Annotated in this window: 48 protein-coding genes and 11 pseudogenes; 27 read left to right on the plus strand and 32 right to left on the minus strand. The window is 67.7% G+C overall.

Annotation, left to right across the window (positions count from 1 at the left end; all coding sequences use genetic code 11):
• On the minus strand, nucleotides 1–767 hold a 767-nt coding region (locus tag ACZ7L0_RS37425), incomplete at its 3' end, for a glycosyltransferase (protein WP_471247037.1).
• Nucleotides 768–1073: 306 nt separating this feature from the next.
• Here ACZ7L0_RS37425 and ACZ7L0_RS37430 point away from each other — a divergent pair.
• The 4 genes from ACZ7L0_RS37430 (at nucleotide 1074) to ACZ7L0_RS37445 (ending at nucleotide 3855) form a co-directional block, all read left to right on the plus strand.
• Nucleotides 1074–1214, plus strand: coding sequence for a hypothetical protein (locus ACZ7L0_RS37430; RefSeq protein ID WP_015657133.1), 141 nt, complete (start codon nucleotides 1074–1076; stop codon nucleotides 1212–1214).
• Between the two features lie 157 nt (nucleotides 1215–1371).
• Complete coding sequence (locus ACZ7L0_RS37435) at nucleotides 1372–1950, plus strand: flavoprotein (protein ID WP_471247038.1); 579 nt, start codon at nucleotides 1372–1374, stop codon at nucleotides 1948–1950.
• Nucleotides 1934–3112 carry a macrolide family glycosyltransferase gene (locus tag ACZ7L0_RS37440; protein ID WP_471247039.1) on the plus strand — a complete coding sequence of 393 codons (1179 nt, stop codon included), beginning with the start codon at nucleotides 1934–1936 and terminating at the stop codon, nucleotides 3110–3112. Before ACZ7L0_RS37435 ends, ACZ7L0_RS37440 begins: the two co-directional genes overlap by 17 nt.
• Nucleotides 3109–3855, plus strand: coding sequence for an NAD-dependent epimerase/dehydratase family protein (locus ACZ7L0_RS37445; RefSeq protein WP_471247040.1), 747 nt, complete (start codon nucleotides 3109–3111; stop codon nucleotides 3853–3855). Before ACZ7L0_RS37440 ends, ACZ7L0_RS37445 begins: the two co-directional genes overlap by 4 nt.
• On the opposite strand, the gene ACZ7L0_RS37450 is transcribed toward ACZ7L0_RS37445, so the two are convergent.
• Together ACZ7L0_RS37450 and ACZ7L0_RS37455 are read right to left on the minus strand one after the other, a co-directional pair.
• Nucleotides 3824–4276, minus strand: coding sequence for a hypothetical protein (locus ACZ7L0_RS37450; protein ID WP_471247041.1), 453 nt, complete (start codon nucleotides 4274–4276; stop codon nucleotides 3824–3826). The two genes, ACZ7L0_RS37445 and ACZ7L0_RS37450, sit on opposite strands and share 32 nt — an antisense overlap.
• A 570-nt stretch (nucleotides 4277–4846) precedes the next feature.
• Nucleotides 4847–5227, minus strand: a complete 381-nt coding sequence (locus ACZ7L0_RS37455; RefSeq protein WP_471247042.1) for a TipAS antibiotic-recognition domain-containing protein — start codon at nucleotides 5225–5227, stop codon at nucleotides 4847–4849.
• 224 nt (nucleotides 5228–5451) lie between these two features.
• On the opposite strand from ACZ7L0_RS37455, the gene ACZ7L0_RS37460 reads away from it, so the two are divergent.
• Nucleotides 5452–5598, plus strand: a complete 147-nt coding sequence (locus ACZ7L0_RS37460) for a hypothetical protein (protein WP_471247043.1) — start codon at nucleotides 5452–5454, stop codon at nucleotides 5596–5598.
• 104 nt (nucleotides 5599–5702) lie between these two features.
• On the opposite strand, the gene ACZ7L0_RS37465 is transcribed toward ACZ7L0_RS37460, so the two are convergent.
• The 5 genes and pseudogenes from ACZ7L0_RS37465 to ACZ7L0_RS37485 form a co-directional block, all read right to left on the minus strand.
• Nucleotides 5703–6566, minus strand: coding sequence for a xanthine dehydrogenase family protein molybdopterin-binding subunit (locus ACZ7L0_RS37465; RefSeq protein ID WP_471247044.1), 864 nt, complete (start codon nucleotides 6564–6566; stop codon nucleotides 5703–5705).
• A 29-nt stretch (nucleotides 6567–6595) separates the two neighbouring features.
• A pseudogene (locus tag ACZ7L0_RS37470) lies at nucleotides 6596–7249 on the minus strand ((2Fe-2S)-binding protein); the annotation flags it as partial.
• On the minus strand, nucleotides 7234–9222 hold the full coding sequence (locus tag ACZ7L0_RS37475; RefSeq protein ID WP_471247045.1) for a ricin-type beta-trefoil lectin domain protein: 1989 nt from the start codon (nucleotides 9220–9222) through the stop codon (nucleotides 7234–7236). The pseudogene ACZ7L0_RS37470 and the gene ACZ7L0_RS37475, both read right to left, overlap by 16 nt.
• A gap of 34 nt (nucleotides 9223–9256) precedes the next feature.
• Entirely contained in the window at nucleotides 9257–10921 is a 1665-nt protein-coding gene (locus tag ACZ7L0_RS37480) for an RICIN domain-containing protein (protein ID WP_471247046.1), read from the minus strand.
• A gap of 21 nt (nucleotides 10922–10942) precedes the next feature.
• Nucleotides 10943–11565 (minus strand): annotated as a pseudogene (locus tag ACZ7L0_RS37485) (class II fructose-bisphosphate aldolase); the annotation flags it as partial.
• Nucleotides 11566–12045: 480 nt separating this feature from the next.
• On the opposite strand from ACZ7L0_RS37485, the gene ACZ7L0_RS37490 reads away from it, so the two are divergent.
• Complete coding sequence (locus ACZ7L0_RS37490; RefSeq protein WP_471247047.1) at nucleotides 12046–12270, plus strand: hypothetical protein; 225 nt, start codon at nucleotides 12046–12048, stop codon at nucleotides 12268–12270.
• Nucleotides 12271–12408: 138 nt separating this feature from the next.
• Here ACZ7L0_RS37490 and ACZ7L0_RS37495 read toward each other — a convergent pair whose 3' ends face one another.
• From ACZ7L0_RS37495 to ACZ7L0_RS37510, 4 genes and pseudogenes are all read right to left on the minus strand, one after another.
• Complete coding sequence (locus ACZ7L0_RS37495) at nucleotides 12409–14826, minus strand: ricin-type beta-trefoil lectin domain protein (protein WP_471247048.1); 2418 nt, start codon at nucleotides 14824–14826, stop codon at nucleotides 12409–12411.
• Nucleotides 14827–14966: 140 nt separating this feature from the next.
• Nucleotides 14967–16487 (minus strand): RICIN domain-containing protein, encoded by a 1521-nt coding sequence (locus tag ACZ7L0_RS37500; RefSeq protein WP_471247084.1) that lies wholly within the window; start codon nucleotides 16485–16487, stop codon nucleotides 14967–14969.
• Nucleotides 16488–17129: 642 nt separating this feature from the next.
• Nucleotides 17130–17276: pseudogene (locus tag ACZ7L0_RS37505) on the minus strand (carbohydrate ABC transporter permease); the annotation flags it as partial.
• A pseudogene (locus tag ACZ7L0_RS37510) lies at nucleotides 17275–18366 on the minus strand (ABC transporter substrate-binding protein); the annotation flags it as partial. The pseudogenes ACZ7L0_RS37505 and ACZ7L0_RS37510, both read right to left, overlap by 2 nt.
• A gap of 1559 nt (nucleotides 18367–19925) precedes the next feature.
• On the opposite strand from ACZ7L0_RS37510, the gene ACZ7L0_RS37515 reads away from it, so the two are divergent.
• Complete coding sequence (locus ACZ7L0_RS37515; RefSeq protein WP_471247049.1) at nucleotides 19926–20369, plus strand: integrase; 444 nt, start codon at nucleotides 19926–19928, stop codon at nucleotides 20367–20369.
• A 66-nt stretch (nucleotides 20370–20435) separates the two neighbouring features.
• On the opposite strand, the gene ACZ7L0_RS37520 is transcribed toward ACZ7L0_RS37515, so the two are convergent.
• A complete protein-coding gene (locus ACZ7L0_RS37520; protein ID WP_471247050.1) occupies nucleotides 20436–21332 on the minus strand; it encodes an aminoglycoside phosphotransferase family protein in 897 nt (298 codons plus the stop codon).
• Between the two features lie 67 nt (nucleotides 21333–21399).
• Nucleotides 21400–22259 (minus strand): IS5 family transposase gene (locus ACZ7L0_RS37525; protein ID WP_471247051.1). Its coding sequence is split into 2 segments (ribosomal slippage): nucleotides 21400–22200 and nucleotides 22203–22259, totalling 858 coding nucleotides; the frame shifts between segments, so codons are not numbered across the junction.
• Between the two features lie 75 nt (nucleotides 22260–22334).
• Here ACZ7L0_RS37525 and ACZ7L0_RS37530 point away from each other — a divergent pair.
• Complete coding sequence (locus ACZ7L0_RS37530; protein WP_471247052.1) at nucleotides 22335–23048, plus strand: hypothetical protein; 714 nt, start codon at nucleotides 22335–22337, stop codon at nucleotides 23046–23048.
• 52 nt (nucleotides 23049–23100) lie between these two features.
• Here the strand turns inward: ACZ7L0_RS37530 and ACZ7L0_RS37535 are convergent.
• The 4 genes and pseudogenes from ACZ7L0_RS37535 to ACZ7L0_RS37550 all read right to left on the minus strand — a co-directional run bounded on the left by ACZ7L0_RS37535 (nucleotide 23101) and on the right by ACZ7L0_RS37550 (nucleotide 26760).
• Nucleotides 23101–24107 (minus strand): annotated as a pseudogene (locus ACZ7L0_RS37535) (IS630 family transposase).
• 66 nt (nucleotides 24108–24173) lie between these two features.
• Nucleotides 24174–25055 carry a PhzF family phenazine biosynthesis protein gene (locus tag ACZ7L0_RS37540; RefSeq protein ID WP_471247053.1) on the minus strand — a complete coding sequence of 294 codons (882 nt, stop codon included), beginning with the start codon at nucleotides 25053–25055 and terminating at the stop codon, nucleotides 24174–24176.
• 110 nt (nucleotides 25056–25165) lie between these two features.
• Nucleotides 25166–25477 (minus strand): EthD family reductase, encoded by a 312-nt coding sequence (locus tag ACZ7L0_RS37545; protein WP_060905596.1) that lies wholly within the window; start codon nucleotides 25475–25477, stop codon nucleotides 25166–25168.
• A 776-nt stretch (nucleotides 25478–26253) separates the two neighbouring features.
• Nucleotides 26254–26760, minus strand: coding sequence for an MmyB family transcriptional regulator (locus tag ACZ7L0_RS37550; RefSeq protein ID WP_471247054.1), 507 nt, complete (start codon nucleotides 26758–26760; stop codon nucleotides 26254–26256).
• Here ACZ7L0_RS37550 and ACZ7L0_RS37555 point away from each other — a divergent pair.
• From ACZ7L0_RS37555 to ACZ7L0_RS37565, 3 genes and pseudogenes are all read left to right on the plus strand, one after another.
• A pseudogene (locus ACZ7L0_RS37555) lies at nucleotides 26749–26880 on the plus strand (nitroreductase/quinone reductase family protein); the annotation flags it as partial. The gene ACZ7L0_RS37550 and the pseudogene ACZ7L0_RS37555 overlap by 12 nt on opposite strands.
• Before the next feature lie 390 nt (nucleotides 26881–27270).
• Nucleotides 27271–28252 (plus strand): annotated as a pseudogene (locus tag ACZ7L0_RS37560) (aldo/keto reductase).
• An 83-nt stretch (nucleotides 28253–28335) separates the two neighbouring features.
• The gene (locus ACZ7L0_RS37565) at nucleotides 28336–28875 is read left to right on the plus strand and encodes an NAD(P)H-dependent oxidoreductase (protein WP_471247055.1); all 540 of its coding nucleotides are present in this window, start codon (nucleotides 28336–28338) and stop codon (nucleotides 28873–28875) included.
• A gap of 499 nt (nucleotides 28876–29374) precedes the next feature.
• Here ACZ7L0_RS37565 and ACZ7L0_RS37570 read toward each other — a convergent pair whose 3' ends face one another.
• The 3 genes from ACZ7L0_RS37570 to ACZ7L0_RS37580 all read right to left on the minus strand — a co-directional run bounded on the left by ACZ7L0_RS37570 (nucleotide 29375) and on the right by ACZ7L0_RS37580 (nucleotide 31867).
• Complete coding sequence (locus ACZ7L0_RS37570; protein ID WP_471247056.1) at nucleotides 29375–30280, minus strand: ArsR/SmtB family transcription factor; 906 nt, start codon at nucleotides 30278–30280, stop codon at nucleotides 29375–29377.
• Between the two features lie 427 nt (nucleotides 30281–30707).
• On the minus strand, nucleotides 30708–31385 hold the full coding sequence (locus tag ACZ7L0_RS37575) for a class I SAM-dependent methyltransferase (protein WP_471247057.1): 678 nt from the start codon (nucleotides 31383–31385) through the stop codon (nucleotides 30708–30710).
• Nucleotides 31385–31867 (minus strand): SRPBCC family protein, encoded by a 483-nt coding sequence (locus tag ACZ7L0_RS37580; RefSeq protein ID WP_471247058.1) that lies wholly within the window; start codon nucleotides 31865–31867, stop codon nucleotides 31385–31387. Before ACZ7L0_RS37580 ends, ACZ7L0_RS37575 begins: the two co-directional genes overlap by 1 nt.
• A gap of 63 nt (nucleotides 31868–31930) precedes the next feature.
• On the opposite strand from ACZ7L0_RS37580, the gene ACZ7L0_RS37585 reads away from it, so the two are divergent.
• Nucleotides 31931–32554 carry a TetR/AcrR family transcriptional regulator gene (locus ACZ7L0_RS37585; RefSeq protein ID WP_471247059.1) on the plus strand — a complete coding sequence of 208 codons (624 nt, stop codon included), beginning with the start codon at nucleotides 31931–31933 and terminating at the stop codon, nucleotides 32552–32554.
• Nucleotides 32555–32848: 294 nt separating this feature from the next.
• On the opposite strand, the gene ACZ7L0_RS37590 is transcribed toward ACZ7L0_RS37585, so the two are convergent.
• A complete protein-coding gene (locus ACZ7L0_RS37590; protein ID WP_471247060.1) occupies nucleotides 32849–33337 on the minus strand; it encodes a hypothetical protein in 489 nt (162 codons plus the stop codon).
• A 347-nt stretch (nucleotides 33338–33684) separates the two neighbouring features.
• On the opposite strand from ACZ7L0_RS37590, the gene ACZ7L0_RS37595 reads away from it, so the two are divergent.
• Nucleotides 33685–33924, plus strand: a complete 240-nt coding sequence (locus tag ACZ7L0_RS37595) for a zinc finger domain-containing protein (protein WP_471247085.1) — start codon at nucleotides 33685–33687, stop codon at nucleotides 33922–33924.
• Between the two features lie 60 nt (nucleotides 33925–33984).
• Nucleotides 33985–34470, plus strand: a complete 486-nt coding sequence (locus ACZ7L0_RS37600) for a DUF4265 domain-containing protein (RefSeq protein WP_471247086.1) — start codon at nucleotides 33985–33987, stop codon at nucleotides 34468–34470.
• Nucleotides 34471–34649: 179 nt separating this feature from the next.
• Here the strand turns inward: ACZ7L0_RS37600 and ACZ7L0_RS37605 are convergent, their stop codons facing one another.
• Nucleotides 34650–35036 (minus strand): DUF6463 family protein, encoded by a 387-nt coding sequence (locus ACZ7L0_RS37605; protein ID WP_471247061.1) that lies wholly within the window; start codon nucleotides 35034–35036, stop codon nucleotides 34650–34652.
• Nucleotides 35037–36208: 1172 nt separating this feature from the next.
• Here ACZ7L0_RS37605 and ACZ7L0_RS37610 point away from each other — a divergent pair.
• Both ACZ7L0_RS37610 and ACZ7L0_RS37615 read left to right on the plus strand, forming a co-directional pair.
• Nucleotides 36209–36871: a hypothetical protein gene (locus tag ACZ7L0_RS37610; protein ID WP_471247062.1), complete on the plus strand. Its 663-nt coding sequence runs from the start codon at nucleotides 36209–36211 to the stop codon at nucleotides 36869–36871.
• 192 nt (nucleotides 36872–37063) lie between these two features.
• Nucleotides 37064–37944 (plus strand): IS5 family transposase gene (locus ACZ7L0_RS37615; RefSeq protein WP_471247063.1). Its coding sequence is split into 2 segments (ribosomal slippage): nucleotides 37064–37655 and nucleotides 37655–37944, totalling 882 coding nucleotides; the frame shifts between segments, so codons are not numbered across the junction.
• Between the two features lie 122 nt (nucleotides 37945–38066).
• On the opposite strand, the gene ACZ7L0_RS37620 is transcribed toward ACZ7L0_RS37615, so the two are convergent.
• The 3 genes from ACZ7L0_RS37620 to ACZ7L0_RS37630 all read right to left on the minus strand — a co-directional run bounded on the left by ACZ7L0_RS37620 (nucleotide 38067) and on the right by ACZ7L0_RS37630 (nucleotide 40131).
• A complete protein-coding gene (locus ACZ7L0_RS37620; protein ID WP_471247064.1) occupies nucleotides 38067–38498 on the minus strand; it encodes a hypothetical protein in 432 nt (143 codons plus the stop codon).
• A gap of 186 nt (nucleotides 38499–38684) precedes the next feature.
• Nucleotides 38685–39104 (minus strand): DUF6841 family protein, encoded by a 420-nt coding sequence (locus ACZ7L0_RS37625; RefSeq protein ID WP_471247065.1) that lies wholly within the window; start codon nucleotides 39102–39104, stop codon nucleotides 38685–38687.
• Between the two features lie 70 nt (nucleotides 39105–39174).
• On the minus strand, nucleotides 39175–40131 hold the full coding sequence (locus ACZ7L0_RS37630; RefSeq protein ID WP_471247087.1) for an SDR family NAD(P)-dependent oxidoreductase: 957 nt from the start codon (nucleotides 40129–40131) through the stop codon (nucleotides 39175–39177).
• Between the two features lie 128 nt (nucleotides 40132–40259).
• On the opposite strand from ACZ7L0_RS37630, the gene ACZ7L0_RS37635 reads away from it, so the two are divergent.
• A complete protein-coding gene (locus ACZ7L0_RS37635) occupies nucleotides 40260–40850 on the plus strand; it encodes a TetR/AcrR family transcriptional regulator (RefSeq protein ID WP_471247066.1) in 591 nt (196 codons plus the stop codon).
• Nucleotides 40851–41319: 469 nt separating this feature from the next.
• On the opposite strand, the gene ACZ7L0_RS37640 is transcribed toward ACZ7L0_RS37635, so the two are convergent.
• Nucleotides 41320–41832: a DUF4345 domain-containing protein gene (locus tag ACZ7L0_RS37640; protein WP_471247067.1), complete on the minus strand. Its 513-nt coding sequence runs from the start codon at nucleotides 41830–41832 to the stop codon at nucleotides 41320–41322.
• Here ACZ7L0_RS37640 and ACZ7L0_RS37645 point away from each other — a divergent pair.
• Nucleotides 41831–42793, plus strand: coding sequence for a LysR family transcriptional regulator (locus ACZ7L0_RS37645; protein ID WP_471247068.1), 963 nt, complete (start codon nucleotides 41831–41833; stop codon nucleotides 42791–42793). The two genes, ACZ7L0_RS37640 and ACZ7L0_RS37645, sit on opposite strands and share 2 nt — an antisense overlap.
• Before the next feature lie 104 nt (nucleotides 42794–42897).
• Entirely contained in the window at nucleotides 42898–43134 is a 237-nt protein-coding gene (locus tag ACZ7L0_RS37650; RefSeq protein WP_471247069.1) for a hypothetical protein, read from the plus strand.
• A gap of 260 nt (nucleotides 43135–43394) precedes the next feature.
• Here ACZ7L0_RS37650 and ACZ7L0_RS37655 read toward each other — a convergent pair whose 3' ends face one another.
• Nucleotides 43395–45479, minus strand: a complete 2085-nt coding sequence (locus ACZ7L0_RS37655; protein ID WP_471247070.1) for an NACHT domain-containing protein — start codon at nucleotides 45477–45479, stop codon at nucleotides 43395–43397.
• 1641 nt (nucleotides 45480–47120) lie between these two features.
• Nucleotides 47121–48260 (minus strand): alkene reductase, encoded by a 1140-nt coding sequence (locus tag ACZ7L0_RS37660; protein ID WP_471247071.1) that lies wholly within the window; start codon nucleotides 48258–48260, stop codon nucleotides 47121–47123.
• Nucleotides 48261–48322: 62 nt separating this feature from the next.
• Between ACZ7L0_RS37660 and ACZ7L0_RS37665 the strand changes: the two genes are divergently transcribed.
• The gene (locus ACZ7L0_RS37665; RefSeq protein ID WP_471247072.1) at nucleotides 48323–48682 is read left to right on the plus strand and encodes a MerR family transcriptional regulator; all 360 of its coding nucleotides are present in this window, start codon (nucleotides 48323–48325) and stop codon (nucleotides 48680–48682) included.
• A gap of 31 nt (nucleotides 48683–48713) precedes the next feature.
• Here ACZ7L0_RS37665 and ACZ7L0_RS37670 read toward each other — a convergent pair.
• A pseudogene (locus tag ACZ7L0_RS37670) lies at nucleotides 48714–49064 on the minus strand (phosphotransferase); the annotation flags it as partial.
• Nucleotides 49051–49471: pseudogene (locus tag ACZ7L0_RS37675) on the minus strand (transaldolase family protein); the annotation flags it as partial. The pseudogenes ACZ7L0_RS37675 and ACZ7L0_RS37670, both read right to left, overlap by 14 nt.
• Before the next feature lie 440 nt (nucleotides 49472–49911).
• Between ACZ7L0_RS37675 and ACZ7L0_RS37680 the strand changes: the two are divergent.
• The 6 genes from ACZ7L0_RS37680 (at nucleotide 49912) to ACZ7L0_RS37705 (ending at nucleotide 53869) form a co-directional block, all read left to right on the plus strand.
• Nucleotides 49912–50067, plus strand: a complete 156-nt coding sequence (locus ACZ7L0_RS37680) for a hypothetical protein (RefSeq protein ID WP_471247073.1) — start codon at nucleotides 49912–49914, stop codon at nucleotides 50065–50067.
• Between the two features lie 21 nt (nucleotides 50068–50088).
• Nucleotides 50089–50451, plus strand: a complete 363-nt coding sequence (locus ACZ7L0_RS37685) for a DUF488 domain-containing protein (protein WP_471247074.1) — start codon at nucleotides 50089–50091, stop codon at nucleotides 50449–50451.
• 149 nt (nucleotides 50452–50600) lie between these two features.
• Nucleotides 50601–51059, plus strand: coding sequence for a Crp/Fnr family transcriptional regulator (locus ACZ7L0_RS37690; protein WP_471247075.1), 459 nt, complete (start codon nucleotides 50601–50603; stop codon nucleotides 51057–51059).
• Nucleotides 51060–51206: 147 nt separating this feature from the next.
• The gene (folE, locus tag ACZ7L0_RS37695) at nucleotides 51207–51905 is read left to right on the plus strand and encodes a GTP cyclohydrolase I (RefSeq protein ID WP_471247076.1); all 699 of its coding nucleotides are present in this window, start codon (nucleotides 51207–51209) and stop codon (nucleotides 51903–51905) included.
• 58 nt (nucleotides 51906–51963) lie between these two features.
• Nucleotides 51964–52791, plus strand: a complete 828-nt coding sequence (locus ACZ7L0_RS37700) for a dihydrofolate reductase family protein (protein ID WP_471247077.1) — start codon at nucleotides 51964–51966, stop codon at nucleotides 52789–52791.
• Nucleotides 52792–52921: 130 nt separating this feature from the next.
• A complete protein-coding gene (locus ACZ7L0_RS37705; protein ID WP_471247078.1) occupies nucleotides 52922–53869 on the plus strand; it encodes a DUF5996 family protein in 948 nt (315 codons plus the stop codon).
• Between the two features lie 36 nt (nucleotides 53870–53905).
• Here the strand turns inward: ACZ7L0_RS37705 and ACZ7L0_RS37710 are convergent.
• Nucleotides 53906–54204 (minus strand): annotated as a pseudogene (locus tag ACZ7L0_RS37710) (UBP-type zinc finger domain-containing protein).
• 515 nt (nucleotides 54205–54719) lie between these two features.
• Here ACZ7L0_RS37710 and ACZ7L0_RS37715 point away from each other — a divergent pair.
• Nucleotides 54720–55071, plus strand: a pseudogene (locus ACZ7L0_RS37715) (hypothetical protein); the annotation flags it as partial.

A 55071-nucleotide genomic window follows, 5' to 3' on the forward strand; every position in this document is an offset into this window, starting at 1 on the left:
GTCTGGAAGAACCCCAGATCATCGTTGTGGATCGTCCCCAACGACACCAACACCAACGGCCGTTCACCACCCGCCCGCCGACTCCACACCCCGTCGAACCGGCGCTCCGACCAGCAAGGCCCCACGAAGTGGAAGTCCTCCCCGAACGTCTCACCCCGGAACTGGAACTCACGCGGGATGAACACCAGTGCCGGACCCGACTCGCTGCTCCCGAAGAACTCCTGGGCGCTCAGGCCCACTCCGAGGTCCGCCAGCATGCTGGCGATCTCCCCGTAGACGGCGTTCAGTCCGGCGTGCTCCGGTTCGAAGGTCGCGTACTCCCCGTCCGTCCCGAGCGACCAGTGCTCGTTCGCGGCCAGCGTGGGGATGCTCCGCACGGCGGGTATCCCCCAGCTGTGCGCGAGGAGGCGGCCCGTCCACCCGGACAGTCCGTCGTGGACCAGCACGTCCGGACGGTCACCGGCGAACGCCTCGGCGAGCGTCGGGTACACCGCCTCGGTCTCCCGCACCAGGCCCCGCAGCACCTGCACGAAGTCGCCCGTGGTGAACCGGTCGACGCTCTCCAGGTCGTTCATCGCGTTCCGGGTCTGCCGCATGGTCGACTCGTACGGCACCAGCGTGGCGCCGGCCTCCTCGACCTCCGCGCCCTGGCGTGCGGTGACCGCGTAGCTGACGCGATGGCCGCGCGCCACGAGTTCCGCGACGATCCCCGCCGTCGGATTGACGTGACCGGTTCCAGGAATGTTGAAGAAGGCGATATGGGACATCGAACCACCTGTGTTTTCCGGGCGGGCAGAACTGTCATCGGACCGGCAACGTAGCAAAGAATTCTGCCCGTTCGGTATGCGCGGGCTGCGTCCATTGCCGTGAGAGCGGGATGGTGAGCCCGCGTCTCACACCCGGGTGGGAGACGGACGGATTACCTCCTACTGGTGCGGGGAGCGAGAAACCAGCGGGCCGGCGGAAGAATTCGGGGTGCTCCCCCGGAGAACATGGCGACCGCCGCCCGGACTTCGGTCGGCCCGCGGATGCATTCCCCATCCGTCGGAATATCCCTTGTCGAAGGAGGCACCATGCCCGTCGCCGACCTGCTGGCCGATGACCTGCTGGAGCTGGACGCCCTGACCGAGGACGAGCTCCTCACCGTCGAGGCGGACGAGAACGAGGCACAGGCCATCCTGTGCGCCTGCTGCTGCTCCTGGTGCGGTTGCTGAGCATCGGCCTGATGCGTGTCCCCCGGGAGGCCCTGCCTCCCGGGGGACGGCTGGACGCTGTCGCCCAGGAGACCGGAGTGTGCGATGACAGGTGATGTGCGCGATGACAAGTGAAGAGAACTGGGGTATGCCGCCCATCCCGATTCCTCCTCTCGGGGTGAAACGCCTTCTCCTGGTCGGCACCGGCTCTTCGAATGCCGCTTTCCTTCCGCTGTGGGTCAACTGGTTCCAGGTCAGTTATCCGCAGGTGGAACTGCGTATCGTCCTCACGCGTTCCGCGCAGCGTTTCGTGACCCGGGAGGGCCTTTCGGTTCTCACCAACCGACTGGTTTTCGAGGACTCCTGGTCCGAGGAGCCGCAGACCCGGAAACTCCATGTGGAGCTGGCGAGCTGGCCGGATGCGATCGCCGTATATCCGGCGGGCCTGCACTTCATCGCCCGCCTCGCCCAGGGCCTCGCCGACACTCCGGTGACGATGGCGCTGCAATGCACCAAGGCGCCGATCGCGCTGGCCGCCGCGCTGCCCCCGGGAGGCTGGGAGAGCGCGGCGATGACGGACCACCGGGCGCGGCTGGCGCAGCGCGCCAATGTCGTGCTGCGCCCGCCGGTGAGGGGGCTGAGCATGACGACCGGACGCCAGGACGGCAACCAGCCGGACACCCTCCCGAACCTCCTCGGGAGCCTGGAGGACCTCCGCGCCCGGCACGAGGCGGTGAGCGGTGCGGGCTCCCGCTGAGCTGCGAGCGGCGGCCCCGCACGTGGCGGTCTGCACGGCCGCCGCGTACAGCCACATCGGCCCGCTGCTGGGCACGGTGGCCGAGCTGGTACGGCGCGGTGTCCACGTCAGTTACGCCACGACCGAGCAGTTCGCGCCGCTGGTGAAGTCCGTCGGTGCCACGCCCGTGCCGGTTCGCTCCTCGCTCCCCGCGGACCCGGCCGACTGGCCCACGGACATCCGCCGGCTGCCGCTGCTCTACCTCGACGACGCCCGCGCCGCACTGCCCCAGCTGACGGCGGCCTTCGCGCAGAACCGCCCCGACCTCGTCCTGACCGAGGACCCTGCGGGCGCGGGCAGCGTCCTCGCCGCCCGGTGGGGCATCCCGTCGATGCAGGTCTGGACGTACCTGGCGGCATCTCACCACTGGTCCCTGGCCCCGCCCGGGACGCCCGAGGCGAACCCCGTGGCGCCCGAATTCCTGTCTCGGCTGGCGGAGTTCCTAGTGGCGGAGGGCGTACGGACCACGCCGCGGGACCACTTGACCACGGCGCTGTCGGGTGGGCTGGTTCTCATACCCCGTTCTTTCCAGCCGGACGGCGACACCTTCGGCGAGGAGTACGCCTTCGTGGGCCCGACGCCGGCCCCCGAACCGGCGGACTGGACCCCGCCCGACGCGGACACCCCCGTCGCCCTGGTCTCCCTCGGTTCGATCGACCACGCCCACCCGGAGTTCTTCGCGACGGCCGCCGAAGCGTTCACCGATCTCCCCTGGCACGTCGTGATGGCAACCGGCGACTGCCGCGACCTGCCCCCGCTTCCGGCGAACGTCGAGGCGCGTTCCTGGGTGCCCAACAGGGCCGTACTGCGCCATGCCGCCCTGACGATCCACCACGGCGGGATGGCCACCACGATGGAGGCACTCCAGCACGGCGTGCCGTCTTTGGTGGTGCCCCGGCTGCCCGAACAGGCCGGCACCGCACGGCGCGTGCGTGAGCTGGGGCTGGGCACGGCGATCCCGTTCCGCTCGGTCACGCCGGCGGCCCTGCGCACCACGGCACTGCGCCTGCACACGCACGACGGCGTCCGCCGGCGGGTGGCCGCGATGCGCGAGGAGATCCGCCGCGCGGGCGGCGCCCCCGCCGCGGCCGATGCCGTCCTGCGTCGCCTCGCTCCCGTATGAGCGCCGAAGTGATCGGCGACGGATTCATCGCCCGCTACCTCCGCCGCCACCCGCTTCCGCACCACCGGGTGACCGTGCTGGCCGCGGGAGTCTCCAGAACCTCGGAGACCGCGTCGGAGCAGTTCGCCCGCGAGGCACGGCTGGTGACGGCCACCGTCCGCCGCTGCCGGGAGCAGCGCCGGCTGCTGGTCCTGCTGTCCACAGCGGCCACCGGCCTGTACGGCAGACAGGGCGAGGGTCACGAGAGCGCGCGGATCACCCCGCTGACGCCTTACGGCCATCACAAGCTGGCGATGGAACGACTGGTCACCGCCTCCGGCGCCACCGCGCTGATCCTGCGCCTGAGTCATCTGGTCGGCCCGGACCAGAACCCGGCCCAGCTCATCCCGTCGCTGGTGCGTCAGATCCGCTCGGGCACGGTCACCGTCCACCACGGGGCGCGCCGGGACCTGCTGGACGTACGGCACTTCGCCACGGTGCTTAACCGGCTGCTGGACCTCGGGGTGCACGGCCGTACCGTCAATGTGGCCTCGGGGTTCTCCTACTCGGCCGAGGAGATCGTCACCACCCTCGAGGCGGCCCTGGGCACGCGGGTGCACCGGATCCCGCACCAGGTGCCGCCCGAGTCCCTGCGGATCTCCACCGGCCGGATGCGGGCCTACGTCCCCGAGGCCGCGCATTTCGGCTTCGGCCCCGCCTACCTGGACGGCCTCATCGCGCGCTACGCGCCAGCCACGGTGTGAGGTTGAGGTCCACGATCAGTTCCTTGTAGGTCTCGTCCCCCGGGAGCGGCACGATGAGCCACTGGCCGGGCGGGAACAGCCGGCCCTTGGTCCGGGCGAGCCCGCCGTAGACGGATCGCAGGAACCCGGGCACGGAGTCCCGCGGCACATCGTTGAACTCCACCCCGTCGACGGTGATCCGCGCGTCGTCCTCGGGGAAGAGCCGGACGCTGACGGAGGGCGACCCGGCCAGCTCCACGAATGCCTCGTGCGGCAGCGAGCCGTCAGGGTCGAACACGGTGAACAGTTCGGCCGAGGTGCGGCGAGAGGTCTGGTCGGCACCGATGTCGTCGGTGACGGTCATGCTCACCCCGAACTCCACCGCGAGGTCACGAATCGCTGCGACAGCGGACTCAGTGGTCGGCAGATGTGCTCTCTCCATGCCACCGATCATGCCCGACGGACCCCGCAGAGGTCTAGACAACGCTCCCCGAATCTCCTGACCTGAATCGAGGGTTGGGCAGCGGCGCTACCGCCCGGCGCAGAAGCTTCCCCCACGCGAAGATCACACCGCCGGCCCACGTCCGCCCTCCGCTACGGCCTCGGCGGTGTGCCGTTGCCGCCACTTCACCCACCCCACCAGGTGCCCCCGTCACATGCGCCCCAGCTCAGTCACGTCACTCATCCGGAGGACGCCGAGCCGCGCCAGCCCGCCTGTGGCAAACTCGGGCCGCCCGCCTTCCCCCGCGACCGCACCCCGCCGCGAGCCATCCCCACCCTCGCGGCGGAGGCGGGACCCTCGGCATCAGCGTCGGCCTGGACGGCCCAGAATTCCCTGCCACCTGCCGTCCCCGCAGAGCCTGTCGAAGGGGGGCGTCGAGAACTCCATGATCTTGGAAGCCGTGCCTGCTCCCGTTCCAGTAACCCGACAAACCGTCAGGAACCGGACGCCACACGAAACACCGAAGCCCTGCCCTGCCAACGGGCAAGATCACGATCTGCAGCAGGAGTACTACGAAGTGAAGCCGACTCCCCGTTCGGCGAATATCCTCATCGCCTCACCCAGGAATTCCACCATCCTGGGATGGTAGGAGTTGTGAAACTCCCTCATGGCGTCGTCCTCCGCATAGAAGAGTGCCATGCCGAAGTACGCTTGCCTGCTGGGGGCGTAAAACCGGCAGGCTATGTCGAAATGCCGACCGACGAGCTCCTGGATGTGGGGATCCCCGGGCAGGGAGCCGTCCAGGCAGGCCGCGATCTCCCGGTACAGCACGTCCCAGTCCTGGTGGACCTGAGGCCTGTCAACGTGCTCCCAGTTGTTGGTCTCGGAAAGGCTCTTCGCCTGCTCTTCGGCCAACGACCGACGACACTCTTCCTCGTACTGATTCCCCATGGCGCCAATTCTCTTGTCCGGCTGTTGATCCAGGCGGAACAGTGACACAGGCCCACCGGCTCGGCAACCTATTTGATTGAGCGGCTGTGTCGATTCGTCAAGGGCAGCCAGAAGAGTCTCCGCATGCAGCTCAAGTCGCTTCCCTGGCGGGACATTCCGCTCCTGGGTCGGACGAAGGAACCGGCCACGGGCGCTGCGAGATCCGCCGGATCAAGGTCGCCACCGTGGGCAGCCTGCTGTTCCCCGGCGCCCGCCAGGCCATCCAGATCAAGCGCCGCCGCACCGACCGCAAGACCGGAAAGGTCACCATCAATACCGTCTACGCGGTCACTAGCATCGCGCTTTCACGAGCGTGGCCGTCCGATGTGTGATCAAAGAAGTGAGGAGTGCCGCTGACCTGGGTCGATGGGACGGGTCTAGAGTCTTGTCGTCGTCAAGAAAGCTGCACTCCTTGGGTGAAGACGCGCACGGGGTCCTACTCGCATGTGCGGGTGCAGGGCGGAGGGTGCGGGTGGCCGGTGCCCCGGTCGGGAGAACCCTCTGCCCAGGGCCACCCTTCGTAGCGGGTGGCCAGGGTCCGTACCGTCTCGGCGGAGGAGGCGGTGGAGATGATTGCAGGCTCGGGCCGGTCACCGCGCATCTCGGTCGCGTTCACAGTGTCGTGGAGGATCACGGCGAGCCTCCCCTCCCTGCTGGCACCGAGCCGGATGCGCTGAACGATCGGCGGCTGGTGGCCCGTCGAGGTGAACACCTGCTTGCGGCTGAGCACGAGTTTGACGGGGCGTCGGACCACCCTGGCCGCGTGCGCGGCGAGCAGGGAGTGCCCCCACACGTCGGTCTTGTTGCCGAATGCCCCGCCGACCAGCGGGGACAGCACCCGGACGCGTTCCGACGGCAGCCCGAACACGGCGGCCACGACCTCCCGGTGGCCGTGCACGCCCTGGCTGCAGTCGTGCAGCGTGAGCGTGCCGCCCGACCATTCGGCGACCACGGCGCCCGGCTCCAGCGGCACGTGGCTGAAGTGCGGCACCCGATAGGTGGAGTCGGTACGCACGTCCGCGCCGGCCAGCGCCGCTTGCGGGTCGGCGCCGGGCGGGAGCACCAGGTGCTGCGGCCATGGCGGGCGGATGAGACGTCCGCTCGCGGTGTAGGCGTCGGGCAATGCCTCGTCGAGTGTGGGCACGGACGCGTCCACCTCGTAGTCGATGTCCACGAGCGACGCCGCGTGCAGGGACTGCTCCAGGCTCTTGGCGACGACGATCGCGAGGTGCTGCCCGTAGTAGGTGATCTTGTCGTCGGCGAGCGGGAAGCAATTCTCCAGGTAACCGGTGTCGGCCATCGTGGCCGAGGCCGAGCGATCGCGTCCCTGATGTTGCAGTAGGCCGCGCACCGGCACAGGTTGCCGCTCATGGCTTCGGGGATGCGGTCCTCGGTGATCCCCGGCTGCTCTTCGAGCAGCGCGACAGCCGACATGATCTGCCCGGAGGTGCAGAAGCCGCGCTGGAACGCGTCGTGGTCAATGAAGGCCTGCTGCACCGAGTGCAGGCGGTCGCCGTCAGAGACGCCTTCGACGGTGGTGATCTCCTGCCCGTCGTGCAGGACCGCGAAGGTGAGGCACGACAGGACCCGCCGTCCGTCGAGCAGCACGGTGCACGCTCCGCACGCCCCCTGGTTGCACCCCTTCTTGGGGCCGGTGACGCCGACCTCGTCGCGCGGAGTGTCGAGGAGGCTGCTGCGCGGGCCGACAGCGAGCTTCAGGCGCTCGCCGTTGACGGTGAGGGAGAGCTGTCGCGTCGTTTCGGGGGCCTCGGTGGCCTCCGCCGACGTCGCGGACAGGTACGTACCGGCCGCGACGGCGGCTCCAACGGTCAGCCCACCGGCCACCACGGTGCGGCGACCGGGGTGAGGGGACACCTCGTCCGGCATGGAGTGCCCTGCCTTTCTGATCGGGCCTTCAGCCTGCGTCTCGGTCGTCCCGGGTACATCTGTCACTTCGACTGGTCTCGTCAAGTCAGGGTCCATTTCTGGTTTGCCTGGCCGTTGCAGGTCCACAGGATCAGCCGGGTGCCGTTGGCGGTTGCCGCGCCAGAGGCGTCCAGGCACAGGCCCGAGAGGTCGTTGGTGATGGTGCCGCCGGAATTGACCGTCCACTTCTGGCTGGTGCCTCCTGTGCAGTCCCCGATGACGGCCTTGGTGCCGTTGCCGTCGGCATCGAGGCACTTGTTGCCGTACACGACGAGTTCACCGCGCGAGGTGTGGGTGAAGGTCTGGTTGCGTCCGCCGGAGCAGTCCCAGAGTTGCGCCTGGGTGGCGTTGACGTAGGTGTTCTTCTCGATGTCCAGGCAGCGGTCGGACGCGGAGCCGACAAGGGCGGTGCCATCGGTGCCGGGGATGCCCTGGACGCGGAGGGCGTCGATGTCGGGTGCGGTGCTGCCGGAGATCGCGGCGAACTTCACGGTGTTCGCGCCCTTGGCCAGATGCGCGAGCACGGAGACGGTCCGGTAGGTGGTGACCGAGCCGGTCGGCGGGAAGGCCACGACGTACTTGTACTGGCCGTTGACCTGGATGGTGGCCTTACGGGCGGTGCTTCCGCCGTTGTCGTAGGTGATGTCGACGAGCTTGGTGCCCGCTGCGGAGGCGGTGACATTCCTGAACGTCGGGGTGGTGGCGGTGGTGGTGTCCTCGTAGGTCGAGCCGGAGGCCTCGGTGCCGGAGACGGTCAGCAGGACCGCGTCGTTCGCGGGGACGGAAGTGGTGTAGCCGGTGGCGAAGGAACCGGCGTCGGTGCGGGTCCAGGCGTTGCGCACAGAAGCGGACGCCGACGTCAGACCGAGTTCGGCCCAGCGGACGGTGATGTCCGCGGCGGAGCCGGTGCGGTTGAACAGCATCACCGCGCGCTTGCCGGCGCCGGAGAGCACCTTGCCGTACACCTGCAGGCCCCGTGTGGCCTCGGCGACCTTGACGCCCTGCAGACCGCGCGGGTCCTGGTTGACTGCGAGGACTTCGGGGTTGGTGAGGATGTCGCGGGTCTCCGTGCTCATCGTGGCCACGTTGTTGCCGGCCAGCAGCGGGGCGCCGGCGATCGACCACAGGCTCATGTGCAGCCGGTTGCGGGCGGCGGTCATTCCGTTCACGCCGACCGTCAGCATGTCGGGGTCGTTGTAGTACCCGGTGTGCTGGGCCGCGGGCTGCAGAGCCTCGTCGAAGTTGTGGTACATCTTCGTCAGGCTCGCAGACTCCTTGGGCTGGAGGAGATCGTGGCTGGTGCGCCAAAGGTCTCCGTAGCCCGTGGCCCAGTTCCAGGGCCGTCCGGTGCCCCACTCGCAGAACGACAGCACCAGCTTGCGGCCGGTCACGGCCGAGGCGGCCTCGTTGGCGGCGGCGATCTGCTTGTACTGGGTCTCCTGGTCCAGGCCCTCCTCCTTGCCGCCGCACCAGTCGATCTTCACGTAGTCGAAGCCCCAGCGTTGGAAGGTCTCCAGGTCCTGCTGGTAGCGGCCCTCCATACCGGTGTTGGGCGCCGCGGGCCGGGTGGTGGGCCAGTAGTAGCCGCAGCCGTTCTTGCCCGCGTCGGTGTAGATGCCGGCCTTCAGGCCCTTGCCGTGGATGTAGTCGGCGATGGCCTTCATACCGCCGGGCCACAGGTTCTCGTCGACGACGATGTTGCCGTTCGCGTCGCGTTGGCCCTGCCACCAGCCGTCATCGAGGTTGACGTACTCGTAGCCGGCGGCGGCCATACCCGAGGAGACCAGGGCGTCGGCCTGCTGCTTGATCACGTTGTGGTCGATGCTGCTGAGGAAGCCGTTCCACGACGCCCAGCCCATGGGCGGTGGAGTGACATCGTTCTGATGGGTGCTCACGGCAGCCGGTTCGGCGGACAGGGGCGACGAAGTCTCCGGCCGGTCGAGGGACGCCAGGCCGGCGACGGCGAGTCCGGCGGCGAGCGCCTGGGCGATGACGCGCCTGGTCCAACTACATGCAGCGGTTCGGAACATGCGGCACTCCAGGGAAGGAAAGGCTGACACGGTGCTACGGCGTGAGCTGGGCGAGGTTCACCGCGTTGGCCATCGCCTGATAGCCGGCGTCGTTGGGGTGCAGGTTGTCGCCGCTGTCGTAGGCGTCGTTGAGGGCCCGAGCATTGCGTGGGTCCTGCATTGCCTTGTCGAAGTCGATGACGCCGTCGAAGGCGCCGCTGGTGCGGATCCATTGGTTGACGGCTTGGCGGACCTTCTCGCCGTCAGGCGTGTAGTAGCCGGCGCCCTCGTAGGGCAGGATCGTCCCGCCGATGATCTTCACGCCGACGGCGTGGGCTTTGTCGATCACCTTGCGCATGCCGTTCTCGAGGTCCGTGGCGGTCAGAGGGGTGGATCCGTTGGAGCCGAGGTTGCCGCCGATGTCGTTGATGCCCTCCAGCAGGATCACGCTCTTGACGTTGGGCTGGCCGAGCACGTCGTGGTCGAATCGGGTCTGGAGGCTGGGGTTGTTGCCGTTGACGTCTGTCAGTACGCGGTTGGAGCCGATGCCGGCGTCCACGACGCCGAGGGTGGGGCCGCCGGGGGCGGAGTTCATGCGCTGGGCGAGGTAGTCGGGCCAGCGGCGGTTGGCGCCCCAAGTGGAACCGACGCCGTCGGTGATGGAGTCCCCGACGCACACCAGTGTTCCGGTGGCGGTCGAGGAGGTGACGTCCAGGCCTTCGAGGAAGAACCAGGACCACTTCTTGGTCGGGTAGTTGCCGAGGCCGTCGTCGGTGACGTGGTTGCCGACGGTGGAGACCCAAGCATCCTGCTGTGCCTCTGCGTGCCAGGTGGTGCCGGCGGGCGTGCCCGGCAGGTGGAGGCTCACGAGCTGGTCTGTGTTCGCGGCCACGTCCATCGGGATCGGATCGCTGGCGACGTCCTGCCCGGCGGGGATGGTGACGGAGGCGCTGCCGTTGAAGGTGACGGTGTGATGGGTGCCGGGGACGGCGGTGCCGGGGGTGCTGCCTTCCCGGGCGAGGTCGACGGCGTCGATGGTCAGCGGTGAGGTGCCGTAGCGGTTGCTCAGTCGGACACGGAGCTTGGATCCTGCGACAGTGGTGTGAGCGACCATGCGGATGCTCTGGTTGGTGAAGGAGGGTCCGTTGGACATCAGGCCGGCGGTGTAAGTGCCGACCCGTGTGAGCGGAGTGAGAACCGGTGTGAGGGTCCAGTGCTGGTTGGCGCCGCCATTGGACGGCCACTGGATGATCGCGTTGCCCTCTTTGTCCAACGACTCTTTGTTGTCGACGAGCAGGCCGCTTGCGGCGTTGGCAAGGGTGTAGGCGCCGCCGCCGACGGACTCGATCTTCCATTGCTGGTTGCCGGAGCCGTTGCAGGTGTTCTGGACGAGCTGCGGAACGGATCTCTGCGGGTCGGGAACGTCCAGACACAGGCCGCTGTTGGCGCTCCTGACGGTATAGGCGCCGGAGCTGGTCCGGGTCAGCAACCATTGCTGGTGGGCCTCGTCTTTCGACGGCCACTGAACGACGGGTGCGCCGGGGGCGGTCGAGCCGTATCTGACGTCCATCAGTTGGCCGCTCGCGGCGTTCGTCAGGGTGTAGACGGTGCCGGAAGCGGGTGCTGCCGAGGCCGCGTGGGCCGTAGCGCCGGCCCCGGTCAGGGCGCAGGCCACAAGGCCCAGGCCGACCGGGACCGCGAGATGTCTGGTTATTCGCATGAGAGCCTCTTTCTTGAGTGTTCATCCGGCCCGGAGCAGGCACAGCGGCCGCGCGGCCTCCTGGGCCATCGCGGCGCGTCCGGGGGCGAGGTATTTGCGGGTGTCGACCTCGGCGGGGTGGTCGACGAGGTGGCTGCGGAGCGCGCCGGTGCACACCTGGTCGAGGTGGGTGGCGATGTTCACCTTGGTCATCCCGGCTGCCACCGCTTCGGCGAGGTCGACGTCACCGACCCCGCAGGAGCCGTGCAGGACCAGCGATACGGGTACTGCGGCGCGGAGCCGGGCGATGAGGTCGAAGTCCAGTGAGGCCGTGCGTTGCACCATCGCGTGCGAGGTGCCGACGTCGACGGCGAGGGCATCGACACCGGTCGCCTTGACGAACGACGCGGCTTCGTCGGGATCGGTGCGCACCCCGGGGGCGTGTGCGCCGTCCTCGCCGCCGACCTCACCGAGTTCGGCTTCCACCCAGACCCCGTGCTCATGGCAGTACGAGGTCACCTCGCGGGTGAGCCGTACGTTGTCCTCGACGGCGAGCTTGGACGCGTCGAACATCACCGAGACGAACCCAACGACACCGCTTCCCTTACCAGGTTGACGGACTCGGCGTGGTCGAGGTGCACGGCAACAGGGGCCGCCGAGCGACGGTGTGAACGCATCCGTCTGCCCCTGCGCGGCGGACTCGCGCAGCGTCGCGTACGACTGGGCCATGAACCACGATGTCCCCCAACCGACGACCGCGACCCGCTCGCCGGCCCGAGGCAGCACGCTGTCGTACTCACCGAGCAGGGACGAGGCGCGCAGCCGGCACTCCGGCCGACTGGAGATCTCTTCGGCAACGTGGCTCATCAGCATTCCTCATTCCGAGTGGATTCCGAGACGGATTTGCCGTCGGCGGCGGCTGAGTAGAGGCGGGTGAGGTGGACTGCCCAACGGCCCCCGGAGAGCCGCGCGATGATGCCGAGCCCTCGGCCGCCGTCCAGCAGGGCCCCAAGCTGGTCCGGGACTGCTCCGCGGCGAGTCGGGCGGCGACGACGTCGAACTCGTCGCCGGTGTCCGCGATTTCGATGACCAGCGGGAACCCTTCGTGGGAGATGATCCGCAGCTCGCAGGGTCCGGGTGCGTGGATGGCGGCGTTCGTGGTTGCCTCGCAGGCCATGGCGGCCAGGTCTTTCCAGCAAACCAGGATCGTCGATGTGTTCGGCGAGCTGATCGAGTACGGTCTGACGGGCGTACCGGACCGGGTTGGGTACGCCGGAGTCGGGGGCGTTCACCGTGATCGGGGACTGATCATGTCGCACGTCCTCCTCGGGACGGAATGGGCCGTGTCGCGCGAGCCGATCGCACCGTGATCCGGAAGGGGGCGAGCAGATCTGATGGCGTCGGCGCTGGCCACATGGGCAGAGGATCGGCAGGGTGGATGAGGCTGTCGGAGGTGGCGAGGTGGGACGGAGATCCCTTGGATGGCAAGGGATCTCCGTCCCACCTTCCTAGCCGGGGAGCTTCCACTTCTCGTTGTTGCCGCCGTTGCAGGTCCAGATCACAAGCTCGACAGGGCTGGTGCCGCCACCCGGGACGTCCAGGCATCGCCCGGACTGCGTGCCGCGCAGCGTGCCGTCGGCTTGCGGAGTCCACTTCTGGTTGTTTCCGCCGTTGCAGGGCCAGATGTGAACCTTGGTGCCGTTCTTCGTGGCCTGCTCAGGGACGTCCAGGCACTTGCCGCCGATCCTGACCGTGCCGTCGGCCGGGTTGTGGGTCCAGATCTGCGCGAAACTGTTGTTGCAGCTGTAGGTCTTCACCGGCGTGGCGTCAGCGGTGTTGCCTCCGGGGAGATCCAGACACATGCCGGAGATGCCCGAAGGGACGGGGCCGACACGGGCGGGGACCGGATCGGTCCCGGGCGTGACGGAGAAGGCGTCGAACTGCTGCGTCTTGTATCCGCCGCCGGTCGTCGCCGCGGCGGAGTCGACCGTGCCCAGACCGGCACGGCCGTGAGCGTAGGTCGAGTCGGTGACGCTGCCCAGCACCGTGCCGTCGACCCTGACGGTGAGGGTTGGGCCCTGCATGGTCAAGGCGACGGAGTGCCAGCGGTTCGTGCCGAGGGCCGCTGTGGTGCCGCTCTTCAGGGAGGTGAACTTCCACGCGGAGTCGCTCTTGAGGATCGACCAGGCACCCGTATCGCTCACCCGCAAGTGATACGCCTCCAGGCCGCCGTTGTTCCTGCCCTGCATGGTCACGCGGCCAAGGAGTTCCACCGCGCCGGGTTGTTCCAGCATCGCGTCCGCGCTGACCGTGTAGTTGCTCCACGAGTCGTCGCCCATGAAGGTGTACGGCGCGTAATACGACTCCCCGGTCCATCGGATCGGGGCGGCCGTGGCCATTTGACGCAGGCATGTGCCCCCGCGTGCGCCACCGCAGGACACGGTCTGGAAGGCACCGTTCATGTCCGTGAAGTACCTCGGAGACGAGGTGGCGCCCTTGGTCTCGAAGTCATTGGACTGCGGCAGGCTCAGCGACGAGGCCGCCGGTGATCCCGCCGTGCCCTTGCCCTGCCCGGTCGTCGTGCTCAGCGTGTAGACACGGCCGGGCTCCAGCGTCACGGTGTACCGGTCGTCGGAGGGGGTGACATCGGTGGTGTGCGCCAGGTTGTCAGCAGCGCTGTCCGAGTTGGTGTTGAGGTTCGTGGCCCACACGTGAATCCGACCAGTGGACAGGCCGCCGGTGACCCGGACATCCAAGGTCTGCGGGGCGGTGGCCTCCGTCGTCTCGATGATCGTGCTGTAGTCGTCACCGTCGGGCGCTCGCAGCGTCACATAGCTGCCGTGGGACCGGTCACCGCCCAGATAGCCACTGGCGGAATCCTGGTACCGCCACCCGATCTGCGCGAACTGTGTCGTGTGGGCCATGACCCACGTGGTCTTGCCGACGCGATAGTGGCCCGACCAGGGCTGGTTGGCCGACACCAGTCCATTGAAGGCGAAGTACGTGTTCGGATAGAGCGAGCCCACGAGCGGCCAGTTGTAGTACCCGGTCATCCGACCGTCGATGTAGTCCCGGTTGAGAGCCCGTGCCACCGGCGCGGCGCCCGCCTCGGTGTCCTGTGATCCGTTCTCGCTGGCCCACAGTGGCTTTCCGATGTTCTGCGCGGTGCTCGTGCTGTTACAGGTGGTGAACGGGGCGTTGTTGCCGATGGCCCCGCCGTTGCTGTAGCCGCACGGGTAATGCACGCCGATGACGTCCACCGCGTCCCGGAACGCCGCGTCCGCCTTCATGTCGTCGGCAACTGCCCAGGAGTCGGTGTCAGCCGCCACGACCTTGGTTGTGTAGCCCTTCGAGACCAGCGCCTTCTTGAGGTCGACGTACCACCAGGCCTTCCAGCCCCGCTCGTTCCAGCCGCCGAGAGAGTCGATGGTCAGGTTGTGCTGCTTCGCGCAGTCCATCCAGCCCATCAGGTAGTCGATCGTGTCGGAGGACCAGAAGTTCCCGTCGGGGATCCAGCCCGGCGCGCCCCAGGCAAGGCCGGCGAACTTGATCTTCGGATTGCGAGCCTTGGCCTCGCGGGCCAGCCACCACTCATAGCCGGCGTCGCAGTCCACATCGCCCTTGGTGTGCTCGTGGCTGGCTTCGGCGCCGTCGGTGGAGTTGGTGTCCCCTCCGATCTCAAGCTTGAGTGTCTGCAGCGAGGCGCCGACGCCAGGCTTGAAGAGGTAGTCCAGTATCTGGCTGCGCTGCGGCTCCGGGTAGTCGACCAGCAGGCGGCTGTTACCGCCGCCGCCGCTGATCGCCCCGATGCCGTCGAAGGTCCGGCCGCCGGACGTCCCGTCGACCGTGATGTTTGTCGTTGGGGCCGCCGCGGCCGGCGTCGGCGGAAGGGCGAGCAGTGAAAGGCAGACCACGAAGACTGCCAAGAGGGCACGAGGAACCGATCTGGGCATGGTGTCGCCTCTCGTGTCGGTGACGGTGAGGTACGCGAGCATGTCCGGGGAGCGCCCGACGCGAGGCCCGCCTCGCGTGCGGTGGTGCGCATAAATGCGTCGACCCAGGAGGTTCAGACCTTGGGCTGCGTGAACTGCTGGTTGGTGCCGGTACCGCAGGTGTACTGGATGAGGCGGACATCGTCGTTCTTGGAGCCGGCCGGGACGTCCAGGCACTTGCCGCTGTGTCGTGCAACCAGGCGGTAGTAGCCGTTGCCCTGGTCGTCGAACTTCCACTGCTGGTTCTGGCCGCTGCCGCAGCTGTACTGGTTCACGAAGGCCTCGTCTGCGGTGGACGCATTCTCGACGTCCAGGCACTTGCCGCTGTGCTGGGCGAGGATGCGGTAATAGCCGTCGCCTGCGCCCTCCAGACGCCACTGCTGGTTGAGGCCGTCGTTGCAGGTGAATTGGACGACGGGGGCTTTCTGGGTATCGGGGGCGTCGGCGGAGGAGTTGTGGTCGGCGGAGGAGTTGTCCTTGACGTCGACGCACTTGTTGCTGTGCCGGGCCACGAGGTTGTAGTAGGGACCGCCGCCCGCGCCCTTGACCGTCCCCGCCGCCGTGTCGATTTCGACCTGGGGGTACCAGGGCAGGTTCATGGTGGTCTTGGTCGGGAAGGTCAGCGGCAGCCAGACGTACGTGGATTCGTTGACCGGGCGCTTGCCCCTGATATCGGCGCCGGCCCACCGGTCGCCCATGTACAGGTACGAGGTGCCCGACGTGCCTTGGATGGGCAGGACGAACGTGGTCTGGGAGTCGTAGGCGATGTCGTTACCGACATCCTTCATCTCCGACCAACCGGTGCTGAGGCTGGTGGAGGTGGCGTACTTCTGCTGGTTGGGATTCCAGCCCTTGGTGCCGGAGGTCAACATGAAGTAGACACCGTCTCGCTTGAACAGCGCCGGGGACTCCCGATGTTGGCCCGGCCAGGGGTTGGCGACCAGGGCGACCTCTTCCTTCACCTTGTAGTTGGTGTCGTACCCGGTGAAGGCGGAGTTGAGCTTGTAGATGCGCAGGTCGGCGTTGTCCTTGGCGGCCGTGGCGTGGTAGGCGGTCTCATTGCCGTTCGCATCCTTGTCTACGAACAGCGTCATGTCCCGGGACTCGGTGCCGCTCGGCGGCCGGAAGCTGCTCTGATAGTCGTAGGGGCCCTCGATCGTGTCGGAGACGGCGACGGCGGCGCGGGACTGGAGGTAGTCCCTGGCATTCTCCTTGTGCATCCACATGACGAACTTCTTGGTGGTGCTGTTGTAGATCACCTTGGGACGCTCGATCTTGGCGGACTCCAGCTCGGGATCGCTCGCCTCGTTCAGGGCATCGCCCACCCACTCCCACGTCTTCAGGTCGGACGACTTGTAGACGGAGACGGCCTTGAACGTGTTGTCCGAGTGGCGGTTCTCCCCGAACCAGTAGTAGGAGCCATTGTGCTTGATCACCCCGCCACCGTGGGCGTCGACGGGGTCGCCATTGGTCCCGGTGAAATCGATGGGGTTGGTCAACGTGACCGGAACGGCATGGGCGGGCGGCCCGACCACCAGGAGTGCGAGCACGCTGGCACAGGCGGCCAGCCATGCCGTCAGCACACGTCTGAGCATCATTGCTCCTTCGTGAACGGGAGGGCGGCTTCGGGAAGGAGGTCGAACCCACCCTCGGGCGGCTCTTGGCCCCATTCGTCGATCCGCGCCGGGCCTGATCGAGAATGAGGGTTGGCCCCACCCCGGATCGGCGCTGACATGATGTGTGAGGGGGCCTAGATCGAGGGATTGGACGTCGGGTACGTCCGCTGTCGGCCTTCGGCCGAGTCCCGTTCAGCGGACTTCCCGGAGATGTTCAACGGCAGCTCGGCAGGAGCCTGGCGAGGCCGTCGCCGTGGCCGACGACGCCGTCATCGGCGCCCCGCCGGCGGCTACTGGTGCGGGACGGATGGGGTTCGTCGGCTGCGAGAGCGGCTCAGGTGAAACAGGGGATGCAGTTCGGGCAGACGGACAGCGTCCGGTCGGGGGCACTGGACCGCTGGATGTGGCCCACGGAAATGGGGGCGTCTGTCCAGCGGTTGCACCTGCAGCAGAGGTCGGCATTCATCTGTCCGGAGTCACCTGCTCTTGATCGGGTTTGGCGTCGTGGGGCGTTGGCGCTCGTGCTGGGAAGGGGTAACTGCCGCCCTGTGCGCAATACCGGCTCCAGAGGAATGGGGGGGTGGGAAGGCGGAAAGGGGCCGGCGGCGGCCGATGGTCAGCCTTGTTGGCGCCAAGGGTGAGGCCGCTGACGAACTGGCGCTGGAGCGCGAAGTACACGATCAGCGTGGGGATCGCGGTGAGCAGGGCGCGGGCGGCGATCAGGTTGGGGTCGGTGAAGTACGGGCCGGAGAGGTTGTGCAGGGCCGAGGCTGTCGATCCCCTCGGGGTCGCGGATGAACTTCTGCAGCGCGGGCTGCATCACCGTGGAGGTGAAGTCCGGGCGGCTGTCGTGGTCCATGAACTGCGTCAGGTGCTTGGCGCCGGAGATCATCCCGTACGCCTTCTTCTGCAGCGGGGTGTACGAAGAGGTGTCGGCCTTGTTGGAGGCGGCCACCACGCTGGAGTCGGCCTTGAGGCAGATCGCCTCGGCCTCTGTGCCACGACGGTGCCCAGCAGATACATGCCGGCCTTCTTCGACACCGGCGACTGCGCGGCGTCCTGCCAGGTACGGCCGACCGCGCCGTCCTGATGGTACGGGAGGAACTCGGCCCACAGGTCGAAGACCTTGCGCACCTTGGCGTCGGTCCAGGACGCCTTGCCCGCCATCAGCTCGACATGGAAGTAGTAGCCGTTCGTACGGAAGTTGATCTGGTCGAAGGTGCCGAGCGCGGGCCAGACGTCCTTGTCGCCGAAGGCGATCGGGACCAGCCCGTCCTTCTTCATCTGCTTGCACAGGGCGACCAGCTGGTCCCAGGTGGTGGGAACCTCGTAGCCCTTCTCCTTGAAGACGCTCTTTCGGTAGAAGAGCGCCCACGGGTACGTGTACAGCGGCAGGAAGTGGTACTTGCCGTCCTCGCCCTTGCTGAGCGCCTTCATGGCGTCCGGGAAGTTGCCCCCCGATCTTCTGCCACACCTCGTCGATCGGCGTGGCCAGCCCCTTGGCCGCGAAGAACTGCATGCGGTGCCCGGCGGACCAGTTGAACACGTCGTCCGGCGTGCCCTGCAGATACGAGTTGATCTGCTCCTGGAAGGTGTTGTGGTCCTTGGTGTTCACGTCGACCGTGATCCCGGACTGCTTCTCTAACGCCGCGTAGGTCTCGGCGAACGCCTTCTTCGGCACCGCGTCCGACGCGTGGGACCCGAGAGTCACGGTCTTCGGGTCGCTCGCCGTACCGCTGCCGCCACAGGCGCTCAGCAGGGCGATGCCGGCGCCCGGCGCAACGGCCCCGCCCATCCCCCGCATCAGCGTGCGGCCGTCGGGGCCAGGAGAGGAGAGACCGGAGGAAGAGAGCTGCATGACGACTCCTGGGGCAGGGCAGCGGCCATCGCGTTCCAGGCCGCAAGGACACACGATCGATCAGAAGTAAACGAGACCGAACAGCAAGCCTATGAGACCCGTTCGGCCTGCCGAACGTCAAGAGTCGCGCACGACCTTTGCGTGACCCCCGCGAAAACCGACAACCTGGCGAAATCGCTTTCCCCTGGCGCCCGTTGCCGGATTCCCGCAGGGCCGACGCGATGGGTGCGCTCCCGTGGCACGAGTGTGCGGTTCGAAATATCGAATGCCGTACAGCCCTTCGCGCAGTTCCGAGGAATTTTGAGAGACCTTCGTCCAACCCCTAGCCAAAGTCTTCGGCGGAGCCCTAACTTTCCGGCACCTGGCGCCATCTGAGCCATTTCACGCCGAGTCGCAAATGCAGTAGCCCCACTCCAGACAGGGACGTCAGCATGTCGGCAATGAGCAGCAACTGGGAACGTCAACCACTCCGGAAAGCCGTCGCAGGCCCGGCCTCCATCCGCAGGCAGGCCGGGTTGCGCAGCGACAACGGCCTTGGCAGCGAGCCCGGTTGGGTTGCTTCACTCTTGCGGTACGAACGTCCAAGCACCGCTGCTGGTCCGCGTCGGAGGCGGCACCGTCGAAACCACCTGGCACTCCGTCGGCTCGACCCACGCAACGCTTCGGGCTGAGTGAGCGGTTCGCCATGGCAGCATCAGGCGCAGAGAGCTGCATCTCGGCCGATGAGTGCGGCGCGTTCTACCTACCGCGCTGCGCAGCAGACATCGACCATGATCGCCTGTGCCGACTCCCGGACGCGGGTCAACGTCTGGGCCCATGCCGGACTGGGCCATTCGCAACGAGGTCACCAAGGCACCCAGTTCACCCGGACCGTGATCCTTGCGGCCCAGACGCAGGCGCACTGAGTGGGACTGCGGCGGCACCGGCTCCTTGGACTTGCCAACCGGCAATGGCAGCGCCACCACCCTGTCCACCGCCACCCAGGTCAGCCGTCGCGGTCGCCACCGCTCACCACGCGGCATCTCCGCGATGCCGACTTCGACGGCTTCGCCGTGAACTGACAGCCGCCGAGCAGAAGGCCGCCGGCACCCCCTCGACAGCCCCGAACTCGACCAAGTCGCCCCGGCCTCGGCACCTGGTCGACCACATCGATCCGCGGCCCGCGCAGAGCCGCGCGCACAGAAGGACAGGAGACGCACCGCATCCAGGACACCAGGCCCAGTGTCACTCCACCGCGCTCCGCCCCGCCGGTATCCGCTCCCGCGACATGGCGGCCAGCCTCCTGGCCGCACTGATCGCCGGTCCGATCAGTGTTCTGTCCGGGGCCTCATCGGCCGGCGCCGAGGAGGCGGTGCTGGACGCCGGCCAGTTCAAGGGCGTGAACTGGGCCAGGCCGGGAGACAACTTCGCCTTCGGTGCCGTCGTCCCCGAGGGGCTCAACGAATCGGACAGCAAGGAGACCGTCAGGGCCAAGGCCAACTCCATCCTCAGCGGGTTGCAGACAGCCACCGGCTCACATCGCCCAGGTCATCGTCGGCCACACCAACATCAACACCACCATGGGCTACAACGCCGTCTGTCCCACCGAGACCATCGAAGCCCACCGCGCCCTCGTCACCCGCCGCCGCACCCTGCGCCCCGCCGAGGAGTACCGCACCCCCACTGAAACCGAGTGGGAGGACTTCCTGGGCCACTTCGAACGCCGCAAGCTCTCGGTCGGCATTTGCGCCCGCGCCCACGGCACCGCCTGCATCCACGAGCACGCTTGCGTCAGATGCTCGCTCCTCCGACCTGACCCGGCCCAACGGGCGCGGCTTGGCGAGATCCGCGACAACTTGATCGCCCGAATCGCCGAAGCCGAGACGGAAGGCTCGCTCGGCGAGCTCGAACGTCTCCAGGTCGGCCTGGCTGGTGCCGAGGAGAAGCTCCGTCAGCTCGATCGGGGCCACGGGCAGCATACGGCCGTGGACCTTGGCATGCCTACAACGCGTGGCGGTCGATGAACCCACGAAGGTGGGCTGTCGCACGGCCCTCAACCAAGATCGAGAACAAGTTCAAAGAAGCGTGCATCAAACGCCCTTCAGAACACGATCAAGTGCCGCCCGGCCGACAGGTCCCCAGTTCGGCTTGCCGCCGGGAAGGCCCCGGTCTCCGTTCCGCCCCATGAGCATCAGGAAGAGGCTCTTCATCGCGGCGAGCCCGCGGGCGCGCCGGACCGCCGCCTTGTCTGCACGCGCGTACATGTCGAAGAACCGTGAGGCCGTGCCCGCGGGTAGCAGCACCCATGCGGCGGCGAGGTCCCAGGCCGGGTCGCCGGCGCACATGGCACCGAAGTCGACGATGCCCGAAAGCGTTCCGTCCGAGACGACGACGTTCGCGGGATGAAGGTCACCGTGCACCCATACTGGCGGGCCCTCCCACTCGGGGGCCGCAACGGCATCGTCCCAGACGGCCCGGACCTCGTCGGCAATGCCGCCGGGAACAACGGCTTCAAAGAAGTAGTCGAAGCCGTCCGTGCACTTCTTGGGGTGAGCGCCGAAGTCCGAGCTGATCGGCGCCTCGGCGGGCGCCTCCACGTGGAGCGCCCGGAGGAAGCCCGCCAGTGTGTCGGCCGCATGGGCACCGCGGCTGATCGAGCCGTGGTCCAGCGGCTCGCCGGGAACCCCCGTCATCACGGTCCAGTGTTTGGGGAAGCGCACGGACGGTTCACCGAACCGCACCGGAGTCGGCACCGGGAGCGGCAGGCGCGGAGCCAGCACGGGTAGCCACCGCCGCTCCTTGAGCTGGAGCTCCGGGGTGGGGTCCATGCGCTGCATGCGCACGGCCAACTCGTCCCCGAGACGCCACATTTGGTTGCCCCACCCGCCCGCCACCTCGCGGACGGCCAGCCCTGCAAGGTCTGGATGTTGCTCCTGCAGCAGGTCGCGGACCAGGTCTGCGGTGATCTCGATCTCGGTGTCGGTCATGCGAATTCACAGTACTGAGGCGGCAGGCGGAACGGCTCTCGCTCTCCGGAACATCTCGGGTCCGTCTTCAAAGGGATCTTGCCCAGAGCAGGCATGAGGCGAGGCAGACCGCTGCTTCATAGCTGGTGGCGGTCTTGTCGTACCGGGTGGCGATGCCACGGAAGCCTTTGAGCAGGTTGAAGCACCGCTTGACGCTGTTGCGGCGCCGGTAGATCTGTCGGTCGAAGCCCGGCGGGCGACCGCCGTTGCTGCCACGGCGCCGACGGTGGCCTTTCTGATCGGAGCTTTCGGGGGTGGTGTGGGCGATCCCGCGCCGGCGCGGGTAGGCCCGGAAACCGCGGGAGCTGTAGGCCCTGTCCGCGATCAGGTGATCGGGGCGGCAGCGTGGGCGGCCGTGTCCGGTTCGCGGTACGCGGATGCGTTCCAGCAAAGGGCGTGCACACGGGCTGTCGTTGCGCTGACCGGGGGTGAGCAGCACGGCCAGGGGGCGGCCGCGGCCGTCGCAGGCAAGATGGATCTTGGTGGTCAGTCCTCCGCGGGACCGGCCAAGGGCGTGATCGTCCCGTTCTTCCTGCCGTGGTTGAGCGGCTGTTCGGCCCGTGCTGGCGGCGTGCTGGTGAGCGCGGACAATGGTGGAGTCGATCTGTACCAGCCAGTCGATGTTCCCAGCCGCGTCCGCCCGGGTCTGGAGCTGCTGCAGGACGCGGGTGAACACGCCTCGCAGGGCGTAGGGCCGGAAGCGTGTGTAGACCGTCTTCCAGGGACCGTAGCGTTCGGGTAGATCCCGCCGGGTAATCCCAGTACGGATCTTGAACACCATGCCGCTGAGGATCCGCCGGTCGTCTACTCGGGGGCGGCCGGTTCCAGCCCGGGTATTAGCGGAGTGAGTAATTCCCATGCCTGGTCAGTGAGTTCATGTCGATGCACGGCCCGTGATCCAATAGGGGCGACTCAGGAAACCCGCGCACGCTAGCTTCTGGCCGCGCGGAGGGGGAGATCGCCATGGATGTTATTGCGGGGGCCGTCGGCTCGCAGATTCTCAGTGCAGTGGTGGCCGCCGTGCTTACCGGCGTCGGCACCCTGATGCGCTGGTTCGTGCTCAAGCGGCTGCCCGCACGTCGCACGTGGCGCTACCTGAACGCAGGCGAACTCTCCATAGTGCTGGACACCTCCTACGTCGACACTGGCCGCTACCAGCGACCCGTAGCCGGTCTGGGACAGGTCCGGGCGCTGTCCGTGCTCATCCCCTCTCTCACCCACGCCTACCGGGACCTCGATTTGGAGAAGGTCCGCCTGTCGGCGCACTTGCCGGGCAACGAGATGGAGCACGACCTGCTCATCTTGGGCGGACCGAAGAACAATGAGGCAGCCCGCCGCATCCTGGAGGCCATGGCGGAGGCGTTGCCGTTCCGGCTGGGCGGAGGAGCGATCACATGGGAAGGGACGGCCTACACGGGAGATACCGCCGACAGCGAGGTTGTGCGTGACTGCGGCTACATCGTTCGAGCCGTGAACCCTCTCAACCCGAGCAAGCGCGTCGTGCTGATCGGCGGTTGGTCAACCTATGGCACCGTGGCAGCAGCCCGCTGGCTGGCCGAGAACGGCGCCAGTCGTTCCCTGACCACCGATGTCGCCGTGCTTGTAGAAGCCCCGGTTCTTCGGGATGGCCACGTGTCCACACCTCGCGTCCTGCGTCAGGCAACCATCAGCAGGTGAACCACACCGCCGTTTGAAGACGGGCCCGACTAGAGGTCTTTGAAGGTGGGGGTTACGGCGGTTGGAGGTCGAGTCCGGTCCTGGTGATGAACCCCTCGATGATGCCGGGACGGTACTGCATCCGCTTCAGTCGCGTCTTCACCAGCGCGGTGAGCTGGTCGAGGTCGTGTTTCGTAAGTTGGCCAGTGATCTCTTCAGGCGTGACCACACGCCGCCGCCGGGATCAGCTCGCGCATGGTGCGGCTGACGTGCGTGTTCAAGTTGTCCCACACCAGGACGCGGGGACCGCCGAGTTGCTGGTGCGCGGCATCCCGCAGGCGGGCGTAGTCGGTCTCGTTGAAGCCCTTGCGTCGGCCCTTGGCGGGGCCGCGGTCCAGGTGGATGCGGTAGATCAGCCGGGCCTTGCGGCCGGCCTTGGTGCAGATCAGCGCGGCCATGGAGACGCGCTTCGTGCCCGCGGCCGTGACCTTCACGATCGGGGTGCGACCGCGGCCCCAGGTGCGGCCCTTGGGCGGCCTCAGCCCCTGACCCGCCTCGTCCTCGAAGCAGAGCCAGGCGCCCAGGTCCGCCGCCCTCCTTTTATGACGGGCCACTGCTCCTCCTTCCACACGGCGATCCGCGACTCGTCGCGCTCGGCGGCCTTGCGGGTCGGCACCTGCACGCTCCACCCGATCCGGTGCAGCAACAGGTCCAGCCCGGCCAGGGTGTAGGCGACGCCGGACCGGCGGCCCACGACCTCGGCGATCCGTGCGAGCGTCCAGCACTGGTCAGGCCAGCCGCACGCGGCCGGACCACCGTCCAATATCGCATCCAGCAAGCGCAGTTGACGTCGTCGAGCTTGCAGCGGGCACCGCCAGGGCCCTTGGAAGCCAAGGCCTGCCGGCCACCCGAGGCAAGGGCCCGGCGCCAGCGGTTCGCCGACATCCGCGTCACTCTGAAACGCCGGGCCACCTCCGTGTCACTGACCCCCGACTCGATCAAATCAGCAGCCTCGAACCGGACTTGCTCGCGCCGAGCCCGCTCCTCGGCCATCAGCCCACCACCGTCGGGATACTTCATCCCTCCGGCATAGACCGATCCGAGCCAGTCGTCACACCCCGAGGTAACCCCAACCGCTAAAGATCTCTAGTTGTCGCCTCGGTGTCCGTCGCGGACCACCGCTAACCCGCCGACCCGGGTCGTGATGCCCGCCGGCCCGCGTCGGGCCGAAGCGAGCACGCTGGCCGGTCGACCGAGGGTGTCACCCTGCTCCACCTCGATCGCGACCGTCTGTGCCCCTGTCGCGTCGAGCAGGTGGGCGGCCAGGCAGCCGGTGCTGTTGGCGTTGGCGACGTCCTCGTCGACACCGATCGCCGGCGCGAACATCCGCGCCGCACCCGGTCGGTCGCCCACCGGCGGTGCGTACACGAAACAGCCGAGGAGCCCGTACCGCTGGCACGCCGCTGTCAGCCTGCCGAGGTGTGGGTGGACTCGGAGCAGCGCCGACCGGTCGTGGACCGGTACCAGCATGCGTGGTGCGCCGGGCGCGGCGATCCGTGGCGCGTCGGTCGCATGCGGGTCGTCCGCGGTGAGCCCGAGCGCGGCGACGATCGCGGCGCGCTCGTCCGGTGCCGGGTGACGCAGCGCGACGAGGCCCTGGTCGAACCACACCTCGATGCCGGCGGGGCGGCGGACCGCGACGGTGTCGAACGTGCGCCCGCCGGTGTGTTGGCGGTCGTTCAGCTCGCCCAGCGCGGTGCGGGTCAACCGGACGGCCTGCGCGGCAACGGTGCCGTGGCCGCAGCCGGACAGTTCGGCGGTGGCGGTGAAGAACCGGACCGGCCAGCCACCGTCCGGCGTCCGCCCCGGCCCGAGGAACGCCGTGTGCGAGGTGCCGGCCGCAGCAGCGACCGCACGCCGGTCCGCGTCCGTCGCCGCCGGGTCGTCGTCGCTGACGGCCGTGGGGCTGCCGCCCCGGCCGTCGCGACGCACGCACGCATCAACCACCGTGACATTCGGCCAGGACATCTGCCCACCTTTGACGCTCAACGAACCGCCAACCGCGAACGGCGTTCCGCCGATAGCCGGACCTGGCCGCAACGGCCGACCGAACGCGTCCCGGAGCGTACCGTCCTGCCTCAGCCGGTGCCGTCCTGCACCGGATAGTGGATGATGACCGCACCGCCGGTGGCGTAGTTGGCGACATCGGCGGCCACCCGCTGGCCTTGCGGCGACGCCCGCGCCGCGGCCATGGCGGCGGCGTCAGCGAAGTCGCCTTCGAAGACCGCGAAATACGGCGCTTCTCCCTTGGTCGCCGCCACGTCGAAGCTGTAGCGCCACGCAAGCAGGCCGGGCCAATTCATGACCAGTGGAAGGTGGTTGGTCACGTAGTAGTCGCGGAAGTGGTCAGGGTCGGCGGGCTTGGAATATAGGACCACCAACTTGTGCATGACGACCTCCGTCCAGAGACGAGACCATAACACTCCGGGTGACCTGGGAGCTCCTGCTAAGAACTGCCGCCGACCTCGCCAGGTGCGGAGCATCGGGATCTGGGTGAGGACGGAGGTGGTTTCGAGGAGCGCGTGGGAGTCGGTGGCCAGCCACAGCGGGAGGTCGCCGACGAAGGCTACGACATCGGGGAGGGCCCGGGTGGGTCGGGTCGCGCCAGAATCCATAGTCGAGCACACCGGGCTCGGTGGCCGCGGCCTTCGCGAGAGCCCTGAGGGCGGACTCGAAATCGGCGGTGTGCGTGATCCCCTGCCCTCACCAGCGCAAACCCGAGGGCCGCTCAGCCTATTGCCGGTTTCGGCCGTACTTTGGCTGCACCCCGTGTAGGCGAACTGGGGCTACCCCGCTGACTGGGATCACATCCCTTCAGTGGCTCACGTCGGCGCCTACTCTAGATCCAGGCGGCTTCGACCGGCTGCCGAACGACCGAGCCCTACACGTCGCGCCTGTGGTGGTCCGGCGTGGAAGGCATCACGCCATGACGTGGTCCTTGCCGGAGCCGATACTGACCGTAGCCGTGGCCAGCCCTGCCCTGCCCGCCGGGTGGGCCGCCGAGCCGAAGTTATTGCGGGGGTTGTCCGTTTGTCCGCAGGGGCGCGAGCTGGAGTGCAACGCCACCCCAGCGGTCTCGCGTAGACGGCTGTGCCGTTCCTGCCCTCGATGTATCGGTGCCGGATGCTGCCGCTGTTGCCGCAGATCGACTCGCGTGGCTCGTCGGTCAGTCGGGTGTCTCGCCCGAGTCGGCGGGCTGGGAGTCGTTGGCCGGCGCGGACCGCTCGATGCCGTCGTCGGTCGCGGCCCAGCTGGCCAGCAGGTTCAGGGCGTCCTGCGAGGGTGAGTGGGGCTCAGCGGTGTAGGTGAGGAGGAACTGGCTGGGGCCGTCGGGGAGCGGAAAGGTTTCGAAGGGCAGGTCGACGTCACCGACGACCGGGTGGTGGAGGAGCTTCACGCCCGTGGTGTGCATGCGGACGTTGTGGGCCGCCCAGCGGCGACGGAATTCCTCGCTGCGGGTGGACAGCTCCCCGATCAGGTCCGTCAGCCGCCGATCGTAGAGATCGCGGCCGGCCTCGGCGCGCAGCATGGCGACCGTGTCGTTGGCGACTTCGTGCCAGTGGCGGAAGAACTCGGTCGCGTGCGGGCCGAGAAAGACGAACCGGGCGTTGTTCGGCGGCCGTACCGGGTCGGCGTAGACGGGGGCGAACAGGGCGCGCCCGTGACCGGGCACGAGAAGGCCCTGTGGTGGGCCCGAGCCGTCGAAGCGTTCCCCGACTACGCCGAGTACCAGAAGAACACGGACCGTGAGATCCCGGTCCTCGTTCTGGAGCCGGCGGCCCACGAGCACTGACCCGGCGCAGCCGGTTCAGCCCGCGGATCCCCCGCACCCTGCCTCTGGCAAACCAGCGTCGGACCACTCCACCTGACAGCGGCCAGCTCGAATCCCCCATGGTCGGCCTGCCCGGCTCGCCTGGACGAAGCACATCACCCGCGACCGCGACATCGATGTCCTCAGCAGCCTGACCTCCGACGACACCCACGCCTGAGCACCATGCCCCGGCCTAGGCCGGAAGCCGCACCCGGTGCACCTACGGCGCTGACCCGCTACCCGGCAACGGCGCCCGCGCCGGCAGCGCGCGGACCACCGAGGCACGGTCCGCCAGCCGGTGACGCACCCCATTGATCAGACCGGCCTGACAGCCGTCACGAACCTGACAGCCGTCACGAAAAGGAGTACCTGATGAAGCACGTATCACTGGGCGGGCTTGATGTCTCCCGCATCGGCCTGGGAGCCATGACCATGGCCGGCATGTACACCACGGGCGCGGGGCTCGATGACGCCGAGTCGATCCGCACCATTCACCGGGCGCTGGACCTCGGGGTCACCCACATCGACACCACCGAGATCTACGGCCCCTTCCACAGCGAGGAACTCGTCGGCAAGGCCATCAAGGGCCGCCGCGACGATGTCGTCGTGGCGACGAAGTTCGGCCTCGCTCCCACGCCGGCGACGGACCCGGCGTCATCGACAGCAGTGCCCACAACGTGAAGGCCGCGGTCGAAGGCTCGCTCCTGCGGCTCGGCACCGACCACATCGACCTCTACTACCAGCACTGCGTCGACCCGAACACGCCCATCGAGGAGACCATCGACGCGCTGGCCGAGCTGGTCGCCGAAGGCAAGGTGCGCTACATCGGGCTCTCGGAGGCCGGCCCCGAGACGATCCGCCGGGCACACGCCGTGCATCCGGTGGCCGCACTGCAGACCGAATACTCGCTGTGGACCCGTGACGTCGAGGTCGAGATCCTCCCGCTGCTGCGCGAGCTCGGTATCGGGTTCGTGCCCTACTCGCCGCTCGGCCATGGCTTGCTGACCGGGCAGATACGCACCGTCGACGACTTCGCCGACGACGACTGGCGCAAGACCAACCCGCGCTTCACCGGCGAGAACTTCCAGCGCAACCTGCGCATCGTCGACGAAGTGCAGGCCATCGGCGCCGAGATCGGCGCCCCCCCCCGGCCCAGACCGCGCTGGCCTGGCTGCTGACCCGGGGCAACGACGTCGCCCCCATCCCCGGAACCCGGCGGGTCGCACGCGTCGAGGAGAACACCGCCGCTGACGGCATCGAACTCAGCGCCGCCCAGCTCGACCGCCTGAACAACCTCACACCGGCCGCGGGCGAGCGCCACGACGAGGCGAACATGGCCACCATCGACCGGTGATCTGACGCCCCGGCGAATCGCCGACCCGCCGCAACCCGCACCCGTTCACCCATTTCACTGATCACTGAAGAGGCTTTCTCATCATGTCCAAGGTTCTCCTTGTCGTAGGCCACCCCGACCTGTCCCAGTCGAAGGCCAACAAGGCCCTGGTGGACGCCGTCCGCGAGCTGGCCCATGTCACCGTGCACGACCTCTACGCCGCCTACCCCGACTTCCAGATCGACGTCGACGCCGAGCAGGCACTGCTGGCCGACCACGATGTGATCGTCTTCCAGCACCCGGTGTTCTGGTACAACACCACCCCTCTGTTCAAGCAGTGGCAGGACAAGGTCTTCACCCTCGGCTGGGCCTTCACCATGGACGGCTCGCCCTCCAAGCTGGCCGGCAAGAAGGCCGTCGTCGCCGTCACCGCCGGCGTCCCCGCCGAGCACTACACCCCCGAAGGCGCGAACAAGACCACCATCGAGACACTCCTCAGCAACTGGTACGCGACCCTGCGGCTGTGCCAGTTCGACATCCAGCCGATGGTCAAGCTGTACGGCACCGCCTTCGGCCTCTCCGAGGAAGACCTGAACACCGCCGCCAAGCAGTACAACGAACTGCTTGCCTCCTTCGCCGCCTGACCGCACTCCCACGTGGACGGCCGCCCTCGCCGATCGCGGCGCAGCGGTGATGGGTCTACAAGCCTCCGGTCGCTCTTCGCCGGATGGGCACCAAGCGACCGAATGGCGCGGTCTCGGACGCCGTCCTTGAGCTTGGCGGCCATCTTGGCGGCGGCGGCCTCGAACGTCCGGCGGGTCTTATCCGTCGCGGCGACGTCAGTCGCCTGCTCGGGGACGCGGCCGGCCTTCCGGTCCGTACGGGTCGGCCGCAGACGAGATCTCGGGCACGGCGACGGCGTGCGGCCGGGAGTGCGAGCCCAGCAGTGCGCCAACGTGCTCAGCATCCGGGTCCGCTGCGCGATGCTGCCGATACCGTGCCCTCACTGCGGGACCGCGTCGCGCGGTGGTGCAGTGCGCTATGTGCGGCGGCTGGCCGATGCTGTCCCGGAGTGACATCCCTGACCCTTTGAGGGCCCGGCACTTTCCTGGACACTTGGGCTCCCTGCTGACTTGTGTTTCCTCAGGCCGAGAGCACTGCGCTGAGTGCGCTGTGTCGTTTCTCGCGGGTTGGAGTGTCGGCAGGGTTGAGCAGGAGGACGGCCTGTCGGGTTCGGTGGTAGTAGACGCGGTGTGCTGAGCGGCTCCGGGTCAGTAGGCCAGCACGGAGGAGGCGGCTGAGGTGGTAGGAGACGGTGGAGGGGCTCATGTAGTGACGTCGGGCAAGTTCTGTGGTGGTTCGGGGCGTGTGCAGGTCGGTCAGCAGAGTGAGGCGGGAGCGGCCGATGACTTCGGCGTGGGGAGCGTGGGCCCCGGCTGGTGAGTCCGGGTGGGATTCGGCCGGGTAGATCAGGTAGGGCCCTCGTTCATCCCAGGGGTCCACGCTGAGTAGCCAGGTAGCGGCCATGCTGGAAGGAAATAGGTTGAGGGGGTGGCTGGTGGTGACGGCAACATGCCTCTGGTCGTCGAGGTTGAGCCCCGCTGAGCAATAGGTGATCGCGGGGTGCAGGGAGTTGAGTCCTGCGGCCAGTCCTGTGGTGGCCGATTCAATGGCTCGGTGTTCGATGTCGGCGGTGGCTCGTGCTCGAAGTATGGGCCAGGTGGTGCAGAGGCAGTGATGCCAGAAGTCCGACATCTCCTGGGCAATGCGCTCGGCGAAGTGCTGCTCGCCACGGTCCAGGAACCGCCGCAGCGTCACGGTGGCTTCATCGCCGCGGCATTGGTCTTTTGGTGCGCTGTCGAAGAGCCTGCGCATCTGACGGCCGACAGTGCCTGCTGGCGTGGTGGCGACACAATGCAACTCGGCATCCAGGTCGGGTACTTGGCTTGCCTGTGAGCCCGGTGTCATGAAGTCTGGAGTGTAGGGACCGATCTGGGCACGAAGAGCAGCGATCAGACGATGGCGGCGCCCCACGAGAACCTTGTCCACATCCCGGGGCCCGCATACTCCTGGGATCTTCGCATTCCAGGAAGCCATGGGGTGCAGTGCCACGGCTACATGCATGAGCGGTGACAGTACGAAACGCGTGGCCGCCAGCCCGTCAGTACTCAAAGAGATCCGTATCAAGACTCGCCTTGATCATTACTTGTGACCCGCATGGTGCACCTGCGGGGACACACATTCGAGTGGTATCTGAACCACGCCAGTGCTGTGGTCGCTTGCAGTGTTCTTCCGGCTGGATCCGGAGGATTCCTGCTCCGTGGTTGCTGACGGTGGTGTCATGGGTGCGGGTCAGCACTGGCGCTTCAATCGGGTGGCCGGCCTCGGTGTGTCTGGAGCGCGTCCTGAACATTCAGGCACGCCTTCACGAGAGTCGGCTGTGAGGAGCCGATATCCGACGTCAAGGGTGTCGCGTTCAAGCAGGTCGGCGTGGCGCTGCGCCCATCGGCCGGCAGTGAGGTCGTCGGACAGGCGAGCCAAGCCGGCATGGAGGGCTTCGTGCGCCTCCCAACAGTTGAGTCAGCCGGTCGATCGTCACGGCACGGAGTTCGTCGAACGCGGCTGACTCGCGGAGGTACTCCTCAAGCAGCCAGAACTTCCGGTTGACGTTCTGGTCCCAAGTGAGGATGACGATACGGTGCCGGGCGATCCGCCGCAGCTCCCTGATTCCGGCGTCGAGATCGGTCCAGTGGTGGACGGTCAGGAGGGCCATGGCCGCGACGGCGGAGTCGTCCACGATCGGTAGGCATTCCGCCGATGCCCGCAATGCCGGTGGTGAACCGGCAGGTCGCTGAACGATCACCGTGGGGCTGAGTTCCACAGCCAGGAGTGTGTGCGGCGGTCGTAGGAGCCGGTGCCGGTGCCTACATTGATCACCGTGGCAGCATCGCCGAGGGCGGCGTAAATCTGAGCGGCGATCCGAGGATCCGGCCGTCGAGTGCGGCTGTAGGTCGCCCCGATGGTCTCGTAAGTCGTCACAGCGCCCACTGAGTCCTGCTTTCCTCTCGGGACGGGCCCCACGCTCGCGGAGCCGGGCAACCGCGTCTGACGCACCGTTGGCTGTGGCCTTGGCCTGATGCGCCTGGCCGGTCATCAGCGCGCAAGCCTGCGCAGCACCCGCACGTAGCGACCCCAGTGCGCCGGGCGGGCCACTGTGCCGGTGCAGGCCAGTTCGGCGCGGTCCAGGCTGTCTTCCAGACAGGCATCGTGGAAGGGGCGGAAGATGAGCGGCCATGTGAGGCGGGCCGGGCCCTTGGAGGCCATGGCAAGAGTGTGTCGCAGCAGCGTGTGCTCCTGATCGACAGTGAAGGCAGCGTATTCGTGGAAGCCACGGAAGCCGCGCGGCCCGTTGAAGGTGAAGCGCACCCAGTGCGAAGGCACATATGCGGCGACGGTATAGCGGACCGGGCCGTGCCCTCCGACCGCTCCGGTCGCCAAGGGGCGGTCGAGCTTCATCGCCGGCCAGCCGCCCGTGGGCCATAGCTTGTCGTCGCTGCTCGCCAGGGTGTCTATCAGCGCGCCCACCTCGCTTTGGCTGGCGGTCAGCAGGCGCTCGTGCACGTTGTAGACGCCCATGCGTCCTCCCCGAACTTGATCTAGAGGGTACTCTCTAATATTCTAGAGAGTACCCTCCAACTCATGGCCAGACCACAGCGTTTCGATACGAATCAGCTCCTCGACGCCGCCGTGCGGCTGGCCGCCGCAGCGGGCCCGGGCGCGGTGACAATGTCCGCGGTCGCCACGGAGGTGGGTGCCCCGAGCGGTTCGGTGTACCACCGCTTCCCCAGGCGAACCGCGCTGCTCGCCGAGGTGTGGCTACGGACGGTAGAAAGCTTCCAACAGGGCTACTTGGAGACCATCGAGGCAGGCACCGACGCGCGGGAGGCGGGGTGTGCGGCGGCGCGCCACGTCGTTGCATGGAGCCGCGCGCACCCGCGGGAGGCCGCCCTCCTTCTTTACGGCGCCGAGGATTTCGAGCGTGCCAAGTGGTCTCAGGAGCACATCCAGCGTGCGGACCGCGGCAACCGGCGCGTGTACGCCGCTCTGGCTTCCCTCGCCGCCGCTCTGGGCGCCGAGGGCCCGCAGGCCACCGAACGTGCCTTGCTCGCGATGGTGGACCTACCCCTCTCGCTGGTTCGCCGCCACCTCCGAGCCGGTGACCCCCTGCCCGCCCACGCCGAGGATCTCGCCGAGGAGTGCACCGCAGCACTGCTCGGTTCGCTTCCCCCGGGTACCTCCGCCAAGGGCTCCCACTCTGACTGAAGAACTCCGGGCCCTCAGGGCTCGCCTCGCGCGCTGTCCGCCGATAGGCCAGGGGGGGGCCGTGTATCGGCTCGGCACGGACGAGACGCCAGGCCCGGTCACGGGCCCGAGCACCGCGGTTCCCGGTGGCCTTGCGTGTCGGCGCAGCTCCCACGGGAGGGCCCGAGCCGCCATCGCCGTTACCCGACCCCGATGGTCGACGCGTCGTTCGTACGCTCAGCCCCCGCCCTCTACCTACCTGCTTCCCCAACAGCCCCTAACAGAATGATCGGCGGCTGGCGCGAGGTGATCCCGTCAACGGATGGGGCGCAGGAGGGCTGTGTAGTTCTCTCCGCCGTACAGGGACTCGTAGTGGATCTTGAGTGTGAGCCGCCGATTGATCAGGTCCTCGACTTCGGCGTGGTTCTGCGGGTCGTAGCTCGCGACACTCAACAAGTACTGTTCGTAGTCGGTGGCGATGACCTCTCCGCGGTTGAAGGTCACAGCGGACGGGTGCACCGACAGGTGGTCGCGGACGCGGCCGATACTCTGTGAGTCCCAGGCGCCGATCACTTCGCCATCGACAGTGAGCGTACTGTCGACGATAACCGCGGGTCCAAGGCCGGAGTTGCTGAGCCGGATCCCTGCTCTGCCTCCCGTCGGCCAGCCGCGGTGGAGTTGTAGTACCGGGCGTACCGAGTGGCGGTTGTGTTGCCGCATGGCGTGCGTCTGGTACACGGAGACGACCAGCGACGCGACGGCGATCACGACCGCGCATATAGCAGTGACGGTCTCCGCGTTCATCCCATCCCCCTGGTGGAGTCCTTTCGCTCAGACGCTATCTGAACCGTTCACCGTGTCCCAGCCCAACCTTCAGCGGTGGGGGGTCAAGGTCATGGGAGAGTCGTCGTGGGTCGGGGTCGGGGCGGATGGAGCGTGCCGAACCGCCGTTGCCGAGGACGGAGAGCGGCGGTTCCGGTATCCGGGCCGCAAGGCGCTGCCGGACCGGGAGGTGCTGTGCGGGATTCTGTACGCGCTGCACACCGGCATTTGTAACCGATCACGTTTCTACAGGTCGCCGTTCGCAGAAAACCACTCAAGACCCGGGCCTTTTCACGAGGTGGTTCCGACAAGCTGCCGGGGTGGTTCTGATGACACCCCATCAAGCCGCAACCGTTGCAGAACGAGACGACTCCTCGGAGTGTGAAGCCCCGGCAGGGAGGCCGTGCCGCACGCGCAACGGGAAGAACGCGACGAAGGATCACGCACCGCGCTTCATCCTCGCCCCGTACTCCGGGGTCCGATCCTCCGCGCCGCTGGTCAAGCGCCTCCCCGCCATCGTGGCTGACTGCCGTCGGCTGAGGCACAGACGGGCCCGCATCCAGCTCTGAACAGACGTCATCGGTCACCCACCTACGGCCGGCGCGTCAGGGTCCCGCATCATGGGCACCATGACGAACCCCGAGGGCCCGTACGTGAAGGTGCACTTCCGCCTTGAGATCGAGGACAACTGGCCCCCAGCATCGGTGGAGAGCCTGTGGGCTGTCGACCAGGGGGACGGCACCGCGCGGCTCGACAACATTGCCTGGTTCGTCCGAGGCATCGCCTGCGGGGACGTCGTGGCCACCGAGCCCGACGAGGAGGGCGAGCGATGGGCTGGGGAGGTGGTTCGGCGTTCCGAAAACTGCACCATCCGCCTCATCGTGCTCCGTGACGGTGGCTCTGGAGCTGCACGGCAGAGCGTGATCAACGCCTTTCACAAACTCGGTGTCTGCGGCGAGGGCATAGAACGGTTCGGCATGGTCGCCCTGGACGTCCCGCCCACCGCCGATCTCGCCAAGGTGCAAAGGCTGCTCAAGCACGGCGTGGCCAAGGAGTGGTGGGACATGGAAGAGGGGTGCATCACCGCGCAATGGCGGGCTGCGTCCGTCGGCTGACGCCGTTGATGTGATCCACGGCTGAGCCGTCCCTGGGCCGTCCGAGGCCGCTCGACAGCAACCAAAGTCGACCAACGACGACGGTGTCGTGCGTTTCCCGAGGAGCTGGCCAGCCCATACATCCTCATCACCAAGGGGTGCGCCGATACTCATCGCGCGGAGGGCGGTGACCGCCGCGGTCATCTCGGGTCTGATTCACGAGCGGCGATCAACGCGAGCACGCCGACGACAACCAGCGCCCAACTGCCGGTGGAGGGGAAGTAGATGACGCACAGCGGTATCCCGATCCCCAACAGATACCACCCGAATTGTGCGGGAAGGCTTCCGGTTACTCGCACCACGTGCCCAGCCAGGGTACCCAGGGCCAGGAACGCCAGACCGGCAGCCATGAACCACACGGTCGCCTCGCGGGCATCGAACCCGTCTATGTCCGGGTCGGCGGCGGTGGCGACGACTCCGTCGTGAAGGATGTCGGACCACGAGTTCGGCTGGGTGAACGCCCAGACGAAGTGGAGCGCAGCCGTCGCGACCATTAACCGCGGTACCCATCTGGCCAGACCGTTCATACGTGTTCTCCAGAAACAGTTGCAGAGCCATTGATATGCTGCGCCGATCGACGGCTTGAGTAACCAGGACCAGTTGACTCAACCCCACAAGCGCCGCCGTTTCGATCAATTTCGGCCGCGCCTATGGGCGCGACGAGCCTCTTCATGAGCCACTGGACCGATTTCAGGCTGCGCCGAGGCGCGACCTCTTGCACTGGTATTCATGGCCGCCGTAGGTTGCGTGCACCTTCAGGCGGAGCGCCTTTCCTTCGGGCAAGTCTTTAACCTGTGCGGCACAACGGTTTCACCGAGCGATTCACCTTGCTGCCAGCCGGGTCGGCATTCGCCAACTGCCGGACGTCGCAATCATTTTGCGCGCCATGCGGAGGGCATGGAAGGGGAGACTGATGCGACAGCGGGGCTGATTGATACCTGAAAATGCATGGCAAGGAGTGGAGCCACCCCCGGCCTGGCGCAAGCTGTCAGTAGCCTTGAGGCCACCCGCACGCGGCGGCCGTTCAACGTCGGCTGGCCGCCCGGCGTCCAGTCCCTTCGACAGGTCGAGCAGCAGACGCAATTGGTGCACCCCGGCTCGACGGAGGCTGCCAGAGCCCAAGGACAAGTGCTGTCGAGCCACCTGGTGCTGGGTGCGTACGTCAGGGCGCTGCCCGTCGTCCGAGCGTCACCCTCGCTGAACGTCGAACTACGCGAAGTGGACTTCGTGGAGCAGGCCAGTTGTGTAACTCGGCAGACAGGGGGATGCCGTGCTCTTGGCTGATCGCTCGGCAGCCCCGGAGGAACTGGCTGTTCCGCCGTTCCTCGGGCTCTCTGACCGCGTACCACCAATGGCGTGGTTCCCCGGCGAACCCGCGCCCTGGTGGAAGCCCCCCGGCTACACGGAACACAGCGACGTCCCTCGGATCCTGCAATGCGCTGCCAGCTGCCGACAAGCGTGCGTCTTGTGTGCCACGAGTTGCAGAGAGCTTTCCCGCTCCCCGGCTCCGCTACGTCGACGCCGTCGTATCAATGTCCTGCGCCGCCCGGTCTCTCCGGCTTCAAGAAGTAGTGACGGCTCGCACATCGCGACAGGCGGCGGCCCATCATTCGAACGATATCGAATCACCTTGTCGGCTGCCTGAATGTCTCCTAGCGTCCCTGAGTCGACCCTCAGGAAAACTACACACGGAGACGCGATGCGCAACACGAAAATCTGGCTGACTGCAGCTCTACTGGCGGCCCTTGTCATGACCGCCTGTGACGGCGGCGATAATTCCGGCAGTGGCGCCAGCGGTAGCCCTGGCGCTGCCCCCTCCCCCGCCGCGCAGAACCCCATCTCGGGAGAGCTCCTCGCCGATCCTGAGCGGGTTCGGCAGGCACTGCCCAGCGAGGTCACTGCCCCCGAGGGGTGGGATGCGGATCAGCCCACACTACTCACCAATGAGAAGTCGACCTTCCAGTGCGGTCGCGACCTCAGGACAAGCTGTGGCGGTCTCATCGCTGCGGGCGTGACCGCATTCGATCGTGATGGCGGCGCGGATGGAGCCATGTTTGTGGACTTCACCCTTTATGCCTTCAACACTCAAGAAAATGCCCGGGTCGGCATGAAGGCCTTGAGAGCCGAAGAGCACCGCGACGCTTCGGGCGCCGAGACGCAGGCCATCAAGGTGGATACGGGGGCGGACGAGAGCGATGCCTTCGCCGGCTCGAACGTATCCCATGTGGTCATGCGAGTCGGTGGGACCCTCGCCATCCTGCGGGCTGAGAACCTTGACAGCGCCGCCGATCTCCAGAGGTTCGCCAAGCTGCAGGTAGAGCGGATCAAGAACGTCGCGCAGGGGAAGAACCCGGATGCCTGACTCTCCTCATCCGCCGGGACACGAGACCAGTACAGCGCGAACACGGCTGCCACGCGGGTTCGGGCCAACCCTGCCGAGGCCAGACCCGCGCACTGCAGGCCCACCCGCGCCGGCGCAACAACGACGCCCGCCGCCCTAGGGCCTGTCCGACGAGTCGAGTGACTCACCTGGCGGTGGCTCGTTGCGGCTGATGTGGGGCGGGGTGATCTATCGGACGACGAGTGGGCTCGACTCGAACCGCATCTGCCCAAGAACCTTGGACGGGGCGGACGTTGGCAGTGTCACCGGCGCGTGATCAACGGGATTCTGTTCCGGCAGCGCACTGGCCTGCCGTGGCGTGATCTTCCGACCCGCTTCGGGAAGTGGAAGACGGTCTATGACCGGCATCGCAGGTGGTCCGCGGATGGCACGTGGGAGAGTCTCCTGCGGACGGTCCACGCCGACGCCGATGTCGAGGGGCGGATCGACTGGAGTGTGGTGAGCGTGGATTCGACGGTCTGCCGCGCCCATCAGCACGCGGCCGGGGCTCATCACCGCTTACCCCGGGTGCTGGGGCGCTGGCGCCGTCCCGCCGAATATCGCCCCGATGACGCGCTCGGCCGTTCACGGGGTGGCCTCACGACGAAGATTCACCTGGCGAGTGACGGCAGCTGCCGCCCATTGGCCGTGCTGATCACCCCCGGTCAGTGGGGTGACGCGCCACAGTTGATCAAGGTTCTCGATCGCGTTCGTGTCCCGCGCCCAACTGGCGGTCACCCGCGGACGCGACCGGACCACGTGTGCGCGATAAGGCGTACAGCTCCCGCCGGAACCGCCGCTATCTGCGGCGACGCCAGATCAAGCACACCATCCCCGAGCCGAAGAATCAGAAGGTCAACCGCCAGCGGCGCGGTAGCCACGGCGGGCGGCCGACCGGCTTCGACAGCACTACCTACAAAAGGAGGAACGAAGTCGAGCGTTGCTTCAATGCGCTCAAGGGCTCCAGAGCAGTGGCGACCCGCTACGACAAGAGGGCCTACGTCTTCCACGGCACGGTCACTCTTGCCGCGATTCGGCTGTGGCTCCGCTACTGATATCAGCCACTGCAGCGGATGCCCCGGTAGTTGGCTCAGTCGTCGGCCGCGACGACGAGGGTGATCTGCCCAGCCGAGCGGTCGATGAGCACGAACTCGTGGAAGTAGTCGTGCACACGTCCTCAGTCGTGAATCGCCTCATCACCGAGCTCGCTGAGGTAGTAGATGCCATCGGCTGCAGCCAGGCAGTCGAACACCTCCCGCTGCAGATCTGCCTCCAGCTCGGTGGGCACGTCCCAGAGCGGATCCACCCAGTCCCGCAGGATCTGCGCGGCCTTCTCCTGGCTGATGGGCCCGTAGAGGTCGGGAGTGATCAACCGCAGCCAATACGGACCATGCCTGGGCCCGCCCGGCAGCACTCCACCACCTGCATAGTCGTCCCGGAACTGCTCATGCCCAATCAGTGCGGCAAGCAGCCCTCTATCGTCCAGGGCCCCCGCGGAGAAGCGGAGCCGCTTGATATCGACCCACCGAAACCCGTGCTCCTTCGGATCCGGGACGTAGTGTCGAAAATTGATGAAGGCGCTTCCCTCGTGAGCGAGCCCGTTGTCCATGGCGCCAGCCTAGAAGGCAGGCAAGGGGACCCCGCCGACCCACCGGATAGCCCCTAAGCCGTGGGGACGAGCATCGACGTGACATCGATCAGCACGTACTGCCACGTTGGCGATCTTGCGGCGGGGTCCTGTCGCCTCGCTGACTGGCGAGCGCACCACGGGCGACCACGCGGGCAATGTGCTTCGTCAGCTGGCCAGGATCACGGAGGCGACCGTCCGCCATCCCGCGTCGGTACGGGCGGCCAGGTAGAGCACACGGACACGCTGGAACTCCCGCCCCTGACTGTCCTGGCGCGCCCAGGTCACCTCGATTTGCGCGGCCCGCTCGTTGAGCACGCGTACCGCCGGGTCGAGGGCCTTGCTGCCGCCGTAGTCGGCGTCGCGCAGTGCGCGCAGCTCGTGTGCGAGTCCCTGGGAGAGCGCCTCGGCGGAGGCGAGAGCGGTGTGGGCCGTGCCCGTGGTCATGCTGATCGGCACCGAGAAGTAGTCGAGGAGCGGCGCGGGATCGGTGCTCCCCTTTGCTGCCAGTCCGATGAACGTCTCGACGTAGCTGTCGAACCATGCCTGTGCTTCGCTCGCGACGGCGGCCAGATCGGTGTGCGTCATGATTTCGTGACCCTTCTTGCGGAGATTTCAGGTGCGGGCTTCTTGGAGGGGAGTGCGCTTTGCCGTCGTGTCACCGGTTCGCGAACGCGTTGGTGCCGGTTAGCTGGGCGGACAGGGTCCACAGGCGTGCGGCCTGTTCGGTGTCGACCGCGTAGGGCCTGACTCCGGGTGCGTCGTCCTGGGAGAGCGGGGCGATCTCGCAGTCGTCCAGGTAGACGCCGCCGGTGTGGGCCAGCTGCGGGGAGGTGGCCGCCCAGACCTGGGTGGCGGCACCCTGTTCGGGGGTCTTGAAACTGGGGGCCGTGTTGCCCTGGTCGTCGATCCAGCCGAAGGCGATCATCTCCTCGCGGGTCATGTGCCGCTGGAGCGGGGTCATGACGGCACCGGGGGCGACGGCGAAGGCCCGCACCTGGTGCTCGCGCCCGAGCGCGTCGAGGTGGACGGCGAACAGCGCGATCGCGGTTTTGGACTGTCCGTAGGCGACGGCCTTGTCATAGTCGTTTGCGAACATGACGTCGTCCCAGCGGATCGGCGAATAGCGGTGTCCGGCAGAGCTGAGCGCGACCACGCGCGCGCCGCCGTCGGCCGCCAGGGCGGGCCACAGCCGGTTCGTGAGTGTGTAGTGGCCCAGGTGGTTGGTGGCGAACTGCGCCTCCCAGCCGGGTCCGAGGCGGGTCTCGGGCAGGGCCATCACGCCGGCGTTGTTGATGAGGATGTCGATGCTGCGGCCGCTTGCCAGGAACTCGTCCGCGAAGGTGTGCACGCTGGCCTGGTCGCCCAGGTCGAGACGGCGCACCTCGACCCCGTCCACTGCGGTGAAGGCTTCCGCAGCCGCTTCCGGGCGGCGGACGGCTGCGACGACAGTCGCGCCAGCGCCCCGCAGGGCGCGTGTGGTCTCCAGCCCCAGTCCGGAACTACCGCCGGTCACGACTGCGAGCTTTCCGGTGAGGTCGAGGCCGGCCAGGACGTCGGCCGTGGTGCTGCGGGCCCCGAAGCCGGAACCGATGGGCTGCTGTGCTGTCATGATCGCCATTCCTTGCGCGTAGAGCGTCACGGTCAACGCCGTAACCGGGGAGTTCCCCGGTTAGTCATGACCGTAAGCGGGGAACTCCCCGGTTGTCCAGTTAGACTGGTCCCCCGATGAAGGGAGCAGCCTTGACCACCAAGCCGAGCGTGTTGCGCGCCGATGCCCGCCGTAACCGGGAGCGCATCCTCGAAGCGGCCGTACGCGCCTTCTCCGAGAAGGGCCCGGACGTCGCGATCGACACGATCGCCAAGGCGGCGGGCGTCGGCTCGGCCACGCTCTACCGCCACTTCCCCACGCGCGAGGCGCTCGTCGAGGCGGCCTACCGCAACGAGCTGGCCCGCGTCTGCGACAGTGCCGCGAAGCTGCTGGCCGACAACCCGCCCGACCGGGCGATCCGCCTGTGGATGGACGACTTCATCGACTACCTGGCTGCCAAGCAGGGCATGGCGGACGCACTGCGGGCCGCGGCCGCATCCGGTGCGGACCCCTTCGCCGAAACCCTCGACAAGCTCGCCACCGCGCTGGGCACCCTGCTGCACGCCGGCGCCGACGCCGGTCTCCTGCGCCCGGGCATCGACCCCTTCGATGTCGGCTTCAGCCTGGCCGGCATCGGGCTGATCACCAGCGCTCCCGACCAGCGCGAACGGGCCGGACGCCTCCTCGACCTGCTCCTCGACGGCCTCCGGTACGGAGCGGACGGATCGGCGTCCAGCTCGTGACCCGGCTTTGGCCGCAATCCTCGCCGGCTTTGTGACGTCAGCGGTCCAGCAGCCCCGACCGCGTTGCGGAGCGCGAGCCACTGACACGGGTCAGGAAATGTGAAACAGGCACTGAATCGGTTTCGGACCCATCGGACAGGCCCTAACCTCCTGGCCGCACAGGGACGCGACCCGCCCACATCCGCTGCGAGGAAGGCGTCCGCTGGAGAGTCAGGTAGCTACGAACGGCACTCAGACCATCCCGCGGCCAGCCTCCCGATCACGCACAGGGATTGCGCGAGAAACAAGGAGACACGTATGGATGCGTTCCAAGGCCCGCTGCTTGACGCTCCGAACGGGCGGCTGGGGCAATCTCGTTCACGTCCCCGCCCAGCCAAGAGCAAGGCCACGGGCCGATTCGCGGGTGCTTGAGGAGCGGCCACCCCCTCACCGACGGGGAGGGCCGACTCCCGCAAGCATGCACATGCCTCTACGCCGCGGGCGCTGGGGCCGTCAACCGTGCAAGGCGGCCGTACCAGAGCAGCAGCACCGTCGGCAGAATCAGCTCCACCCCGATGAACGCGGCATGCATTGCGTGAGGCGCGCCGACCGCACAGTAGGAGACACCGCGCGCCAGCCCACCAACAAACACTGCGCCGAAGACCACCCGCATGACCGGGACATGGCTCTCGGGCCGTCTCGCCGCCACCAGCAGAGCGATGCCGAGGGCACACCAGACCCCCGCGAAGAAGCGGTAGTTGCTATCCAGCGTGTTGCTCACATCAAGGGTCTCCGGCAGTGCGGTGGGCCCGGCAACGACGTCGACGGTGCCTGTGCCCAGCACGACCAGACCCAGCACCGCGAGAGCTCCCTGAAATGCACGCCGTGACGACATATCTACTCCTCCAAAAGGCTCCACTGCGTCCATCCTGGAGCTCTTCAGCAACGGCGAGGAAGATGAAAGCGATGTGACGATGGAACGGATTGATACCGTATCGAGCATGGATCACTCAGGCGTGTCCGATCCGAGCGTGCATCAGCTGCGGCTTTTTCTGATGTTGGCCGAGGAATTGCACTTCGGCCGGGCGGCACAGCGGCTCTACATCAGCCAGCCCGCTTTCAGCCGTCAGATCAAACGGCTGGAGGAGCAACTCGGGCTCACTCTCGTGCAACGCTCCACGAGGAAAGTGCAGATCACCACGGCAGGCGAGAATCTACTGCCACGGATACGAGCCCTGGTGGAAGCAGCCGACACGCTGCGGCAGGCCGCCTCCGAGCATGCTCGATCCGTGACGGGACGAGTGGTGCTCGGCTCATACATCACAGCTCTTCCGGTTGTCACCGAACTGGTTGCCGTACTGCGGCAACGGCATCCCGCGCTGAACGTGGCCTTGCGGGAGGTGGATTTCGTCGAGCAGGTCGGCGCGCTCACGGACGGCAGCGTGGACGCCGTGCTCTGCTACGGTCCCGTACCGGCGGGGATCCAGGCCTTGCCTCTTGCCACTGAACCGCAGGCTGTCTGTCTACCGGACTCCCATCCCCTGGCCACGCGAACTGCCGTTTCCCTGGCAGAGTTGGCGGATCTGCCCGTTGTCGGGCTCGCCGCCTCTGTACACAGGGAGTGGCGCAACTTCTGGGCGGCTGATCCACGGCCTGACGGCACGCCCGTCGCATACACCGATGACGTGGCGACCACGTTCGAGTCGAGTGTCTCAGCGGTGAGCCGTGGGCACGGCACACGCTTCGTGTCGGTCGCGTGCCGCGAGTTGTTCCCGCGCCCGGGCATCCGGTACGTGGACGTGATCGATGCACCCCCTTGCACGGCCCTGCTCGCCTGGTCTGCCGAGCGCCGCGACACACGGGGGGTCGTGGCCCTGCGTCGTGCGGCCGCCGACATGGCCGCGTCGATGAGTGGTAACCCAGATCCTCACTGGTGGCGCACCGCCGGGGGCTCTGTGCGGTAGCTGATTCTGACAAAAGCTGTTGCTCATGTGGTTGTTGGCCTATCTGGTCGCTGGTCTCGTCGTGGCGTAAGACAGTCGCGCCCGTGGACGGTGTCGGAAGAACTGTGGTCGCTGGGCGAACTTCGCTGCCAGAGCCGGGGCTGGCCGTCGGCGAACTGCACACCGCCGACCGCGAGGTGGACGCCGAGGTCCTGGCGCACATCTCCCCAGCCAACAGCTCGGTGGTCAACTACTACGGCTCCATCACCGTCGACTACGAACACGAACTCGCCCAGCTCGATGACCAGGGACACCAGCCGCTGCGGACCGTGAACGTGGACGAGTCCGGAGCCGGGTTGTAACAGCAGGCGTCCGTCACGCTGTCGTTGAAAGTGTGGGAACCACCTACTGGACGCCAGTGTGATCGGTGATGCTGAACTTCTCGGCGTGGACAGGTCACTGGAGGTAGCGGGTGGAACGGGGCGCCCTGATCGCGGAGGACCCGACGGCTCGACGCGACTAACGAGGCGCGTGTGTCCTGGCGGCTGGAGAGGGCACCGGGGGCCGGCAGCGGGGCAGCGTGGCCGCTACGAGGGGCGTGGGCGATCCTGCGGCCTCTAGGCTAGGGCAGGGTGTCGTCCCTCCGGGCGAGGAAGTCCTGCAGTTCGCGGTGACGGAACTGGTAGGCCACCCCGGCCCTTCGCAGCAGCCCGGCTCGGGTGCACCAGTCCAGGAAACGGCCCAGCCGCAGTGGCAACCATCGCCCTGAGCCGCGCCGGGTGGACAACAGCAGCGCGACGTACCACCAGCCGACCTCACCGCTGTAGAACGTCAGCGCGGCCCCGCATCCGAGCCCGGCCCAAAGCCCGGTCCTGAGTCCGGACTCCAGCCCGTGCGTGAGCCCGTCCATGAGTCCCGTCGTGGGCAGGTGGCCGAAGTCGAACGCCCCGCCGAGCACGCTCAAGAAGATGAGCGACCCGACAGTGAGTCCAACCAGGAGCGGGACCGTGAATTTGGGTTCGTGCCCGTCAACCCCCTGAAAGCTGATCGCCCCGAGGTAGAGCCCGAACAAGGTCCCCAGTCCGATCCCGTGAACCAGCCTGATTTCGAAGTCGGCTGCGAATTGTGCGTGGAGGCCGGCTATGAGCCCTTCGTAGAGTCTGAGAACCACCCCGAACGAGAAGATTCCTACGAACACGACAGCGAAGTCGACCGCGACGCCCTTGGTCATTTGGTGAGTGCCATTGAAGCGAGAGCTGCTCATGGGGGACCATCTCTTCACCCCGTCCGGCCTCACCCAAGTCCTCAGCCCGAGCATGACTGATCCGGCCAAGACCCCCAGGGCCGGCGGAAAATCAGGGTTCCAGAACCACCCCACCGCAGTCACGGCCAGGGCAATGGCCGCGGCGACAGCGGTGACAACGGCGCGTATCCGACGGTTGCCAGCCAGGGGCCACAGTTCGGCGAGCACGATATCGGTGCTCGGCAGCGGCGCCTCGCCGGGAGGCCGGCCGGGGGTGGCATTCCGGTCGAGGTAGCGGGCCAGAACCGTCAGCCAGGCGCGGACACGCTCCGGGTTGTACGGAGCATGGTCGCGGTGCACGGCGCTGAACGCGGTGGCTGCGGGAATGAGCAGGTTCAGGAGGTGCTCGCCCACCGCTTCGGGGGTATTCAGGGCTGGGGCGAGCAGGGCGTCCGGATGGCGCGGGTATGCCCCACTGCCGGGGGCGCGCTGTTCATAGACCGTGGCGGCCAGGGTCAGGCGCCAGGGCGTGGACAGGCCGGTGGCCAGAGGGCTGGCCGGGGCGGAGGCAAGGGCGTCCAGGACGTTCTGCCACCGGTCGGCGTCATCGACGCGGTCGGTCAGGAAGTCCCACGCGGTCGCGGCGTCCAGCGGGACGAGCTCGATACGCGCTGCGTCATGCGCCCACTCGCGCGCCGTGAGAAGGGCTTCATACGCACTGCTGCGGCAGGTCAGGACCAGCTGCCCCTTGGCCGTACCCCGCTGGTAGGCGTTCAGGGCCCGAAGCGCCAGGGCCGCACGGGAGGTGTAGCCCGGCTGGGGCGTGGTGTCCATCTCGTCCAGGCCGTCGAGCACCGGCAGCACTCTCCGGTCCTTCACCAAGGCGTGGGCCGCCTTCTCGGACACACCGTACGTGGTCATCAGGTGGCGGGCGATCCACTCCTCCAGGGCACGGCCGGTGTCGAAGGTGGACAGCGACAATCGTATGGGGACTGCATCGCCCGGCGAACGGCGCTGAAGGAGGACGAGCATGAGCTGCAGGGCCAGAACGGTTTTACCGGCGCCCGGGGCGCCCGTGATGACCAGCCGGCCCGGCTCCAGCCGTCGGTAGTAGTCGGCAATGTCGTTGAGTGTCCCGCGCGGGGCAGCACCCGACGCCTCGTGCCCGGGGGCTCCGTAGTGGACGAAGGGGACGTTGATGGTCCGGTCGTGCGCGCCCAGCAACTGCCGCCACGAAGCGCTTTCCGCGTCCAGCACCTCCACCGCCAGCCGGTCGGCGTTCTCCGCGAGATCGGTCTCCTGCCAGCGCAGCGCTTGCACCGCCATCCAGCCCGACCACAACGCGGCGGCTAGGGACACCAGGCCCACGGTCAGCCCGGCCGGATCAACATCCCCTGTGCCCGCCCCCGGTATCGACCACAGTGCGACAACGACGGCCACACCCAGCATCAGCGCCGTGGCCACTCCGAACCCGCGCGCCTGCCAACGCCTGCCCCTCATCGACCGCCCCGTCAGCCAGCGAAGACCAACATCTTCTGCTAATAGCCTAGTTATTGCGGGGCGGCTGGTGCCGTGGATGCGGCCCGGGCCAGGGAGCGGTCACACAAACTTGACGCATCTGTGAGCGCTGGGGACCATCCCCGCGGGGGTGGTCCCGCCATGAGGGCAGGGACGTCACCTCTGTCTCGTTCTGGTCGGGCCGCTCACGCCCCGACTCCCTGATATGGCAGTCCCCCGGCCAGACCCCCCTTGACGCCGACAGCAGGCACATCAGCCTGTCAGTGACCTCCACCATCCCAACCACCCACACAGGTGGATGACCAGATCCGACAGTAGGAGAGGCCCGGAGGCAGCGGCAGCCCGGAACAGCGTCTGGTACTTCAGCTGCTTTCAGCCTCCGAAAACGGAGCAGGACCACGGACTACACCGAGCGGCGCCGCCCCTGCACCAGGCGCTGCACATGCAGCAGACGCAGCATTCCAGAGGAAGGAGAGGTCTGGGGTGCTGCCCCGAACAGTGGATGGTCTGAGCAGAGGTCCCAGGCGTTAGGCGAGGTGGCCATACCCGGCATCGCCACATGCTCTGGAGATGGACGCGTTTCCTCGGCGCTCTTCTCGCCTTGTACGGGTTGTACGTCGCCTACTGCCTCGTCGATGGCATCGCCAGCTGACCGGTGGATGAGTCGACCTGCACAAGGGGTGCCAGGCGGCCCGAAATCCTTGCTGGCAGTCGGCTCGGCCAGCCGCAGTCGCGGTGGTAGAGGCCCATCACTGGGATGAGCGCCCTTGGGCCCGTTCCTGAACCAGGCGGATACGCTCCAGGTGTCGGGCGGGGATTGACGGTTCCTGCTCGAACACCCCGTGCATACGCGGGCGATTCCGCTCACTGTGGTCCGGCCGGCCATGCGGTCGCGCCTGGTCCCCTCCTCCCTCCCCCCGGTGCCGCCTCATCCTCACCATGCTTCCACGCGCCGACGGCACCGGCATGGACCACATGCTCGTGGCGATGACGATCCTCCTCGACGACGGCCTTCGACCCTTGTCCATGCTTCGACGGCGAGATTGTGTGGCTCGCCGGCCCATGCCTGCGGCGCCGAGGCGGCCGATGGGCTGGACATGCTAAGGAATCTGGGTGCTGGGCGTCAGTGAGTCCGCCTCGTTGTCTTTCCACGGTGCGCCAACTGTCCGGGGAGGCAAGAGCTTTGTCCCGGACAAGGGGATCGTGCCTGGTGGGGCAGGGGAGCCACGTCCCGGACAGGCGAGGGAGTACCGAACCGTGGCGTCCGGTTCCTACCGTCCCCTGGCATGGAAACCACACGCAGAGCAATGTTGCGAAACCTGGCCACGGCTTCGGTGATGGCAGCGGCCGGGGGCTTATGGACGCCCGGGAAGGCGAAGGCAGCCCAGGCCCTCCCCGCGGTGCCGGATGCGCCGACGAAGGAAGCCTTCTCGGTGACGTCGCGCCTGCACCCGATAGGCAGCAGGCGAAAGTACACGGACCTCATCGACGACCGCACACCGGCCCTATGCCTGACGCTCGGTCGGGTGCGGGCTTCGCCGCGGCGGTACGGGTGCTGGGCGCGGCGGAGGACGTGGCCCGTGATCTTCAGGCGACCCGTGTCCCGTCCTCCGCCACGATCGGGTCGCTGGACGGCGGCCCCGCCTGATCCGAAAGGGCGGGGTAGTCGTTGTAGCCGGCGGCCCCGCCCACGTACATGAAGTACCGGTCCCGGACCGGGTTGAGGGGTGCGCCGAGGCGCAGCCGGGTGACGAGGTCCGGGTTGGCGAGGAAGGGTCGGCCGAGGGCCACCAGGTCGGCGCCGGCCGCCAGCATCTCCCGCGTGGCCCGGGTGACGGCCTGCGTGGACAGGTCGGTCAGGTCCGGGTTGCCGATCAGGACGCCGGGCCAGTCGGCGCGGATCCGCCGGTACCAGCCGGTCGCCGGGTCGGAGCGCACCAGGTGCAGATAGGAGAGGTCCAGCCCCTTCAGGCGGTCCAGGAGCGCGGCGTAGAGGCCGTCGGTGTCCTCCTCCCAGACACCGTTGACCGTGCTCGCGGGGGAGATGCGGATGCCCACCCGGTCCGCGCCGATCGCGTCGGCCACCGCCTCGGTCACCTCCGCCGCGAACCGCACCCGCCGCACGGCGGAGCCGCCGTAGCTGTCGGTGCGGCGGTTGGTGTTGTCCGCGAGGAACTGGTGCAGCAGCATCCCGTTGGCCGAGTGCACCTCCACGCCCTCGAAGCCTGCGTCGACGGCCCGGCGTGCGGCGGCGGCGAAGTCGGCGATCGTGTCCCGGATGTCGTCCGTCGTCATCGCGCGCGGGACGGCGGCCTGCAGGTGGCCCTGCGGTGTGAAGATCCTCTCCGGCAGCGGGACGGGAGAGGGTGCGAGGGGCGTGAGGCCGGTGGTCGCCGGGTGGCTGACCCGGCCCCCGTGCTGGAGCTGCAGGAACATCCGCCCGCCGGCTGCCCGCACCGCGTCGGTGACCCGCCGCCAGCCGGCCGCGTGCCGGCCGGTGTGGATCGCGGTGATGTCCGGGTACGTCTGTCCGGCCGGGTTGGGCGTCGAGCCCTCGGCGATGATCAGTCCGGCCGAGGCGCGCTGTGCGTAGTGGGTGACCATCAGGTCCGTCGGGGTGCCGTCGGCCTCCGCGCGGTTCCGGGTCAGCGGCGCCATCACGAGGTGGTTGGGGAGGGCGAGTCGGCCGAGTGGGGCGGGGGCGAGGAAGTCCGTTGTCCGCGTCATGCAGGCACGGTAAAACTTGACACTGATGTGAGGTTCAAGCCCTCTTCCCGGCGGAGGCGGACATGCGGATCGGTGAACTGGCCCGGCGCACCGGCGTGAGCGAGCGGTCGCTGCGCTACTACGAGACCCAGGGGTTGCTCACCGCCGAGCGCACCCCCGGCGGCCACCGCGACTACCCGGAGTGGGCCGTCGACCGGGTCATCCGGATCCAGGAGTTGTACGCGGCCGGACTGCACAGCGAGAAGATCCGGCAGCTGCTGCCCTGCATGCGCGACCGGGACGGCGGACCCTCCGCGATCGCCACCCCGCGCCTGGTGCAGGACCTGACCGCCGAGCGGGACCGGATCGACCGCGTGATCGCCGATCTGCGCCGCTCCCGGGAGACCCTGGACGAGGTCATCCGCACGGCCCGGGACGCCTGAGCTTGTTCTTCAACCTCTGAGCCCGTCAGTTCGACAGGGCAGCCGGGAACACCTCGTGGTGAGCCGTCAGCTGGTCGGCGACGAAGGCCCGGCAGGACTCGGTGGCCTGTTCGATGACGCCGGGCAGTTCAGCGCGGTCCTGCGGGGAGAGGCCGTCGTAGCTGTCGGCGAGGATCCGCAGTCGTGTCGGGACGTCCAGTCCTGTGGGATAGAGAGCCGCCTCGGACGTGGGATCGAGCATGGGTACCCAGTAGCGGGCGGTCATGGCGACGTCTCACGCTGCTCGGCCGGGGGCCGCCATGTCGAAAGCGATCAGGGCTGCGGCACGGCCGTCGCGGCAGACGACGTTTTCCGGGCACACATCGTTGTGGCACAGCATCGAACAGGTTGGGCCGGTCCACCAGCCACCACAGCGCCCGCGCCTCCGCGATCGTCGCCGCGGTGTCGTGCGCGAGCCGGGGATCGACCTCGATGGAGACCCGCCCGTCGACGCCGTCCCTCGCGTCGTAGACGGGGCGCAGCACGTCGCAGGCCCACCGGACGTCGGTTGTGGTCAGCGCCCGCAGCGCCTCCCCGACGCCGACTCCGCGGGCCGTCAGGTCGCGGATCTGCGCGTCGTACGCGTCACCGCTCGTGATGGCCTTGGCGAAGATCGTCGGATTCGTGGTCACCCCTACGACCCGGTCCCGCGCGACCAGGTCCGCCAGACTCCTGGAGACCAGGCGCTCGGCTGAGATCGTCCAGCCAGATCGACACTCCGGCATCGCTCAGTGTGTTCAAGGGATTCATGACGCCGCCGCTCCTCCCGCGCGCGAGGCGGAGTGAGGAGTTCAAGGCTTCCTGCTAGCTCGTCCGCGGCCCGCACCAGAGCTTGCCTGTCGCTCCATCGTCTCTGGAAGGCGAGCGGCCCGCAATCCACACACCGGGTAGGCCCGGGTCGGCCGGACTGCACGGCTCGCCGGCCGCTCCATGCCGTCCGGGCGGGGCTGACACCGAAAACGCTCGGATGCTCGCAGTGCGGGGGGAAGTTATTTGGGGTGTATTGGTGCTGAAGCCCGTTGACCGGGCAACTTGGCCTCAAGGTCACCGACAGGGACCAATGCTCCCGCTTATCGGCACCCAGCTTCTGCCGAGACGAACTCAGCCGCCATGAAGTCAGCGCTCACCGTGGGTCTGGACGGCTCCCCCGAGAGCCTGGCCGCGAGGTCACGGTACGCACGTGCGAGCGCGTGCTCAGAGCCCGCTCCAACCGTGTCGACACCCGGCACGGGGACGGCTTCACCCTCATCGAGGGCCGGGATCCCAGCGGCCTGCCCGTGCTGGTGGCCTATCCAGGACCCGACGAAGTGGCGCGGCTCGAGATCATCGCTCGCTACTACGTATGACGCCCACCAGGAGGACCCTCGATGGCACACAAAAGGACCGTCCACGTCCGCCGCGTCTACGAGGAGCCCGCGCAGACCGACGGCACCAGAGTGCTGGTCGACCGCATCTGGCCCCGGGGAATGACCAAGGAGCACGCCCACCTCGACGAGTGGTGCAAGCAGGTCGCACCCTCCACGGAGCTGCGCAAGTGGTACAGCCACGACCCTGAACGATTCCCTGAATTCAGCCGCCGCTACCGGACAGAGCTCAAAGATCCCGAGCACGCAGACGCTGTGGCGCACCTGCGCGAGCTTGCCCAGAACCGGACCCTGACACTGCTCACCGCAACCAAGCATCCCGAGATCAGCGAAGCCGAAGTGCTCGCGGAGCTGCTCCGGGGCTGACGGCACGGGGGTGAGCTCCACTCTCGCGCCGAGCCTGGAGGTGCCACGTCATCGCTGGCGGCCAATCAGAGGAACGGGGCGTGGTGGCGTACGGCTGCCGCTCCTCCTATGGGACTCCGCAGATCCCGCGCAGATCCGGGAGGACTGCCATGGCGACCACGACAAACCTGCTCGAGATGCTCTCGCCCGCACACCGCGACCGGTTGCTGGCATGCGCGACCGATGTGTCCTTCCCCGCGAGCGCCCGCATCTTCGAGGAGGGCAGCAAGGCCGACCGGTTCTGGATCATCCGCACCGGCATGGTCACCCTCGACGTCCACGTCCCTGGCCGCCGGGCAGCGACCGTCGATGCCCTTGGCCCAGGCCGATTGCTCGGCTGGTCGTGGCTCGTCCCACCGCACACCTGGCAGCTCGGCGCTCAGGCACACGGCCCGGTCCACACACTGGAATTCGACACCGCGGCAGTGCACACCATGTGCGAGGAAGACCCGGTGCTGGGGCAGGCGATCGCCCGCTGTGTCGCCACCGTGGTCGGTAACCGGCTCCAATCCACCCGGACGCGACTGCTGGACCTTTACGGACCGGTCGGCAGCGGGCCCCCGCCCTGACCGGCAACTCGGTTCCATGTGCTGCCACAAGGAGGCGTTGTGAGCTCGCGCAGCGCTCGCGCACAGATCGGCCGATAATGGAATCGATCGACTTCGGCGAGACGTGAAACACGTCGCGTCTTGGGACTGCATATGAACGATCAACCCATGCAGATGAACGGTCCCCCGCCCGTCGTCGGACTGGTCGGCGAGAGCCTGCTACCCGTCACCGACGAGGCCGAGTGGGCGGCCGTGTCTCCGCGGCAGATCACACCCGAGCAGTGGCAGACGTTCGAGGGCTACATCAAGGAAATCTTCGAGGCGCTCGGCCTGGCCGTCGGATCCACGGCCACCACAGACACCCCCCGCCGCTTCCTGCGTGCCCTCTTCGACGCCACCAGCGGGTACGAAGGCGACGAGAAGCTGGTCACCGCCTTCGAGACCGAATGCCACGGCGGTTCGGACTGCCGGATCAGCCAGATCGTCGAAGGACCGATCCCGTTCTTCGCCCTCTGCGAGCACCACGCTCTGCCGTTCTTCGGCAGGGCGTACATCGGCTACATCGCACACGAGCACATCCTCGGCCTGTCCAAGCTGACCAGGCTGGTGCGGCTGTTCGCCCGCCGCTTCTCGGTGCAGGAGCGCATCGGCCGCCAGCTCGCCGAATCGTTGCAGCAGATCCTGCTGCCGCACGGCGTCGCGGTCCACTTGGAAGCGGTGCATCTATGCACGCAGATGCGCGGCGTGCGGGAGATCGAGTCCAGCACCCGTACCACCCACTGGCGGGGCACCTACGACGAGGACCCGCAACTGCGCGGCGAATTCTTCACGCTGTGCGGGCAGCGGGGCTTGGCCGGACATGGCTGACCACAGCGCCGCGCATACCGCCGGACCGGTACGGACAAGCTTGTCGGAGCCTCTGGAGTTGCTGTACGAGGAGTCCGGGCAGCCCCGCTTCGGCCTGCCCCCTGCGCTCGCCACGGCCTACGGTGGCGATCTGGGCTTCACCCCGCCGTGCGTGTACGCGAACTTCGTCACCTCCATCGACGGAGTGGTCGCCCTCGGTCCCGAATACCCCTCCTCCGGCTCGGCGATCAGCGGGCGCGAACCCGCGGACCGTTTCGTCATGGGACTGCTGCGCGCCTGCGCCGACGCCGTACTCATCGGAGCCGGCACACTCCGGGCCACCCCCCGTCACCGGTGGACACCCGACCACGTCTGTCCCCAGGCCGCCCCCGACTTCGCCGAGCTGCGACGCAGCCTTCGCCGCCCCACCCAGCCACAACTGGTCGTCGTCACCGCGAGCGGCGACCTGCCCACCCAGCACCCAGCGTTGCAGTCGGGCGCACTCGTGACCACCACCCTGGCCGGTGCCCGCCGACTGGAAGGACGCCTGCCCGCCGCGTGCACGGTACTCACCAGCGATGGGCCAACCGTTCGCCTTGCCGACGTCCTCGCGGCTCTCCGCGCTCACGGACACACCTCGGTACTTACCGAAGGCGGACCACACCTCATCGGCAACCTACTCAGTGAGAGCCTGCTGGATGAACTGTTCCTCACGACATCCCCGGTGCTCGCCGGCCGTGCCGATACCTCCCGACCCGGGCTGATCGCCGGGCTCAACCTGCTGCCGAACCAACCGGCATGGATGGATCTGACCAGCGTCCGGCGACGGGATTCGTATCTGTTCCTCCGCTACCGACGTCGTTCCCCGCGCACGCGCGCCAGCCCGCAAGCAGCGTTGGACGGCTGACGGCACTGTCTCCGGCACCGAGTGCTCCGGCATCGCCCCTGAAGGCAGCACACGCATGCGTCCCTGACGTCGGAGCGCTCCTGGCCGACGAGGGTGCGCTGCGCACCGACATGATCAGGAAGGAAAGCCCATGGAGCTCTTCCCGCCGATTCCGCTCGCCGAATGGCGGGACTGCAAGGAGACGCTGCATCGGTTCGTGCAGATCGTCGGCAAGATCCGGCTCGCCTCCAGCGTTCGGCGTAACCACTGGTGGAATGTGCCCTTCCACCTCACGGGGCGTGGCATCACCACGCGTCCGATGGGGCAGACCGAAGGTCATCCGTTCACCATCGACTTCGACTTCGTCCGCCACCAGCTGGTGGCCGCTTCGCTGGACGGCACAGAGGTGTCCTTTCCGCTCTCCGGCCGGTCCGTGGCGTCCTTCCACCGCGCGACCCTGGACGCTATGGCTGCGCTGGGTGTCCGGGTGGACATCCCGGCCCCCCATCCGTTCGACTTGCCGGACGCAGCCCGGCCCTTCGCCGACGACACCGAACATGCGGCCTACGATCCCGTGCAGGTCAACCGCTATTGGCGAGTCCTGAGCCAGGTGGCACTGGTACTGGAGGAGTTCGCGGCTGGATTCTCGGGGAAGGCCAGCCCTGTGCACCACTTCTGGCACACCTTTGACATTGCCTACAGCCGGTTCTCCGGAAGGCACGTCGAACAGCCGGCGGAGGCCGACTCGGTCACCCGCGAGGCGTACTCCCGTGAGGTGATCAGTTTCGGCTTCTGGTTCGGGGACGACACGTTCCCCGAGCCCGCCTTCTACTCTTACACCTCGCCGGAACCCCCAGGGCTGGCGGAGGAGCCGCTCGCGCCGAAAACCGCCCGGTGGGTGGCGCGCAACGGCAGCCACCTGGCCGTGCTCCGCTACGACGATGCCCGCGCCGAAGCAGACCCGCGCGGCGCAGTGCTCGCCTTCTACGACAGCGCCTACCGGGCCGGAGCCGAGCGTGCCGACTGGGACGTGGCCAGGCTGGCCTGCCCTGGAGGAATTACAGACCAGCACTCGGACCCGGCCGTGACCCGCGGCTGATTCAGTTCCGGCCGTTCCCATTCGCCCATGGGGCTCTCAGTGCAGATGCCGCCGCCAGTCGGTAAGGACCTTGTCCTTGGGGCCAGGCACCGGCTGCGATTCCGGGCGTGAGGTGGGCGGCGACAGTTGCGGCGCCTCGAAAAACGTCTCGGTCTCGACGTCCCAGACCAGCTCTCTCCGGGTTCGAAGCTGGTCAAGATGGGATGCCCGGCCTCATGCGTGTGCCTCGTGCCGTGCCGGGAGGGTGCGGAATCGCAGCACCCGATATGCCCGCAGGCGGCACAGCGCCGCAAGTGCAACCACCACCCGGGGCCGTCGCCCGCCAAACACTCCATCCAGCCGCTGTCGTGCTTCCATGGCCCCACCTGCGGCGCAACCGCGGCGACCGGCCCGCCCCTGCCCTTCCTCAGTGGTTCCGCCAATGATCCGTGGGGGAAGGCCATGTCGCCCGGATGCCGACCAGCGTGGCGGGCCGCTCATGCTCGGGAAGCACGGCGCTTGTCCGGGCCGGGTTCCGTGTGGCGCTGGGCGATGTCGGCGACGATTTCGCGGAACTTCTTCTCGGCCAGGGGGTAGGTCACCATGATGGCGATCGCGGGGATGATGACCAGGGCCGGGACAGCCCCGGCTGCAATCCTGATCGCGATGACGGCGCTGTCGCTTTGGGTGGCGGCGCCGGATTCGTAGCCTCCGATAACAGACCCTCCTCGACCTGGGCCTGGGCTACCTCAGCCTCAGCGAGGCGACTCCCGCCCTGTCCGGCGGCGAGACGCAGCGGCTCAAGCTCGCCACCGAACTCGACCGCGCCCAGCACGACGCCCTGTTCGTCCTGGATGAACCCAGCGTCGGCATGCTCCCGCTCGACGTCCGCGTCCTCCTCGGCGTGCTGCAGCAACTGGTCGACAACGAGGCCACCGTCGTCTTCATCGAGCACGACCTCGACATGATCGCCAACGCCGACTTCGTGATCGACCTCGGCCCCGGCGGCTGCGTGCACGGCGGACGCATCACCGCCACCGGCACCCCCGACCAGATCGCCGACAGCCCCGACAGCGTCACCCGGGAACAGGCGGTGCGGCCGGCACGGTTGCATCGACCGAGGGTCCGGCGCCGCACGGGCGGGGAACACGGAGACCACAAGGCCGTCCGCCCCACCAGGACCCGGGCCCCACGAGCGCGGTACGCCCGCCGCGCACTCGGAC

This window comes from Streptomyces sp. NPDC039424 (assembly GCF_055639495.1).

Bases quoted from the DNA above. Each gene is read 5' to 3' on its own strand.
- ACZ7L0_RS37430 (WP_015657133.1), top strand. From the start codon at position 1,074: ATGCCCGTCGCCGACCTGCTGGCCGATGACCTGCTGGAGCTGGACGCC.
- ACZ7L0_RS37445 (WP_471247040.1), top strand. From the start codon at position 3,109: ATGAGCGCCGAAGTGATCGGCGACGGATTCATCGCCCGCTACCTCCGC.
- ACZ7L0_RS37450 (WP_471247041.1), bottom strand. From the start codon at position 4,276: ATGGAGAGAGCACATCTGCCGACCACTGAGTCCGCTGTCGCAGCGATT.
- ACZ7L0_RS37455 (WP_471247042.1), bottom strand. From the start codon at position 5,227: ATGGGGAATCAGTACGAGGAAGAGTGTCGTCGGTCGTTGGCCGAAGAG.
- ACZ7L0_RS37465 (WP_471247044.1), bottom strand. From the start codon at position 6,566: ATGGCCGACACCGGTTACCTGGAGAATTGCTTCCCGCTCGCCGACGAC.
- ACZ7L0_RS37475 (WP_471247045.1), bottom strand. From the start codon at position 9,222: ATGTTCCGAACCGCTGCATGTAGTTGGACCAGGCGCGTCATCGCCCAG.
- ACZ7L0_RS37480 (WP_471247046.1), bottom strand. From the start codon at position 10,921: ATGCGAATAACCAGACATCTCGCGGTCCCGGTCGGCCTGGGCCTTGTG.
- ACZ7L0_RS37490 (WP_471247047.1), top strand. From the start codon at position 12,046: ATGGCGGCGTTCGTGGTTGCCTCGCAGGCCATGGCGGCCAGGTCTTTC.
- ACZ7L0_RS37500 (WP_471247084.1), bottom strand. From the start codon at position 16,487: ATGCTCAGACGTGTGCTGACGGCATGGCTGGCCGCCTGTGCCAGCGTG.
- ACZ7L0_RS37515 (WP_471247049.1), top strand. From the start codon at position 19,926: ATGGGCTACAACGCCGTCTGTCCCACCGAGACCATCGAAGCCCACCGC.
- ACZ7L0_RS37520 (WP_471247050.1), bottom strand. From the start codon at position 21,332: ATGACCGACACCGAGATCGAGATCACCGCAGACCTGGTCCGCGACCTG.
- ACZ7L0_RS37530 (WP_471247052.1), top strand. From the start codon at position 22,335: ATGGATGTTATTGCGGGGGCCGTCGGCTCGCAGATTCTCAGTGCAGTG.
- ACZ7L0_RS37540 (WP_471247053.1), bottom strand. From the start codon at position 25,055: ATGTCCTGGCCGAATGTCACGGTGGTTGATGCGTGCGTGCGTCGCGAC.
- ACZ7L0_RS37545 (WP_060905596.1), bottom strand. From the start codon at position 25,477: ATGCACAAGTTGGTGGTCCTATATTCCAAGCCCGCCGACCCTGACCAC.
- ACZ7L0_RS37565 (WP_471247055.1), top strand. From the start codon at position 28,336: ATGTCCAAGGTTCTCCTTGTCGTAGGCCACCCCGACCTGTCCCAGTCG.
- ACZ7L0_RS37575 (WP_471247057.1), bottom strand. From the start codon at position 31,385: ATGACCGGCCAGGCGCATCAGGCCAAGGCCACAGCCAACGGTGCGTCA.
- ACZ7L0_RS37580 (WP_471247058.1), bottom strand. From the start codon at position 31,867: ATGGGCGTCTACAACGTGCACGAGCGCCTGCTGACCGCCAGCCAAAGC.
- ACZ7L0_RS37585 (WP_471247059.1), top strand. From the start codon at position 31,931: ATGGCCAGACCACAGCGTTTCGATACGAATCAGCTCCTCGACGCCGCC.
- ACZ7L0_RS37590 (WP_471247060.1), bottom strand. From the start codon at position 33,337: ATGAACGCGGAGACCGTCACTGCTATATGCGCGGTCGTGATCGCCGTC.
- ACZ7L0_RS37595 (WP_471247085.1), top strand. From the start codon at position 33,685: ATGACACCCCATCAAGCCGCAACCGTTGCAGAACGAGACGACTCCTCG.
- ACZ7L0_RS37600 (WP_471247086.1), top strand. From the start codon at position 33,985: ATGACGAACCCCGAGGGCCCGTACGTGAAGGTGCACTTCCGCCTTGAG.
- ACZ7L0_RS37605 (WP_471247061.1), bottom strand. From the start codon at position 35,036: ATGAACGGTCTGGCCAGATGGGTACCGCGGTTAATGGTCGCGACGGCT.
- ACZ7L0_RS37610 (WP_471247062.1), top strand. From the start codon at position 36,209: ATGCGCAACACGAAAATCTGGCTGACTGCAGCTCTACTGGCGGCCCTT.
- ACZ7L0_RS37620 (WP_471247064.1), bottom strand. From the start codon at position 38,498: ATGGACAACGGGCTCGCTCACGAGGGAAGCGCCTTCATCAATTTTCGA.
- ACZ7L0_RS37625 (WP_471247065.1), bottom strand. From the start codon at position 39,104: ATGACGCACACCGATCTGGCCGCCGTCGCGAGCGAAGCACAGGCATGG.
- ACZ7L0_RS37645 (WP_471247068.1), top strand. From the start codon at position 41,831: ATGGATCACTCAGGCGTGTCCGATCCGAGCGTGCATCAGCTGCGGCTT.
- ACZ7L0_RS37640 (WP_471247067.1), bottom strand. From the start codon at position 41,832: ATGCTCGATACGGTATCAATCCGTTCCATCGTCACATCGCTTTCATCT.
- ACZ7L0_RS37660 (WP_471247071.1), bottom strand. From the start codon at position 48,260: ATGACGCGGACAACGGACTTCCTCGCCCCCGCCCCACTCGGCCGACTC.
- ACZ7L0_RS37665 (WP_471247072.1), top strand. From the start codon at position 48,323: ATGCGGATCGGTGAACTGGCCCGGCGCACCGGCGTGAGCGAGCGGTCG.
- ACZ7L0_RS37685 (WP_471247074.1), top strand. From the start codon at position 50,089: ATGGCACACAAAAGGACCGTCCACGTCCGCCGCGTCTACGAGGAGCCC.
- ACZ7L0_RS37690 (WP_471247075.1), top strand. From the start codon at position 50,601: ATGGCGACCACGACAAACCTGCTCGAGATGCTCTCGCCCGCACACCGC.
- folE (WP_471247076.1), top strand. From the start codon at position 51,207: ATGCAGATGAACGGTCCCCCGCCCGTCGTCGGACTGGTCGGCGAGAGC.
- ACZ7L0_RS37705 (WP_471247078.1), top strand. From the start codon at position 52,922: ATGGAGCTCTTCCCGCCGATTCCGCTCGCCGAATGGCGGGACTGCAAG.